We start from the raw sequence: 57,671 nt of genomic DNA, 5'->3' as shown, positions 1-57,671 counted from the left end.
GGACTTTCGGCCGCGAAGGTAGAACAGTTCCTCGCCAGCTGGCAAGAAAATCGCCACAGCCGCGAAACCTTATTGTTCCTGTACAATCACGAGATCACGGGCAGCGTTGCAAAAAAGCTGTGGATGAAATTCGGGCAGGACACCATCAGCAAAATCCGCGAAAACCCCTACATTCTCTGCGAAGAAATCTGGGGAATCGGATTCTTGAAAGCCGACGAAATCGCAATGAAAGTCGGCATCCCCAAAGACAGCCCCATGCGCCTGCAAGAGGCGATTCTTTACTCGCTGCAAGAGGCTTCACTTTCGGACGGTCACTGTTACTTGCCGAGCAACGATTTAATCGGCCGCACGCTCAAGAATTTGCGCATCGATGTCACCGACGACGACGCGATTCAAAATCTATTGGATCAGTTCAAACGCATTTGCGAAGCGGGCCGCATCAAGCGCCACGGCGATGATTGTTTCTTTCCGCCGCTCGACAATGCGGAGCAGAAAATCGCCGAAATCATCAAGCGCAGACTTAACGAAAACGAGTTGCCCACTTACGGTTTCGAGCGCGAACTCGTCGACTGGGAACGCGAACACAAGTTCAGTTTTCACCCTGTGCAGCGCGAAGCGATTCGCCTAGCGACCGCACACAAGATTTGTATCATTACCGGCGGCCCAGGCACCGGCAAGACGACGATTCTCAAGGGAATCCTTCACCTCGCCCGCAAAATGGGCGAAAACATTCTGCTCGCCGCCCCTACGGGCCGCGCGGCCAAGCGCATGGGCGACTGCTGCGGCGAAAAGGCCTACACCATTCACCGCCTGCTCGATGTCGACCCCGTCACCAAAAAATTCAACAAGAACGAATTCAACAAGCTTGACTGCAACTTGCTGATTGTCGACGAATTCAGTATGGTTGACACCTGGCTTGCGGCCTCGCTCCTCGACGCCGTGCCCGAAACGGCCCGCATCGTCTTTGTAGGCGATGCCGACCAGCTCCCGAGCGTGGGCCCGGGCAACGTCCTCAACGATCTGCTGCAGTGTCCGCGCATTCCAAGTGTGCGCCTGCAGCACATCTTTAGGCAATCCGGCGACAACGACATCGCCGACAAGGCCGCTAAAATCAATCAGGGCATAACGCCCGCCCCGATCGAAGGCCCGAACTTCCACTTTGTCCCGTTCGAAACGCCCGAAGAAGCCAAGCTCCACTTACAGCGACTCATCGCCACCGGCGTGCGTAGCAAAATCGACATCGACCTTAAATCCGACTTGCAGATTCTTGTCCCCATGCGCAAAGGTCCGCTTGGCATCATTGAGCTGAACCCGTTCCTACAAGACCTCTTGAACCCGGGCGTTCCGCGCCACAAGATGGTCGGCATCGGCTGGAGCGTGGGCGACCGCGTCATGCAAATCAAGAACAACTACGACAAGAACGTCTTTAACGGCGACGTCGGAATCGTCTACAGCATCTACAAAGAAAAGCGGAAAATCGCCGTCTTCTTCGACGACAAGCTCATCACCTACCAAGACGACGAACTCGACGAACTGCAACTCGCCTACGCCTGCACCATCCACAAGAGCCAGGGCAGCGAATACCCCGCCGTCATCGTGATTCTCGACTCCAGCCACTACGTGATGTTGCAACGCAACTTAATCTACACGGCAATTACCCGCGCGAAAGGCCACGTGTGGATTCTCTCTGCTCCCGGCGCCTTCCACCAGGCCGTCCGCAACAACCGCAGCACCCGCCGCTACACCCGCCTTAAAGAACGCTTGGGATGATTGAGGTGCGAGGCATTTTACGCCGTTCGGCTATTCCGCATCCTTGAGGCAACGGACAGGAAGTAAAGCTTCATTAGGATCATTGACAGCACCTCCCTTGCCAGAAAAGGACGTCCTCCCCCATAGCTGAATGGACAAGACGTATCCATCGCTAGAGAAGAAAAACGCGCTATAGCCGCTGTAACTGAAAAAATCTCCATAATGCGATTCAACTAACGCTCCTCCAGTAGGCACCGCAGAAAATCCATAGGCATCTGAACCGCTGTAATCATTCGTCCAACCACTGATAGACCTGAGCTCATTGCTAGCTTTATCTATTCCACCCACGGTCGTAAGCAAAATTTCAAATTCTTCCTTTTTAGGCAAGTGCCAACCACTGGGGCAAACGGTATCCGCCACAGACAAACTGTACAATCGTCCCCCAGCTTCACAGGTTACAGGCGCATCTTCGTAACAACGGCTAATGTCATCATTAGGGCCGGCGTAATTCAGATTTTCGGCCATCCAGACCTGGTCTCCGATTTTCACGGTCTTGTACTTTTTACCGTCACGATCGTCCGTCATGGTTCCATAATCAATATCCGGATTAAAACGGAATTCCTTCGGCACATCATAGCTCCAGTCCTTCAAATTAGTCCAACCATTCACCGTACAGTAAAAGCTCCCGGTAACGCTATCAGCCCTTTCAATGATCCGGCCAACATCTCCAGCTTCACATTTTTCATCGCGCCTAACGAAATCTACATCCACCGCTTTCCGCCAACTTGGGGGTTCGCCAGGTGCCGCACCATTATTATACCAAAGAATAGCATCAGGGCAACTATCGCAATAGTAATAGGCTCCATCTTTAGGACTTTTGCTAATTTCTCCACGGCGCTTAAAAGTACAGCCATCGAGCATAAGTGTACGATCTTCTTCGTTAGCGTCCACCCAGCGACCAAGAATTTCGTCGAACTTTTCTACATCACCCCTGTCACCTTCACGCAACTGGCCATCAAACCCAGAAGCAGGGACTTCCTCTTGTTTAGGTTCATCTACAGGTCCATCTATACACGACCCCCTGAGCCAAGTCCAAATTTTCGATTTCTTGCAATAAAAGCAAATGTCGGAGTCATAAATTGAACTATTCTTATTATTGACATGCCTTGCCACAGAGTCTGTACTATAAGCAGGATAAGCAGGACAAAAACCAATGTCATAAATTCTAGACCAGAAATCATTTATACGCTTTATATAGTCTTGACTACTCGGAAGAGAACCTATTTTCCAACCCAAGATATCCCGGTAGATTGCATCAAGTTTTCCTTCAAAATATTTATTTTGCGCTTCATCCGCAATTTTTGCTTTGGCAATTTCGTCATTCCATTTACCGTCTTCCTTGATGTCAGCTGCAAAATCCTTCAAGAATTCCGCTAATTTGCTTTCGCCACCATAGCATAGCGAGAGTACACTAACAGCGAGCAACTCTGCACTTCCCTTATCGCCGGCAATACTCATGTCTACAAAACTTGCAAACGAGCCCATAATGTAAAACGCGCTTAAGACATCAACCTCGGCCAGTATCTTAGCTGAAAAAAATTTGAGTCCTTGTTCGAGCAGATAAAAGACGCGATCCTGTTCCAAGTGCGTAAGCACATTGACATTCACCGTATCATGGTCGCTCAGGTCGGCGAGTGCGTTCAAGGTAATATTACTGCCCGAAACTTCGAAAAGGACATAAGGGCTCGACAAGGTCACTCCTGGCACAACAAACGAGCCGTCTTTATCTGACTGAACTTTTCCTTCAAAATATTTTCCAGTTTGGGCAAAGGTTTTTGCATCCAGTTCGTAAATCTTGACTTTGGTTCCAGCGCGGAACGGTCCCTTCTGGGCAACACCGTAAATCGTCTTGTCCTTGATGACTGCTGCAGGCACGGAGTCTGTCGCCGAAGAATCCGGTTCGCGCGCCGAACTACTCGAGACATTCTCTTTGGCAGACGAAATACCCTTGCTGCTAGACGACAACTTTACCTTAGCGCTGCTGCTGGAGGATATTTCTTCTATATCTTCTACAGACGAGTCGATAGACGTTTCCACTACCAAATCGTCGTTCCCGCAAGCAACAAGCAAGACAACAATGCTTAACAAGACATGCCATTTTGTATAAACCATAATCACCTCCGTCGATTATTTCGCATCCTTGAGGCAACGAACAGAAAATTCCGATTCCTTGGAGTCATAATGAGGAACGCCTTCCTCATAATCGTATACTACAGAGGCTTCATCCGTTCCCAACAGCATCACGTACACGTATCTTTCATTGTATTCAGTTGAAGTCAAGAAAAACGCAAAACTGCCAGCAAGGTTGTATTCAGGCATGCGGTATGAATAAATATGCTTTCCTCCTGCAGGCACCGCAGAAAAACCGACCACATCTAGGCCTTGAGTCCAGCTCGTGTATTCATTCTTCCAACCGCTGGTAGCCTTGAACATATCGGCAAGACTGTATTGCGCCTTGTCATATTTGTCATACACTCGTTTTACAGCAGAGAACAATGTTTCGAACTCTTTCTTTGATGGCAAATGCCAGCCTTCGGGACAAACATCCCTTGCCACATCCCATTTATAAAGGCGCCCTCCCGTTTCGCAGTTTTCAGAGACATCATCGTAGCAATGCCCTATCCCGTCACCCGCATAATTCAAGTTTTCTGCCATCCAGGTCTGGTTACCAATCTTTACAGTCCTATACGTCTTGCCGTCACGTTTGTCTGTCATGGATCCATAATCAATATCTGGATAAAAACGGTATTCCTTCGGCACATCAAAACTCCATGCCATAAAATCCACCCAACCATTCGCGGAACAGTAATATCTATTTGTGACGGTATCTATTCCGGCAATAATCCGGCCAAAGTCTTCACTATCGCATTTATTATCTCGCTTAATGAAATCTATTTCCCGCGCTCTCTTCCAATCGTATCCATCTATTCCTACTTCAGAATCCATATAATACGCGCAAACATAATAGGTTTTATCCCTGGGATTCAAGCCAATTTCGCCTTCACGCTTATGCGTACATCCATTGAGCATAAGGGTAACATAGTCATAGCTTACATAATCCGCTATTATCCACGCCTTTAAGTCTTCGTCATACTTATATATACGACCCGTCGAGTCGCCTTTCTGTAGTTCCCCATCAGTTCCTGCAGCCCATCCATACGTATCTACAGTTGAGTAATCAGCACGAAAAAACGCGCCACCTCGGCAAATATCCCATGAATTGTTGCCTGTGCGAATAAAAGCACCTTCATCTTTACATTCTACATTGCATTTGCTCCAACCTCGAAAGCCACACAACATCTTCTTTATATACTTTCCAAATTTCGGAACAGGACCGCTTTTCCAACCCATAATATTATTATGGATTCGTTCTACAATCTGCACATCGTAATCAAACCTGGTTCCAACATTGTATCTAGTGGTTTCGTCATTCCATGTACCATCCTTCCTAAAATCATTCCCAAAAGTGTCCAGGAACATAATCAAATAATTCTCGTTACGGCCAACAAGAACGCTAGTAGCAAGCAAAGCAGCACTTTCTTCGCTATCGCCAAAAATATTTATGTCTTCAAAATTTTCAAATTCGCGACCAAAATAAAACGCTTTGGAAACTTCGGACTCGGCCTGTTTCTTGGCAGCAGCAAAGTCCATCCCCTTCCCGAACAGGAAAAGAATACGTTCATACGTCATATGCGTAAGCAAGTTGACATTCACCTTTTCGCGTTCATCAAGATTGGCTAGAGCACGCAAGGTGATTTCATCGCTAGACTCTTCACCTATCACCTCATGAGGGAACTTGCCTGCCAGCTCATTACGGAACTTGCCTGTCACCTCAAAAAGAGCATACGGGCTCGTCAATTCCACATTCGACACCTTGAACCCACCATCACCAACTGAATCGACTTCTCCAGAAAAAAACTTTCCCGTTTTAGTCAAAGTTTTTTCATCCAATTCGTAAAGTTTGACAGTGGACCCGGCGACGAACGGCCCCTTCTGGGCAACACCGGAAATAGTCCTGCCTTTTTCTTCCTCCGCAAATTCCGAACTACTTGAAGAATTTTCTTCGGCAGACGAATACACCGCGCTACTGGACGAAGACTCGACCCTACCACTACTGCTAGAAGAATCTTCGATATCTTCAACAGCCGCATCGAAAGACGTTTCAATGACCAAATCACTGTCGTCCCCACAAGCGGCGAGCATGACTACAAAGCCTAGAAAAACAAACCATTTAATACAAGCCATAGACAGCCCCTTCATAGCCCAAGCGCATTATTTACCAATATATATTATTTGATGTAGAAACGCAATTATCGCAATCACAAAAAATTCCCGCAGATTTCTCCGCGGGAAATTTTCAAATTCGCTCATACCTCGAAGCGAGTCGAAGACGAGCGACCTCATCGCTCAAAGCGACGGAGTCGCGACCTACTACAGTTCCACCACTTCAGTCCAGCCGAACGGGTCGGGTGCTTCACCGAACTGGATAGCGGTGTACTTCGTGAAGAGTTCCGTGCAGACCGGGCCCGGATTCTTGCCGTCACCGTAGGTGAATTCCTTGCCGGCAACCGGATCCACGATCTTCTTGATCGGGGTAATCACGGCGGCGGTACCGCATTCGGCAGTTTCGGAGAATTCAGCGAGTTCTTCGAACGGAACCTGGCGGCGTTCCACAGTGTAGCCGAGGTGTTCAGCCAGCTGCTGCAAACTCTTGTTGGTGATAGACGGCAAAATGGATTCGGACTTCGGGGTCACGTAGGTCTTGCCCTTGATACCGAAGAAGTTTGCCGGACCACATTCGTCGATGTACTTCTTTTCCTTCGCATCCAGGTAGATGGTGCTGGAGTAGCCGAGTTTCTTGGCTTCGGCGAGGGAAAGCAAGCTGGCAGCGTAGTTACCGCCGACCTTCACCGTACCCGTACCCTGCGGAGCGGCGCGGTCGAAGTTGCGGCTGATCATCATGTCGACCGGCTTGAACCCGTCCTTGAAGTACGGACCCACCGGAGTCACGAACATCATGAGCAAGTATTCATCAGCAGGCTTCACGCCCACTTCCGGGCTCATACCGATGAGGAGCGGACGAATATAGAGCGTTGCACCGTAGCCATACGGCGGAACAAAGCGCTTGTTGGCCTTCACCACGGTGTGGACCATTTCGCGGAACAATTCAACAGGCGGCACAGCCATGAGTACGCGGTTCGCGGTATTCTGCATGCGCTTGGCGTTTTCGTCGACGCGGAAAATACGGACCTTGCCGTCCTTGCCCGTGTAAGCCTTGAGGCCTTCAAAACCTTCCTGGCCGTAATGCAAGCAAGTAGCGGCCATGTGGATGCTAATGTCCTTGGAAGATGACAGCTCAATCTTGCCCCACTGACCATTGCGGTAGTAGCAGCGTACATTGTAATCGGTGTCATAATAACCGAAGGGGAGCGTCTTCCAATCGACAGTATTCAAATCAACTTGCATAGTATTCACCTTTTTTTGCAATTTGTGCATTTTTAAAGGTATCGTTCGGTACCGAAAGAAAAATACAATTATCGCAGGGATTTTGGCTCGCAACTTTCAAAAAAAAAGCCCTTTTGACGTACAAAGGGGGCGATGCTCCCAATTAAGTACATAGAAAAGAACGGCCACTTTTTTCTATCTTACTCAGCGATGAATTCCCTTTTGCAAAAAGCAATCGAAGGCAACCGCCTCTCCCCCGCCGAAGCACTCGACATTCTGAAGAACGCCCCGTGGACCGAGGTCGCCCAGGCCGCCAACACCGTGCGCCACCGGATCAATCCGGGCAACAAGGTGGGCTATACGGCTTTTCGCATTGTGAATTACACGAATGTCTGCGAAATCACTTGCAGCTTTTGCAGCTTTTGCCGCCCGGCGCATAATCCAGAAGCCTACGTGCTTAGTTTGGACGAAATCCGAAAGAAAACGCTCGAAGCGAAGGCCAAAGGAGCCGACCAGATTTTTTTGCAAGGTGGCGTGAACAAGGATATTCCGCTTGAATACTACACCGATGTTCTGAAAATGCTTACGCAAGAACTCGACGTGAAAGTTCGCGGTTTTTCGCCGGTGGAGCTCGTGCGCATCGCCGAATTCAACGGAATCACGCTCGACGAGCTGCTAGATATTCTTAAAGAGGCGGGCCTGAGTTCTGTGCCGGGTGCCGGCGCCGAGATTCTCTCCGACCGTATGCGTCAAATCCTGAGCCCGAAAAAATTGCCCGCCCAAGTCTGGTGCGACACGCTCGCCACCTGCCACAAGAAGGGGCTCCCCGGTAGCGCAAACATCGTCTTCGGTAGCGTCGAGACGCCCGAAGAAATCATCGAGCACCTGGAATACGTGCGCAAGACTCAGGACATCGCGCACGGATTCAAGAGTTTTGTGGTTTGGACATTCCAGCCGCAGACAGACAAGTTCCCGATCCGCCACGTGCGCGGCGACGAATACCTCAAGCTCCTGGCACTTTCGCGCCTGTACCTCGACAACATCCCGCACATCGAAGTTTCGCTCCTTGGCATGGGACTCTCGCTCGGCGAACTCGGCCTACATAGCGGCGCCGACGACATCAACAGCATCGTCATCGAAGAAAACGTGCTCCAGAACCACGGCCTCACCAGCATCGAGCAAGCCGAAGATTTCATCAAAAACGCCGGTTTTACCCCCTACCGCCGTAGTCTTAACTTTGATTAAGGCAAAAAAAACACCGGTCAGCCTATTCAGCTTAACCGGTAATCACCAGAGAGAGAATTCTAAAAAAAATAGCCAGGCGGCGAATTAAGCGCGCTTGGCGTACTTCTTGAAGCTCTTGATCAGCAGGGCAGCGAGAATGCAGTACATATTATCCTTCCATCCTTTTTTTTCGACGTTTTATCGCCATTTTTTAACAGCGCGCCAAATTTAACAAAAATTTACTAACGCGTCAAGGGGAAATAATATATATTCCGCAACTTTTTTTAAAAGCCCCCCCCCTTTGGAGGATAGGGCGTTGCGGGATGTGCCCGCAGAGGGGGTAGCGAAAGACGAAGGCTGTAGCGAGGGGGAGACCTCCCCCCTTTTCTTTGTTTTTCAGGCTAAAATTTGGTATTTTTGGGGGCATGAAACGAATTATTTTATTTTGCCTAGCCGCTGCCCTGTGCGCACAAGCACGGCCGTCCCTGCAAGTGGATCGGGAACGAGTGGAATCGGGCAAGACCTTTGGACTCCAGCTTGTATTCCCGTTAGCAGAACTTCCTGAAAACCGTAGCGATTTACAAATCGAGACTGCCAACGGTTTTTCGCTCGTCAAGCTCGACAGCGCCGACCAGGTGATTCGCCCCAGCATGGAAGACATGTTCAATTCGTTTTTCAGTGGCGGGAGTCGCGGCGGTTACAAGGCACGCGTTTACACCTTTAATCTAAAAGCGCCCAAAAAGACGGGCAGACTCAGCGTCGGTCAGATTTTCTTGACCATCGACGGCCAAAAACGCAACCTCACCGGCGACATTCCCATCAGCATTCAGCGTGCCTACACCGATGACGCCCTGGCCGTAAGCCTTACCCCGAGCAAGAAGTCCGTTTACGAGGGCGAACAGTTCAGCGTAACGCTCGGATTCCACACCTACGAGCACTTTGAAGGCGGCCTGCAGGCCACCGACATGAACACGGGCGACGACTTTATCGTTCACCGCAGCGACCTAGCCAACATGAAGTTCGAACCGGTTGACGGCAGCCGTCGCGAAATGCAGGCTAGCGCCAAGTTCGCCTGGTTAGCCTCCACCAAGAGCGGAAACCTGCAAATTCCGCCGTTCAAGTTCAAGTACACCAAGCGCGGCGAACCCAAGGTGGTCGAAGAAAACAAGCAAATGGGCGGCATGACATTCTCGAGCAGAAGCGTCAAGCAGGAATCTGTAGAAACCGAAACCCAAACCCCTGCTATTAATATTACCGTAAAGCCGCTACCTACCGAGGGCAAACCAGCCAACTTTAGCGGTATGGTAGGCAACTACAGCTTTAACGCCGACTTTGACCGCACAAGCCTCAAGGTCGGCGAAGCCATGACGCTCACCATCAACATCAAGGGCGACGGCCTGCCAGGTTCCATTACCGACCCCAAGCTCCCCGACTTTGGCGAATTCCGCTCGGTGCCCCCCGAAAACGAAATCAACAAGAAGGTGGTTGGCAACAAGGTGATTACGACCAAGAACATTCGCGTGTTCCTGTACCCCAAAAAGAAGGGCGAATTCACCATTCCCGAAATTACTTATTCCTGGTTCAACCCGAGCAAAAAGGCTTACGAAACCGCCAAGGCGGGCCCCTGGAACGTCGTGGTCGAAAAGGGTGAAGCCGCTGCCGAAGCCATATTCCAGGCGCCGGTCGCCCAAGGCCCCGCCGCCGTGCAAAAGCAAGAAATTGAATCGCTCGGTTCCGACATCCGCTTTATCCATAAGGTGAACGATGCCAGCAACACGACCGCCCCCTACAAAAGCATTGTTTACTGGGTGATTTTTGCCGCCGCGATTCCGTTCTACCTGATTGTCACCTTTGCCGTGCGCAGTCGCCGCAAGCACAACAGTGACGCCGCTCTGGTGCGTAAGGGCAAGGCCGACAAGATGCTCAAGGTCCGATTTGCAAACGCCCGCGAAGCCTTAAAGAAGGGCGACGCCAAGGCGCTTTATGCAGCCCTCGAAAACGGCCTCATCGATTACCTGAGCGACAAGACCAACCTGGAATTCAAGGGCATGACCAGAGCGCAAATGAACGAAGAACTCGAAAAGCTCGGCGTCAAGAACGAAACCATTACGGCTATCGACAGCTGGCTTGACAAGTGCGCATTCGCCAGATTTGCTCCGGTGAACCCGACCAAGGACGAGCAGCAACAAATGCTCAAAGACGTCGAAAAATTGTGCGAATTAGTAGGAAGCAGGAAGTAGGAAGTATGAAGTTGAAAGTCTTTCTTTTTTCTCTTATCGTCTTGATTGTTGGCACAGCAAGCTCTTTTGCCGCGGAACATTGCAACGGAATCGAATCCGGCGTCGTCTATTATAACGAAGGCGAATTCGAGCGAGCCATTGACGAATGGCGCACCTGCATTGACAACGGCACCGAAAATTCAGACCTTTACTACAACTTGGGCAATGCCTACTTTAGGGAAGGCAAGATCGGCTTTGCCATTTATTATTACAAGTCGGCTCTGCGCCTCGCCCCCAACAACGACGACATCATTCACAACCTCAAGTACGCGCAGGCCATGACCCGCGACAAGGTTGAAGAAGACGGCGAAGAAAACCCGCTTCTCTCCGGCCTGTTCAAAGCCCACCACGCACTTTCATTAAGGACTCAGATGTGGGTGTTGCTCGGAATTTTCTGGGCTATTGCACTTGCCGCCATCGCAAGGCGCATCAGTCGCAGTGGCAGAACCAAGAACGTGCTAATCGGCACCATGTTTGCTTTATCTAGCGTTTTCTGCATTATCGCGATGAGTGCCGGCTACAAGATTTTTGTCGCCGAGACCAACATCGAAGGCGTCGTAACCGCAAAAGATGCCGACGTGACAAGCGCCCCGAACAACAAGTCGCAAACGCTGAACACGCTTTCTGAAGGCACTACCTTCGAGGTGCTTTCGGAACAGGGTGGATTCGTCGAAATCCGTCTCGGTGAAAAAATCCGCGGCTTCGTCAAGACGAGCGACGTCGGAATCGTGAAGTAGAAAAACTACTTCGCCTTCTTGCTGCCCTTCGCGGCGGAAAGCTTCTTGAATTCTGCCTGGGCCTTGCGCATGTCGGCCATAAAGGCCTCGTTTGTATGCAGGCTCGGGTAAGCACCCGAAACAAGCACCTTGGAGGCATCCACGTCGCTCTGCCAGTGGAACCCGGCAATCACGCGGCTCTGGCCCCATTCGTATGCGTATTTCAACAAGGCATCCTGAGCAGACGGGTTCACCTCAATCAGCAACATAGCCATAGACCATGCACGTACGGTATGCCCCGACGGGTAAGAACCATTCGTTCTCAGGCGTTCTTCTTCGGACGGAACCAGGGTCGGTTCGTTAAAGCGGTCGTAAGGGCGACGCCTCATGTAATGCCTCTTGGGAAGGCTCCCCACCTGCTTAAGCGTCCGGATTCCTCGTTCGAGCAGGTTCATGATGGCGGGAGTCTTCTTTGCCGAAATTTCCATGCCGAAGGGTTCGCTGAACATCTTGGCCATCTCTTCAACCGTTTCTACCGCCTGGGCTACGGCCAGGGCCGCACGCGCGGAATCGGCACGCATCTTTTTACCCCAAATGTACTGCGACATATCGTACATGAACTGCGGAGACATAGTATCCGGGGGCGCCGGGTAGAAGTTCAGTGCGTTCGGGAGCGCATCTGCTTCCACGTAAGGTTTGACATCTGCAGCGAAACTGCAAAGCGACGCGCAACAAAAGGCGACTACGATAAAAACTTTCTTGATAAGATTGTTCATGCGATGAATATAAATAAAAAAGATTATCTTTTCAAATGCTAATCCCATGAAAAAATGCCGTCGTAAAAAACACGCTCCCATGAACCGTTCGCAAATGATGCAGGCGGTCCATTCGGAAGACACCCGGCCCGAACTGCTTGTGCGGCGGGCGCTGTTTAAGGCGGGGCTGCGTTACAGGCTGCATAGGCACGATTTGCCCGGCTCGCCAGACCTGTTTATCCTCAAATACGGCGTGGTTGTATTTATAAACGGCTGCTTCTGGCACCAGCACGGCTGCAAGTTCACGAGCCGCCCCAAAAGCAATCCTGAATTCTGGAACGAAAAATTCACGAACAATATGGTGCGCGACATCAAGACGAACTGGAAACTTTCGCTACAAGGCTACCGCGTTGCAACCATTTGGGAATGTTCCATCAAGAACGACTTTGACCGTACCATCGAGCGCCTCAAGGCATTTATCACAAGCGACGAAGAAAGCATCGAGATTTGAACCATTAGTCGGAAAATAGATTATCTTTTTCGTTGATTTAAGAAGGGTATAAAATGCACATTCTTGAAAAGATCAGTGAACTTGTCGGCAAGTGGATGGCGGTTGTCGTTTTGGCAATCGCGGCGCTCTCGCTGTTCCTGCCGAAATCCACGCTCTGGATTGAGCTCAGCTGGGTGAATTACCTCTTGATGGTCGTGATGTTCGGCATGGGGCTCACGCTCAAGCTGAGCGATTTTGCACTTGTGTTTGCCCGCCCTAAGGAAATTACCATCGGGTGTGCGGCGCAGTTCATTATAATGCCTGCACTTGCGTTCTTGCTCTCCAAGATTTTCGGGCTCGATGCCGCCCTCATGGCGGGCGTTGTTCTTGTTGGAACTTGCCCAGGAGGCACTTCGAGTAACGTTATCACCTACCTCTCGAAGGGCGATGTCGCGCTTTCGGTCGGCATGACCAGCGTGAATACGCTGCTCGCTCCCGTGCTGACGCCGGCGATTACCTACCTGTTGCTTCGCACCACCGTGAACGTGGATGTGATGGCCATGTTTCTTTCCATCGTGAAAGTCGTCATCGTGCCGATTGCCCTCGGGTTCGTCATCAACAAGTTTTTTGGCAAATGGACCGCCCGTGCCGTGAAAATCTTGCCCCTCGTCTCGGTAATTGCAATCGCGATGATTGTAGCCGCAGTCGTCTCGCACAATGCATCGAAGATTCTCTCTACGGGTGCCATCGTGTTCGCCGTCGTAATTCTCCACAACCTGCTCGGTTACGGCTGCGGATTCGGTCTCGGGAAGCTGCTGAAATTCTCGACACCCAAGACAAAGGCGCTTTCCATCGAAATCGGCATGCAGAATTCCGGACTCGCTACAAGCCTTGCGGCAACAGCGTTCTCGGGACTTGCCATGGCGACTGTGCCTGGCGCCATATTCTCCGTGTGGCACAACATTTCGGGAGCGATTTTGGCGAATGTTTATCGCCGGAAGGAATAGCAGGCTTTAAAAAGGCTATCTTTCTAGCAGCTTTTAGGAGTTTATATGAAAATGAATTATGCCGAATGGGTTTGCCCGGAATGCAAGACCAAGAACCGCGAAACTTGCAACATGTGGATGTACGGCAGTCCGATTCGCGAATGCAAGGCCTGCCGCAGCGAATACCTGGACAGGCGCTGGCGCGAGGTGGCAATTGACGGATTTGATCCGCGTAGCAAGAATGCAAAATTCTACGCAAAAGGAGCCGCATTCCTTTTGTCAATGGCAATAATCTGCGGGGTATTACTTCAAACTTCATTCGTACATGGAAACAATTTCACAAAGCTTACCCTGGCGTGCATCCTATGCTCGCTATTCGGCGTCGTTAGCGGATTCATCGCGCTCCGGATCAAGCTCGGCTTCGCAGCCAAGGACAACGATAAGTTTATGGCCGAATCCAAGGCGCGCCTAGGCGACCCGAAATACGTCGAAAAATTACGAAAGTTTGGATACAAAATTTAAATCACCTTCTCATGCGCCCCGAATACCAAGGCCAAAGCATCGGCAAGGAACTCGTGGAACGTATCAAGGAAATCTACAAGGATTACCAGCCTGTGGACGTAGGTTCCTTTTTCACCCAATAGCCGCCAGTCTTTTTAGAACCACGACGTTCAATAAGTTCTTTTTTACGCAAAGACGAAACAACCTTATCAAGTGTGTCAATAGGCATTTGTAGTCTGCCAGAAAGTTCTTTTATCATAACTCCAGGTCTTTTTGTGATTTCCAGGAACACTTTCTGCTGTGTTTCATTTAGTTCAATTTTTAATCCGCCACTTAATCCGCCACTTAATCCGCCATTTAATCCGCCAACATTGCTCTTTTCTGGCACATGATCAGTCAGCGGAATCTCCGCTATAAAAATATCGTTATCCACAAATTTGGGTTTTAGCCCAGAATAAATTTCGCACAGGTCACTAATTTTACGGATACCCGTACCGAGGTATTCCGCAAACCCCATCTGTGCAAACATTGTGGCAATATGCGGATTCTTAGGATAAGAACAAAGTTGAGATGCTATTTTCTCGTACGCAAAGGGCTTATTCGCATTATTCGTCACAAGCTTATCTTTATAAATAACGAGTGTTGTTGGAATCGGATTCATGTATTCACGATGAATCAGCATATTCGCAATCACTTCTCTAAAAATCTTGTCACGCAAAGAGAGTCTTGTTTTCCCATCCAAATAGAATTTGTCTGGGAGATGCTTTTCGATAAACCCGTTCAATAATTCGTAACCATCAATCAGGTTGCATGTAACAGTCAAGCGATCATCGTAACGCATCAGGTCTTGTTTGCGGACTATTGCTTCAATTTTATAATATGGCAAATAACTTGAAATCGCTTCGTCCGTGCCGAACAGCATAAGTGCAGCAAGTGTATAGCCCGACTTTCCAATGGTAGAATCATAGCGAATCAAACCAGCCGCTTTGAAAAAATCTTCCTTGTTCAACTTGAGCCACGGGTGATTGGACCTGATAGAACGAATCAAATCCTTGGCCTTCTTAAGCATTCCGCGTTTAATATCAATTTCGCGAAGCCCCGGATAAACGGTATTTTCCGTATAGCTGTTGCTTTTGCGCAAATACATTGCACTAATTGCGCTCTGCGTCTTTACCACAAAATCGCCATCGACGCTACGGTCGAAGACCTTCTTGCCGGTCTTGTGGACCTGCGAACTGGCGGGAACAAAGAAGTAGATCAATTTTTTGTCTTTGTAATCAACAACTTGCGGGTCAATCAAGTTCTGAGGATCCAATTTTTCAGGATTGTTGCTTAAATTCGCTATTTGCTTGCAAATTTTTTCGACGCAATTGGGATCAACGCCCTCAATTTTTTTGTCGTCTGTAACACCAAGGACAATATGGCCCCCATTGCGGTTTAAGAATGCCGCAACAGATTCAAAAAGATTGTCGGGCAATGCAGTCTTTGCCCTCTTGAATTCGACCGTCAAGCCTTCGCCCTGACGAATGATTTTTCCCAATTCTTTTTCATCCATATCGGCACCCCTTTCATCCTCTCGGGTAACGCAGTTTCGCACCGCATTTTGGGCAACGCAGAATCAGTTCCTTAAGCCGTTTGATTTCCGCATCTTTTTCTTCTAGTACCTTGGCAAAATCCCCGATGGCGTTGTTAGCACCGCGATTCGGGCCTCCGTTGAATTTTCCGAAAATTTCATCGAACATAATTATTCCTTATAAATTTTAGTTGAACGTCGCCATTGGGCGACAATTTGACTGGCCGTTGCGATTACGCCGAAAAACAGCGCACAACATGCCCTTGCTTATTTGTTATGTATTGAGATTTTCCACGCCTTGCGCGGAATGGGATGATCTTGCAATCCTGTTGGCGGGGGCTTTCCCCGGCGTTACTTGCCACTCTTTCAAGTGGACTCGAGTAGGTCGTATTCCTACCAGCTATCCAACAGAACCATCAAGAAGGTTGATGGGCCCCGCCGCGAATGCACGTACGGACCCGAAGGTCTATGTCGACTGTCACGAGGATTATCGAATATCGGCTACAATATACACAAATAGATTGTCAAAGTCAAGGGATATATTATTTATCGCAACAATGAAAAAAAGCCCCTAAAATTGTCATGCCGGGTTTGACTCGGCATCTCCTTTTCTCTTCCAATTATTTATATTTCCCATTGACATAGCCCCGTACCGAATGGTGCGGAGCGACCGGAATTTTTGAGATTCGTCTCTTATTCTCGCAACTGAAACTACCACTTTCAAACCAATCGAGAGTAAGACGAACACTCACGTCCCATCTGGGGCGTGGGTCGTTTGTGCTTATTGATTGGTAGGGTGTGGTAGCCCTCAGTTGCGGTAAGCACGCAAGAACGACTCCACGCCTTTTTTTTTTCAAAAAAGTTGGAAATCGTTCATTTGCTGCAGGGACTTATCTCGCTGATAAGGATGCCCCTATGGCAAAAATTGAGGTCATACAGACCGTTGATACATCGAACTTTAAGGCCGCTAACGCCGAAGAGCTGAAAAAGCAGATTGTTCACTATTTTGCCGAAAAAGGCTGTCCTCCAACAGTTGAAATCATTTCCGACAATACTGTCAAAATCATATTCGATACAGAAAACCTTGAATATGCCGAAAGGAATTTTCAGAAAGCGTCTTTAGCTTGCAGTGAAGGGCGTTTCAATGCGGCAATGGATTTGCTGCATAAGGCAATCAAGGCTTGTCCTGGATATTCTGAAGCTCATCGCCTTCTAGGCCAAGTTTTCTACCAGCAGGGCGAAATAGAGAAGGGCATGAATGAAGTCCTTGAGGCTCTTCTCATCGACCCGAAAAACATGTGGGCTCTCATCCTGATGGGAAACATCCTCGCCAATGGCAAGAACAATGCCGATGCCGCAGACAAATATTACAAAAAAGTTCTAGAATACTATCCCGACAATGCCATCGCGCTCAACAATGTTGCGGGTACGCTCATTCGGAAAAAAGATTATGACAGCGCCATTCACTACATGAAACAAGCCCTTGAACTGGACAATACCTACACAAACAGCTATTATGGGATTGCTTTAGCATACTATCACAAGGATGATTTGGACAACGCTTTTGAATACGCAAGTCAAGGTGCGCTGAAGGGCGCAAACCGCGCAGAAGACCCCGGTGTCCGTCAAGAACTTTTGAAATTGCTATTGACTATAGCAAGAGATATTGCAGAATCAACAGACTACGAATCCAAGGTATTTGAATTTGCACACAGCCTTGAAACCAAGTATAATGTAACCATCAAATTTGAGCGCGATGACGAGCAGGACACCTTAGCACATTTGGAATTCGCCGATTTCCATCACAGCAAGGATCACGTAGTTAAATACAAGAAGGATGGCAACTACTGTCATTACATGCTTCATGAATTGACACACCTAGAAATGATGCTTTCTGCCCAAAGAAATGGAAAACTCCAGACCATCGGATTTACGCAGAAAAATTTTGACGCATTCTTGCTAGATTACAAACGTCATTTTGACGAAGTCAAGAAAAAGATTGGCGCAATCCAATCAGAAAAGTTGGCGAAGCACTTGTTCCAGGGATTGTCATTGCAGGTGATGAATGCCCCGCTAGACTTGTTCGTGGAACAGAAAATTTATGAGAAGGCGGAATTCAGGCCGCTTCAGTTGACATCTTTATTTGCAATGGAATCAAGCAACATCGATGCCGTGTGACAGACCGCGAATGTTGCTGAATTTCCGCAAATTATCAAGGACACGAATAAACTGTTGAACATGCTTCAATCCTTGCTTTTACGCAAACTCTATGGATTGGATTTTGTCAATCAGTACAAGCCATCGCAAAACATGATGAACAGGGCAACAGAATTCTTCAAGGCATTTGAAGATTCTCTTGCATCGTTCAACGCAGGCGATGAATACGCTGTCTTTGAAAAGATTGCCACAGCACTCGGCTTAATAAAGTATTTCGCTCTTTCCTGCGTTGAAAAGAGTGAAATCAAGACAGAGGTCGACAGAAAGCAAGACCAGTTCAACGAAACGCACAATCCCGCAAATGCAGACCCGATGATTACCATAATGATGTCTTCCTACATGGTCGGTGCGCTGGAATACTTTGAAGGGTTGCTGCCGGAAGATATTGAAAAAGTCGCTTTTGAATGCGCCATGGTTGGACAAAATGGAATCAGCCCTGCACAAAAGAGCGGATACAAGTTGAACAATGTTCCTGGAAAAGATTTTAGCGGTTATGAACTGCTCGCCTATTACTATGTAAGCTGGGCAATCTCGCATCCGGAAATGCTCGATAAACTGCACTTACCTTTTGCAGATGCCTACAGTATGGCAAAGCAGATGTTTGATTCCAGACGAGGTGAAAAATGAGCGACTTTGAAAAAATGAAAACGAAGGTCAAACAATTCACCATTGACCGCGACTGGGACCAATTTCACAACGGCAAGGACCTCGCCATTGCCCTTTCTGGCGAGGCATCGGAACTTCTCAATGCGTTCCTTTGGAAGAAACCTGAAGATGTAAAAATTGAAAAGGTGCGTGAAGAATTAGCCGATGTGCTTAATTATGCTTTTTTAATTGCAGACAAGTATAATCTTGATATTGAGCAAATCATGGACGAAAAGTTGCGAATTAACGGGGAGAAGTATCCCGTTGATAAGGCTAAGGGAACCGCAAAGAAGTATAACGAGTTGTAGGCAGAACTATGAAATTGGAAACTTATGATTTTAACTCAATGGGTTGTGAATTAGCTGGTCAAGCAAGCAGGGGAAAGAATTGGCCCGTTGTTTATCTAATTCATAATCAACAAGAAATGTACGTTGGTGAAACCAATAGTTTCCAAAATAGATTTAGACAGCATCTTGACAATCCAGAAAGAGCATCGCTAACAACCATTTCTTTTATTGACGATGAAGAATTTAACAAGTCGGCAATTCTTGATATTGAACAGGGACTCATACGTTTATGCGGTGCCGATGGGAAATTTGTTTTGCAAAATAAAAATGCCGGACAATCCGGGATGCACAACTATTTTCAGCGGGAAAAATACGAGAAGAAAATTCCAGAAATTTGGGAAGAACTGTCCAAAGCAAAGCTGACAAGTCATGCATATGATGAGCTTGTCAATTCAAATCTGTTTAAATATTCCCCGTATACTACTCCAACAGAGGAACAGAACGATGTATGCTATAGTGTCATGAAGCAAATTCTTGAATCCTTGCAAAACGGCAAATCGGGAACATCAATAGTCTACGGTTCAGCGGGAACCGGGAAAACAATCGTTGCTATCAATCTTGTCTATACGCTTACAAACATTCTGTTAATGAACGTTGATGACGATATAGACGAATCGGACAAATGGCAAAAACTGATAAAAGAGTGGAAAATGTATGTTCGCGCTAGCGGTTTGCCCAAAATCGCATTCGTCGTTCCAATGCAATCTTTAAATGCAACCTTAAGCGATGTTTTTTATGATGTCGGAGGGAAGCAAATGCAAGAAATTGTAATATCCCCATATAGAATTGCAAAGGAAAAATATGACATTGTCATCGTAGATGAATCACATCGGTTAAAGAAAAGAAAATCACTTGCAGGCGGCTTCGAATTTAAAATGTTCGATGAATGTTGTGAATCACTTGGATTGGATCCCAAAACCTCCAATCAATTAGAATGGATTGTACAACAGAGCCGCCATAGGGTTCTGTTTTACGACCCGTCCCAATCTATAAAGCCTGCCGATATCAATCCAGCAGAATACAATAATGTTATTCAAGGCACATTCATCCAGCGGAACACTTTACTATCACAAATGCGTTGTCTTGGTGGTAGCGATTATATTGACTATATTAAATCCATATTTAATTTGGAAAATATTCCAAAGAAAGTTTTTGGTGATTATGATATAAAGGTTTTTGACGATGTTGACCAAATGGTCCAAGCAATCAAAGCTAAGGATCGTGAAATAGGACTTTGCCGAAATCTTGCAGGATATGCCTGGAAATGGGTAACGAAGGGACAAACTGCTCAACAAATAGTAGCAGGCAATTTATTTGATATTGTAATAGGCTCATATCGGTACTATTGGAATACAACGGATAAAAATTGGATATTGAGTCCCAATGCCGTGAACGAAATTGGCTGCGTTCATACATCGCAAGGCTACGACCTGAATATAGTTGGATTGATATTTGGAAATGAAATTGATTGGGACGAACGTCGTAATTGTTTCATAATCAATGAAAAAGAATTCTACGATACTAAAGTCAAGATGGATTCGCCAGAACTTCAAATTCAACAGCATATCATCAATGCTTACAAGGTGATGATGACACGAGGCATCAAGGGCTGCTATATGTATGCCTGCAACCCTGGCATGCAAAAATTCTTAAAGAAGTGGTTCTAAGCCGGGGCGTTACAGAAGCCCCTGCCAATTTATAAAAATCATTCCAAGAACATTGCCATGTAGTACGGCAATGTAACCATCTTGCCTGCAACACCGATGTTGTTTTCGGAAAGCTTGTAGCAAACCTTGGCGGCGTAGTTATCGTTATTTAAAACGGTCTTTGCCGACTTGGAGCGTCCCGTTGTCGCCTTGACTTCAATAATGGCGAGTTCGCCGCCGACATTTTCTACAAAGTCAATTTCTAGCCCCGTATCTTTGCGGAAGTAGAATAGTTTGCGACCTTGTTTAGAGAAACAATCTGCGATGATGTTCTCGTAGATGGCGCCTTTATAGAATCCCAAATCGCCGCTTAGAATCTTGGCCGCAGTGCCGCGTTCCAGCATGGCGACAAACAGGCCAGAATCCTGCACATAAATCTTAAACGTATTCTCGATCTTGTAGCCTTCAAGGGGTTCCGCGATGTTGGTCAGGTTGTGGCAAATGTTGATTATGCCGCAGTCGTAGAGCCATTGGATTGCGGTTTGGTAATTTTCGGAACGGCCTTTCTTTTCTAGTTGCGAATAAACAAACTTGTTATTTTCCTTCGCAAGTTGGGCGGGAATTGAATCAAAAACGCGATTGATGCGGCCAAGAAGCGTGCGGTCGATTTCCTCGTTTTCGTTCTCGTCAAGGTGCTTGCCAAAGTCGTCCTTGTATTCTTCAAGAATGTCTTGCTGTTCCTGCCAAACGACATTCATGTCGTTCGTCTCGACAAATCGAGAAACGACATAAGGGAGCCCGCCTACACAAAGGTATTCCTTGAAGTAGCGGAGCATGGCGTTGTGTGTCGCCTCGCTTACGGGTTCTTTTTTCGCGAAGCATTCCTTCAGGTATGCGATGACGTTTTCGCCAATGCCCTTTGCCCACAGAAATTCCTCGAAATCCATGGGCTTCATATAAATTATTCTTTCAAAACCGGTCGGGACGCCTTTTCCCTTTTTACGGTTGTACCCCTTAATGCCTAGCAGGGAACCGGTACAGATGACATCGTAGCGACCGTCTTCCATAAAAGGCTTGATGCTTGCGCGGGCGTTTGCACATTCCTGAATTTCATCGAAGATGATGACGGTCTTGTTCTCGACAAAATGCACATTAGGAAAAAGCGCGGAAAGGTCTATGGTAATCCGACTCACGTTCAGGTCTCCCTCGAAGACCTTCTTCGCATTTTCATTTTCCTTAAAGTTGATATAGACGACGTTCTCGTAGTTGCTGCGGGCGAATTCCAGGACGCTGGATGTCTTGCCGATTTGGCGCATTCCCTTGACAACCAGGGCCTTCTTTTTGCCCCCCGAAATCTTCCAATTTTCGAATTCTTTAAGGATTTTTCGCTTGAACATGTTCTAAAACTACACTTTTCCAACCGAATTGTCAACGATGAAACGCACTTTTTCAACCGAATTAGTGCATTAAATTTTCACTTTTTCCACCGAAAAAGTGAAAATTTGCCGATTTTACGTAAATTTTGCCAATTTTAGTCAGTGAATCTGATGACCCCGCGCTGTTTCTCCGAGCCATCGGACACATCGCGAGAAGCAAGGGAATGTCGCAGATAGCTGAAAAGACAGGACTCGGCCGTGAAAGTCTTTACAAGGCTTTAGACGAAAAAGCCCATCCGCGCTTTGAAACAATTTTCAAGGTGTTAAACGCCATGGGGATCCAGATGACGCTCGTCCCTAAAATGAAATTCAGAAAACGCCGTAAACAAACGGAGCTCTGCGTCGCCGAAAAGAGAGTGCGATATAAAGTGTAGTTTTATCGGACTGGTTTTGTCACTCTAGGCAATTAATTTTTTCTGTTCCAAGTCTTCCATCGGAGCACTTAAAATAACCAACAAGTTCTCCATTGCGAAATTTTCCCGATCCAGCCAGTTTTCCATTTTCAAAATAAACCTTGGAAACACCGTCCCAAGCCCCATCTTTAACAAAGTTCGTTCTATATATTTTCCCTGATTGATAATAGATTTTTTCTATCCCATTTGCCTTATCATTTTTGAAGGTAATTTCTCTATTGACAGTTCCACTTTCATAATACAGCTTTGCAAAACCATCTCGCATACCATTTTTATAAGAAACTTCTTGGCTTAATGAGCCACTTTTGTAGAATTCCCTATAAAGACCATTCAATTTTCCCTTTATATATGGAGCAATACATTTAAGTTCCCCCGATTCATAGAAACATTTTTCGTCACCTTCTGGATACAACATAGACCCATATTTCCTTGTAATTGGCGTCACAGATTCTAAATTTCCAGACTCATAATATTGTTGTTCCCATGTAACACTATCACTAAATGGGGATCGCAATATAAGAAACCGCTCAATGGTTCCGTTATCGTAGTACGTTTTCATTGAATCTACTTCCCACGCGACCACCCTCTTCACGGACACTTCTTTTACAATTTTCTTATTTCCTAACAATCTATGCACCCGTATATTTGCAATAGAGCCAACATTTCCAACCAACAAACTATAAATATCTTTAAAAGAACCATGAACTTTTTTTCCATCAATAAGCAAAAGAGCATCTCCATCACACAATCGGTCTGTTTTACTTTTACATTCATCATTGGTATCAACAAAATCATACTGTAACGCACCATAATATTTATCCACAATAGCCCCTACCTTCCATGACGAGCCATCTTTTTCTATAGTTCGTGTTGTCACAACGCCATAATCCTGAGCCGAGCTATATTTATAGAAATTCCCATTTTTTTTAATTCTAGAAATTTCCAAATTCGCTCTAAAAAAAGAGAACCACTGTTCGTTTGAGTCAGGATTATCAGCCTTAACAACCCCCTCCAACTTTCCACCAGCGCACTCTGCCACAACAGCAATTTGCTTTTCCTTATTCACTTTCAAAAATTTAGCATCCTCAGGAATATTTGCATCATCTTCAGAAACTATAATTTTTTCACACACATAAACGCCTTTTGATTCTTCTTGTATGTTTTGACATACCGAACCAAAGCAAACTTCCGACACACCTAGAAGCATCAACACAATTTTAGCAACGGATTTATTCAGAAAGTAATTCACAATTTTCCCCTTTTATGGTTGAAAAAACGCTCATATAAAAACTATTGCATTTTATCTCCACATCATCTCCTTTTTTTAAAAGACGTAATTCATCTTCTTTTTCATTCGGAAATGACATTTCAACACTGCAAAAGCCATATTCAAAAACAACCTGCAAATCCTCCTTAATGGATTTAATCCTCCCAAAGACAATAACTTCTTTGTTTGATATTTTCGTTTTCAAATCGAGCTCATTTTTTTCGCGTTCATTACATATATCTCTAACGGAATACTTCAATATTTTTTTTGACTCAGTATATGAGTTTTCAATAGGATTTTCCACACTTGTTTTAGATTCTTCATATAAAGTCTCAACAGGATGCATCGTATTCCTTTCTGGTTCAATTTGATGAACCCATCGATACAATTCATCTTGTTCGGAGGATGCTGTAATTACTATGCCAAATACAACAATGGAGTAGATTCTTTTCGTCTTAAACATTTTGAAATCACTTTGCCATTGCCGCTTTGTACAAAAGTTTCTTCAAATCTTCTGCAAACAAGATTTTCACCGGAATCTTACAATCCTTCGTCGCATTTTCTAGTTCTTCGTTTTCTTCTTTTGAAGCTTTGGTAGTAACAACCCATTTTTCAATAACACGAAGATTTTCCGTATGCCAATCCTCATACGAGTCAGATTTGTTAACTTGCACAACCGGATTTGAACCACACTCTCCTTCATAATCTTTAACTTGAATTGCAATGGCGTACATAGAATCATCCAAGGGACATGGAATTTTCACTAAAACATCTGCACCATGTTCCTTTTCTGAAACTCCTCCACAACGTTCAACGATATAATTCGGATAAAGTTTTTGCAAACATTCAATCAGGACATATTCCCATTCACTTTCTGAAAATTTTTCATTAAAAGCTTCGTACAGATCTTTAGTCAACTTATCTTTGTACGAATCAACAATAGATTCAATAGCAAAATTTACTCTTTCTTCATAGCTAGACTTTTTCAAATTTTCATCAAGATCTTGTTCAAGAAGTTTTTCAATATTTTCAGCGCAATGGTCTATATTCCAAAAGCGCATTGGTGTGCGCAATGTACTACGCAAATCCCCACTAACAAGAGAATTATCGCGAACAAACCAATTTTTGCACTTGTTCACGGGGAATATATGTCCAAAATCTCCGAACTTATTATTTCTATCAAATCGATATCCAACATCAAAATCTTCCGCGGCTTCAACAATAGCGACCGTTCCATAGCCCTTGATTTCAGGAACAAGCAATATATCGCCCTTCTTGACTTTTTTCTTTATAGGAAAATTACGCCGAGCAGCGCCCTGAACAGACGGATTGTTTAAATTTTGAGAATCTTCGTAGCCCCAACCTTGACGAAGACATCCCTTATCCAGCTCATCAGCTAGATATTTTCTTTCCTCTGCACCTGTGCTAATTCTAAAACCCCAGTATCTTTTCATTTTCTCACCTCTTTAAAAAAAACGTCCTTTTCAGCAATCTCAAGCGGACTCTCAGCGACAAGACTATTGCACAAAAAAAGGCGTGGTGTCGTGAGGATCCGAAGCAGAGGCCCTAGACAAAGCCTGTTCATGAATCTACAAACGACCCACGCCCCAGTGGGGGCGTGAGCATCTGCATCTTATTCTCATGAACTAAGAGAAATTGTCTAGGTTTCTGCGTCAAGAACAAGAGCGTTGCTCTACAAAAATGTTATTTCAGTTTTATTTCTAGCTTGTTAAGCCTCCATTGCTTTCTGTATAAATATATAAAGAATTCGGGGTTTTAGGGGTGTCCCCTAGGCGAAGGGGTGATGGAAGACCGCGAAGCGGGCTGCAATCAGGGGGATTCTTCCCCCTTTGTATTATCAGTGTTAGATTCCTCGATTTCGCTCAGAATGACGCGTTTGAAAGGGTTGTTTTCCTAACCACTAATCACCAACCACTAGCCACACTTATAGTCTTTTTCTATCTTACGCCTCACCGCCAGATGTCGTATTTCTGGGGAACCGGGCGAGAACCGCCCATAAAAAGGATTATTTATGTCTCAAATCGAACTTACCTTCCCCGATGGCTCCGTACGTTCCGTAGCATCGGGCACCACCGGCCTCGAAATTGCGAAGGGCATTTCCGAAGGTCTTGCACGCAAGGCGCTTGGCGTCAAACTCGGCGATAAGGTCCTCGACCTCACGCGCCCGCTCACCGAGAGCGGCACCATCAAGATTATCACGCCGAGCAACGACGACCCGGATGCTCTGATGCTCCTGCGTCACAGCTGCAGCCACGTGCTTGCCGAAGCCATCTGCGACCTGTTCCCGGGCACCAAGCTCGCCTACGGTCCGGCTATCGAAAAGGGTTTCTACTACGATTTGATGACACCGACCCCGATCCAGCAGTCGGATTTCGAGCGCATCGAAAAGCGCATGAAGGAAATCATCAAGGAAGACCGTCCGTTTACCCGTTGCGAAGTCAGCGCCGCCGATGGCCTGAAGCGCACCGAGGGCGACAAGTACAAGACGGACAACGCTGAACGCGCTCTCGCCCGCGAAGGTAGCGACGGTACGCTCAGCTTCTACGTGACTGGCGAACCGGGCAAGAACTTTGAAGACCTCTGTGCCGGCCCCCACGTGCCTTCTACTGGCAAGCTCAAGAATTTCAAGGTGCTCTCCATGTCCGGTGCTTACTGGCATGGCGACCAGAACAGCGACCAGCTGACCCGCGTGTACGGTACTTGCTTTGCTGACAAGGAAGGTCTCGAAACTTATCTGAAGTTCCTCGAAGAAGCCGAAAAGCGCGACCACCGCAAGATCGGTAAGGAAATGGACCTCTACCACATCGAAGACCATTCTCCGGGCATGGTGTTCTGGCACCCGAAGGGCACCAAGATGGTGAACGCCCTCAAGGACTACATCCGCGGTAAGATTGACCGTCGCGGCTACCTCGAAGTGATTACGCCGGAAATCGTGAACAAGACTTTGTGGATCAAGTCCGGCCACGCCGACAAGTACAACGAGAACATGTTCAAGACGCTGGCTGGCGACGTGGAAATGGCTGTGAAGCCGATGAACTGCCCCTGCCACATCCAGATTTTCAACACGGGTCTGCGCAGCTGGCGTGACCTGCCGATGCGCCTTGCCGAATTCGGTAAGTGCCACCGTTACGAACCTGCCGGTACGATGCACGGCCTTATGCGCGTGCGTGGCTTTGTGCAAGACGACGCCCACATCTTCTGTACCGAAGACCAGATTGCAAGCGAAGTGGCTGACTTCTGCGCCCTCGTGAAGGAAATCTACCACGACTTCGGTTTTGACGATATCGTGGTGAAGTTCTCCACCCGCCCCGAAAAGCGCGTGGGTTCCGACGAGATCTGGGACAAGGCTGAAGCCGCCCTTGCCGAAGCAACGAAGCTCGCCGGCCTCGACTACATCCTGAACCCGGGTGAAGGCGCCTTCTACGGCCCGAAGCTCGAATTCACGCTGAAGGACAGCCTCGGACGTGACTGGCAGTGCGGTACGATTCAGGTGGACTTCAACTTGCCGCAGCGTCTGGGTGCCGAGTATGTCGGCAAGGACAACCAGAAGCACATTCCGGTGATGTTGCACCGTGCGGCCGTGGGTTCCATCGAACGCTTCCTCGGCATTTTGATTGAAGAGTTCATGGGCGATTTCCCGCTGTGGCTCGCTCCGGTTCAGGCCCGCGTGCTCCCGATTTCCGAGAAGTTCGTGGACTATGCGAAGCAGGTCGAGAAGGAACTCGTGAACGCCGGCGTCCGCGTGGAAGTGGACGAGTCGAATGAGAAACTCGGCTACAAGATCCGCCAGTGCGAATTGCAGAAGATTCCTTACAAGATTATTGTAGGCGAAAAGGAACAGGCAGAAGGCCTCATCGCTGTCAACAAGAGAAAGGAAGGCGATAAGGGTCAGATGACTGTCGCCCAGTTCTTGGAAATGACTGCTGAAGACAGAAAAGTCGTCCGTTAGTCAATAACCGAAAAACATTCGCAAACGTAGGTTCCTTTGAGCCTGCGTTTTTTTATTCCGTCGTATACTCGTCAAGCATCTGCGCGATTTCTTCGCGGGAATTGAACATGATGACATCGAGAATCGATAAACCCGGAACAAAAGCGGTCCCGAATTGCTTGTACTGCCGACAATGCGAATGGATAAACTTCAGTTCAATTCCATGAGCGGCAAACTCGTCCTTTTTGTATAGTGCCTGCCCGCCAATCGGGTTCACGTAAGTCGTCCCGCCGAGCCTATCGCAAAAATCAAAAACCCGGTGTTCGCGTTTGAACCGGCAATTGCCTTCAATCTGCGACGTGTACATCATTTTAGTCTTGATTCCAAGATATTCTCGAACAATTTCAATGGAATTCACCAGAAACGCTGTCAGGTTCGTCTCTTCGCACGAAAAGATCCTTTCCATCAACTCGTAACCCCTTTCAAAGAAGGGTGCCGAACGGTAGCAATGATAAAGTTCCTTCATCTTTCTGGCAAAATCATCTCGCAGCAATTCCGTTTGATTAATCAGACGATGGCAACTGATATCGTTAATTTCAAGTCCAAAGTAGGCCGGCTTGCCCTGCCGCAAGATTCTGTTACGCTGCACCCACCCGCGTGTGATAAACGCGTAATCATCGCCAATCAGGAATAAGTCGCACGCCTTCATCAACTGCCAATAGGCAATGTAGGGTATAAAGTAGGGCTGGTTCCCGGCAATGATCACAGCAAGTCTCCATGTTCATAAAGGCTTTCGCAATCAGTAGCGACCACGCAAGCTTTTCGGTCGTCAACTTTATTGGTCACAGGGCAACTGGAGGTACGGAACAAACCGGAATCGTAGAACTTGTCGTCAACACAGAGCATCATGCCGCAAACATAATCATCAAAGGGTGTCCCTTCCCACACCGTATGGAATGTTCGCTGCCGCAAAAACGGCTGCATGATCATGTCCTTGACGGCACCAGAATCAAAAAGATTCTTCCATTCCGCTTCAGAGGTCAGCGGGCCCGCAAAGACCTTTTCGCTTTTTCCAAGGCAGTAGTGCTTAAGAATATAGCCGTCTTTGTGCGCATAAGCATCGGCAAGCGCTGAGGCCGCGCTCGATTCCGCGCAGACAAAAGTCTCGATGGCATGGTCACGAATGAATGCGGCTTCTTCCTTTGTCAAGAAATGATCCGTAAAATCGTCTTCGAACCACATCCTCATAAAGCGCTTGTCATGAGCCAAAAAGATTGTCCGGAAATCGTTATACATTCCGGAATCGATCATCGCCTTGACGGTATCCATGGAATAACTGAGGATATCGTTCTGGTTCAAAGCGCTGATGACAAAATTGCCCTTCCAGTTGTCGATATTCGGCTCAACTTCATTCGCCTCGTAAACAGTAACGCTCTTGCCCATACGTTCGTAAAAAGCTTTGTAGAGCGCAATTTCAGAGGTCTTGTCAGAACTTTTCAGGACAAAGACTTTTTGCTTGTCGCCGACAATTTCGAGCATATAGCGAATCATTTCTTCAAAACGACTTTCGCGATGCGTCCCCGGAAACTTGGCAATAAACTTGTCCGCCGCCGATTCCGAATAGTACGACATGAAAATCCCATGCGCGAAAAAGCGCGAGGTAATTTCGCACAGTTTCAGTTTGCCGTCTTCGGTAATTAGATAATCGGGCCGGTACGCGCCCGCCTTGAACGGATAACGGCTCTGGTAGGCAAGAATCTCCATTTCCTTTGACGAAAGCGGCATGTACTTGTCGACGAATTCAGCGTAATGGTACGCCATGTATTCAACGCATTTGTACAAAATGCGGTGCATTCCACGAATCTCGGCAGTTCGTTCAGGCGTAATAATGATGGGCCGCTCATGGTACCAGCGGTGATAATAGTCTTCCCTGCCGCAATAGAGTTCCTGGCAAACTTGAGAGCATGTCTTGTCCATAGCAGCCCCTACTTAGCAAAAAGCTTAGACTGGTAACCGAGACACTGGAATCCGTTCGCGTTGACGATAGGAATCAGCGTGTTCGGAATGCGCAATTGCTTGCGAACCCAGAAGCAGATACTGGTCGTCATGCCGAGCTTTTGCGTGTAGGCCATCATCTTTTCGATGCTCTTGATGCACAAATCCCTTTCTGGAGCGGTACGGCCGCGTTGCTTGCGGTGGTCAGCATTATCGGGCTTGATATAAATCTCGTACAGTTCTCGTTCCAGGTTCTTATCGAAGTGTCCAAGCCACTGCCCCAGCATGGCAAGGTTTTCCATGCACGCCGTCAAGAATTCCGGCTTGTAATTGACGATTCCCGCCGCATGCAACTTGTCGAAAAAGTCCTTGATGTGTTCGTCGGTGAGGTAAGGCATCACGATAGGCTGGATCAATGCAGAATTCGCCTGAATGCCGCGTTCCTGGCAGAGCTTGACCGACTGCAAGCGTTCTTCGATCGGAGCAGCGTAAGGTTCCAGCAGGTCGCGGAATTCCTTGGGCATAATCGAGACACTCGTGTTGAACTGCATTTTGCCCTTGAGTTTTTCGAATAAGTCCAGAATGGTTTCGCCTTCGTACTCGTAAAGCAAATGCTTGGGGCCGGACTTTGACGCAATGAAGAGCCTGGCGTTGGAATCCGGATACTTTTCAAAGTGTGCGATGAATTCCTTGAGAATGCGGTGAGCTATTCCTGTCTGCACCGTCGGTTCTTGGAAGGCTTCCGTCTTGGGCGAGAAATAGTAATAATGGTTCCAGTTCTTGCCGCGGCTGATTTCGACAATCTTCGATTCGATTTCCTTCTTGCGTTCGGGAGCCTCTTCGATGGCAGTCGCCAAATCCTGCAGCAAGACATTCTTTTTATGGATATCTTCTTCGGTCACGGGGCGCGTCGGAGTGCCGTTCATTTCTTCCAGGAGTTTGCGCACATACAAGTGGTAATTTTCATACGCCACCAGGTGCTGTTCATGAACGCCATCGGTCACCAGGCAATACTGGCAGCCCACATTGCAACCGCGAATCGGGTTAATTTCAAAAGTAAGCGTGGGGCAACGGCCCGTGTAGTTGTGGATTTCCGTTTCGACCTTTTCCGGATCGATATTTTCGATTGTCAATTTCGAAACAGGAATGACCGTCCGCTTCTGGACTCGCTCCATAAAGAGTTTGGAGCCCTTGATAAGCCCTTGCAGGGTCGCTTCGGAGGGAACAGCCTTTACTCCGAGATTGCGGAGGTATTCGGCATCGACAATTTGGGGAACAAAACCTTCAAGGTTGTAAACATTAGTATCGTGAGAATAAAAGTTTTTCAAGTCCATGATAAAAATATACTTTGTTTAAACTCGCTAGACCACAAAGAAAGCCTGTAAATTCATCGATTTGCAAAAATATGTGTCCAATGCAACCAAATCTATTGAACACAATAATGCATATAGCCCCGATTTAATTACATTTCGCTTGATGTTTTCGCTCACCAAAATCGCACCATTCATCCTTGCCGGCATATGCCTGTGGTGTTTCGGATGTTCCTTCCCGGTGCGCACGGGCTACGACCGAAGCGTTGGCGACTACAAGAGCGTTCCACCGAGCGAAACGGCTTCTTCTAGACATGAAACTCCGATTGAAGAGCCTGAGACCACGGAGCAATCAACCGTTCCGCAGGATTCCTCCAAGCGCATGAACTCCGCCGAAAAAGCGCGCGCGGCCATTACCAAAAAAGAAGCCGCCAAGGCCGCCAGAAGGGCAGCCCCTCGCGGAGACTTGGAAAATTACGCCCGCGGATGGATGGGCGCCAAGTATGTGTATGGCAAGGCGACAAAGACAAAGACAGACTGTTCCGGATTCGTGATGCAAGTCTACAAGGGCTATTACAACATTGCGCTAGACCACAGCGCCTCCAAGATGTACAAGGACAGCCGCGGAAAATCCGTGAGCCGAGGCGGACTCAAGGAAGGCGACCTCGTGTTTTTCGGAAGCCTCTGGAAAATCGACCACGTGGGCATTTACCTGAACGGGGGCCGATTCATTCACGCAAGTACCAAGAACGGCGTGATGATTTCGCCCATGCAAGACAAGTATTGGGGCCACAAGTACCAAGGCGCGAGAAGATTCAGGTAAATGACAAATGACTAATGTGTAATGTGAAATGAGTAATCACACATCTCACATCACACACTACACACCATTTACTATCTTTCTAAGCATGAAGAAAATTGCATTCCAGGGACGCAAGGGCGCTTACAGCGATTGCGCCGCACATTATCTGTTCGGTGAAGACATCGAAACTCTCCCGATGGACACTTTCGAAGAAATCTACCAGGCAATCGAAACCGGCGAAGCCGATGGTGGCGCGATTCCTATCGAAAACTCCACGGCAGGTTCCATCGAAGCGAACTACGATTTGCTCTACAAGTGGCGCCACCGCATTGTAGGCGAGGTCATGCTCCGCATCGAGCACACCTTGTGCGTGATGCCAGGCGTCAAGCTAGGCGACCTCAAGCGCGTTTATAGTCACCCGCAGGCTCTTGCACAGTGTTCCAAGTTCTTTGCCGAAAATCCGCAGATCAAGGCCGTACCCGCCTTCGATACCGCAGGCTCTGCCGAAGAACTCGCCGCCCGCAAGACTAAAGACGAAGGAGCCATCGCTAGCGCCTACGCCGCAAAGATTTACAACTTGGACATTCTGAAGGCCGGCCTCGAAAACTTGAAGGGCACGAACTTCACGCGTTTTTACGGCATTCAAAAGGTTCCCGCCGCATTCAACGAAACCGAAGGCGCCAAGACGACCATGCTGTTCGAACTCGCCAACAACAATGCGGTGGGTGCGCTTTACAACGCCCTCGGATGCTTTGCGAAGCGCGGCATCAACTTGACGCGTTGCGAAAGCCGACCGCACCCGGACAAGCCCTGGGAATACATTTTCCACGTATCTTTTGAAGCAAACGTGAATGAAGACCGCGCCCGGGCCGCTCTTGCCGAGCTCAAGAATTACACGAACAACATGTACATTCTGGGCACCTTCAAGAAAGGCGTGATTGAAACTTTGAAATACTAAGAGGCAGAATATGGCATACGAACGTACTGACAGAAAGTTTGACGAATACCGCAATTTAAAGATGACCACGGGCTTTATTTCGAGCGCCGACGGCTCTGTACTTATTGAAATGGGTCGTACCCGCGTTATCTGTAACGCAACACTCCTCCCGAAGGTTCCTGATTGGCTCGCCGGCAAAGGCACCGGCTGGATTACGGCAGAATACAGCCTGCTCCCGCAGAGTACAGGCAAGCGCGTGGAGCGCGAGCGCAAGGGCGCGAGCGGCCGCACTCAAGAAATCCAGCGACTGGTGGGCCGCTCGTTGCGCGGCGCAGCCGACCTTTCCGCCCTCGGTGAAAACGCTATCGTGGTCGACTGCGACGTGATCGAAGCCGACGGTGGCACTCGTACCGCAAGCATTATCGGCGGCTTCGTGGCCCTTGCGCTCGCCCTCAAGAAAATCAAGGCCCGTCTCGGTCTCACGCAGCAGATTCTGCAGCACGGCATTACGGCAATTTCTGTCGGCGTTGTCGCGGGCAAGCCGCTTTGCGACCTCTGCTATGTCGAAGATTCCGCAGCCGATGTCGACATGAACGTGGTGATGCAAGACGCGAAGAACTTCATCGAAGTCCAAGGCACCGGCGAGCACGCCAGTTTTGACCGCAACATGCTCAACACGCTCCTTGACCTCGGCGAAAGCGCATGCAAGGACATCTACAAAAAGCAGATGGAACTAATCGGCGGAATTCTGCCGTAGTTAGTAACGAATTTTGCCTTCGGCGACTTTGCGCAGGTGCTGGCCGTAAGGAGACTTTCCGTACTTGGCGGCAGATTCCAGGAGTTTTTCCTTGGTAATCCAGCCGTTGATGTAGGCGATTTCTTCGACCGCCGAAATCTGGATGCCCTGACGGTTTTCCACCATCTTCACGAACTCGCCCGCTTCAATGAGGCTATCCATGGTTCCGGTATCGAGCCAGGCAAAACCGCGGCCCAAGAGCTTCACGTCAAGTTCACCCTTGTCCAGATACACGCGGTTCAAGTCCGTAATTTCAAGTTCGCCGCGGGCGCTCGGCTTCTGGGCCTTCGCAAAGCCCGACACTCGATTATCATAGAAGTACAAACCCGTAATCGCATAGTTGCTCTTGGGTTCCTTCGGCTTTTCTTCAACCGAAATCACCTTGCCAGCATCATCGAATTCCACCACGCCAAAGCGTTCCGGGTCTTCGACGTAATAACCGAACACGCTGGCGCGGCCATTCTGTTCGGCATTCTTCACGGCCGCCTTCAGGAGCGGGCTAAAACCGTTACCGTAGAAGATGTTGTCGCCGAGTACCATCGCACAGCAATCGTTACCGATAAATTCTTCGCCAAGGATAAAGGCCTGGGCAAGACCATCCGGACTCGGTTGCACCTTGTAGCTCAAGTTCAGACCCATCGAAGAACCGTCGCCAAGCAGGCGTTCAAAGTTCGGCAAGTCCGTCGGAGTCGAAATAATGAGGATATCGCGAATGCCCGCAAGCATGAGCGTCGAAAGCGGGTAGTAAATCATGGGCTTGTCGTAAACAGGCAAGAGCTGTTTACTGGTCACCATGGTCAGCGGGTAAAGTCTGGTACCGGAGCCTCCGGCGAGCACGATTCCTTTCATTAATACTTCCCGTACTTGTAGCCATACCCTTCAGTGCGGCTGTGTTCATACTTGTTGATTACAATCGACGCATGGGCACTGGAATTGCCCTTGAGAATCTGCGCCATACCATCCTTGATTGCTTCGATAGAATGCTTGTTGTATTCGATCACCATCACGATCTGTGCGGCAACGCGGCAAGCGAGGGCCGCATCGGTCACCAGCATAATCGGCGGAGTATCGACAATTACAAGGTCATAATCTTTCTTGAACTGTTCAATCAATTCTGCATAGTGCTTAGAACCCAGCAGTTCAGCCGGATTGTTGGGAACATTGCCACACGGCATTACATACAGGTTTTCGACTTCAGTCTTATGGATGACGTCTTCAGCCTTCACTTCGCGCAACAGCACCTGGGAAAGGCCATTGCCACGCTTGATGCCGAATTCCTTGTGGAGTCGTCCCTTACGAAGGTCCGCATCGATTAGCAACACACTCTTGCCAAGACCGGCAAACAAAGCAGCCAGGTTCACCGAGACAAAACTCTTGCCTACGCCCGGAATAAGTCCGCTCACGCCCACCACGGAGCCGCCCTCGTCCATCATGGAGAATTCCAGAGAAGAGCGAAGAGCACGCAGCGATTCCACGGCGACATCGTCGGGTTCCACCACAGCCAAGGGCCTTGTACCCTTGGTTCCCTTGGGGTTGCCCTTAGGCACCTTGGCGTAAACGGTATAGCCCGTTTCCTTTTCGATGAACGAAGCACTCTTCACGCCACTGCTGAACTTCGACTTGATCGACACCAACATGGCGCCTAACAAGAATCCGAGGAATAGGGCCATGCAAAGAATCACGCGCTTCTTGGGTTTCGCAGGCTTGGTCACCTGTTCTGCAAAGTCCACGACACGTACAGAGCCCACTTCGCCGGCAGACACCAGGCGCAATTGCTGGATATTGTTCAGCAAGGAGGTGTACATGACCTTGGTCAATTCCACTTCGTTCTGGAGTTTAAGCACTTCTTGCTGGGTTGCAGGCAGTTTCTTTACTTCACTGGAAGTACCAGCCAGTTCGCGACGCAAGGCATTTTCCTGATCTTCCAGAGTCTTTACCGTCGGGTGTTCGGAATGGAACAGGCGAATAGCTTCCTGCTTTTTCTGCTGCAGAGAAAGAATATCTTGTTGCAGCCTCATACGGCGCTGGAGTACCAACTGAGTTTCTGCATTAATATCGACAGAACCCACTTGATTGCGGTAGGTATTCAAATTCAAGAGAGACGAATCCATCTGGGCCTTGACATCGGGCAGCTGCTTTTCGAGGAATTCCAATGTCTTTTGAGCTTCGGCGTTGCGTTCTTCCACATTCTGGCGCAAGTAAGAAGAAGCAACCTCGTTCAAGATTTCAACGGCGCGGTCTGCATAAATATCCTGGTACGAAAATTCAAGAATACCAGTCTTCTTGCCCTTTTCCTTGACATCGAAAGCAGATCGGAACTGTTCAATGGCATCCAGACGTTTCAGCTTGGACACGGCAAAGCGCTGTCCTTCGCGAACCTCGGCCTTGAAAATGCCGAACGCAGCCGAATCACCTGCATACGCAAAATGATACGTCTGGCCCACCGCCCCCGAAAGCACCAGGCTATCCTTATAGTCATAAAGATCAAAGTTACCCAAGGAATCCTTCATTTCAAGGAACCAGGGTTCATCACGGAAATCGGACGGAAGCAAATCCTTATTGTAGCTAAAATTCATCAGGTCAACGCGACCTTCCTTATGCAGCAAGCGGTCCAGCTTGTTCAAAGGTTCGGCAACCAGGTCAAGGCGCATCTTTTCAACGGCCGAGCCCATCACCTGACGGCTCTTAATGAGTTCCATTTCTGTTTCAGCCGGGCTATTGGTCGCAAAAAGATTTCCAAGTCCGCCCACCAAGCCTGCACTCTTGTTGTTCTTCGCTTCAATCTGCAGCAAGGCATCTACCTGAAAAACCGGCCGGATCCACTGGGCGACAAATGCGCCAACCGCACCTGCCAAAAGAATGCAAGGTACCATAATGTACCAATTCTTAGCAAGTTCCTTCAAAAATTCACCAAGGTCGGTTTCTTCTTTTTTCTTTGTTGCCATAAATGGATTCCTTCAGACTCAATACGCCTACAATTTAGAAAAACAGACTTCGCCACAAATATCTATCTTTGGCTTTATGAGTGAAAACGCCCGCAAAACATTGAAAGAATTCTTGCCCCAAGCCCCATTTAACGCCGGCGAAGGCGCCGAGACCCTGTTGGATGCGTTCATGGCATGGGCGGAATCCCGCGGCACAACGCTCTACCCCGCTCAAGAAGAAGCGATTCTTGAACTTTTGGACGGCAAAAACGTCATTCTCAACACGCCCACGGGCTCCGGGAAATCAATGGTGGCCCTGGCCCTCCATTTTGACAGTTTGGCACATGGGCGCCGCAGCGTTTACACCTGCCCCATCAAGGCTCTGGTGAACGAAAAGTGGATGGCACTCTGCAAGGAATTCGGCGCCGAGAATGTGGGACTTTCGACAGGAGATGCGACCGTCAACCATGACGCTCCTATCCTTTGTTGTACCGCCGAAATCTTGAGTAACATGGCGCTAAGTGAAGGCGAGCAGCTTACGATTACCGATGTGGTGATGGACGAATTCCATTACTATTCCGACAAGGAACGCGGAGTCGCCTGGCAGGTACCGCTATTGACTCTACCGCAAGCAAGATTTTTGCTCATGAGCGCAACCGTCGGCGCCACCGAATTTTTCGAACGCGACATGACGAAGCATACGGGCCGCGAGTCGGTGACGGTACATTCGTCACAGCGCCCGGTCCCGCTCGATTTCAGCTATTCCGAAACCGAGATTTCGAACACGGTGCAAAAGCTTGTGTCTAGCGGCAAGGCTCCCATTTATGTAGTGCATTTTACGCAGGCAGCCGCGGCGACCAACGCCCAGAATTTCATGAGTCTGGACTTGTGTACTAAAGAAGAAAAACAGGCGATTAACGAAGCCATCAAGGAAGTCCGATTCAGCAGCCCCTACGGCCCCGAAGTCAAGCGCTGGCTCAAGCAGGGTATTGGTTTGCACCATGCGGGACTTTTGCCCAAGTACCGCATCCTCTGCGAAAAGTTGGCTCAAAAGGGCCTGCTCAAAGTCATTTGCGGAACGGATACACTGGGCGTGGGCGTAAACGTGCCCATTCGAACGGTGCTCTTCACGCAGCTTTGCAAGTACAGCGGCGACAAGACGGCGATCCTGACCGCCCGCGACTTCCACCAGATTGCAGGCCGCGCGGGGCGCAAGGGATTCGACGATATTGGCTACGTAGTGGCGCAGGCTCCCGAGCATGTCATCGAGAACCTGAAACTGGAAGCCAAAACCAAGCAGACCGGCAAAAAATTCCAGAAAAAGAAACCGCCCGAACACGGCTACGTTCCTTTTGACGAAAGCACCTACAAGCGCCTCATTGCCGCCTCGCCAGAGCCGCTCACATCGAGTTTTCAGGTAAGCCATGGAATGCTCCTGAACATTCTGAGCCGCCCTACGGACGGCTGCACCGCCATGCGCAACCTGCTCAAGGATTGCCACGAAAGTATCGCAAGCAAAAAGAAATTGCAACACCGCGCTTTTCAGCTTTTCAAGAGCCTCGTCAAGAAGAATATCATTGAATTTGTGACACCGATTGCGCCCGGCTACAGCAAGCTCCGCGTCAACATGGACTTGCAAGACGACTTTTCCATGAACCAGCCGCTTTCGCTGTACCTGGTCGATACGCTTCCGAAACTGGACCGCGAAAGCCCCGAATACGCCCTTGATGTCATTACTTTGTGCGAAAGCATTGTGGAAAACCCGGATGCAATCCTCCGCATTCAGCAGAACAAGGCGCGTAACGCTCGCCTCGACGAGCTCAAGGCGCAGGGTATGGAATTCAACCAGCGTATGGAAGAAATTGAGAAGGTGGAATACCCCAAGCCGCTTCGCGATTTCATTTACGACACCTTCAACGCCTTTGCCGAAGAACACCCTTGGGTCGACGTGAATATCGAACCCAAGAGCATCGTGCGCGAAATGTTCGAAAACTTCAGCACTTTTAGCGGGTACGTCAAGCAGTACGGCCTGCAGCGCATGGAAGCAATTCTACTCCGACATATCAACGGCGTTTACAAGGTGCTCACCCAAACCGTTCCCGACGGCTACAAGAACGAAGAACTCCTCGACATGCAAGACTACCTCGGCGACATGATTCGTCGCACCGACTCGAGCCTGCTCGAAGAATGGGAAAAGATGGCGCACCCCGAAGACTACCAGAAGCGCATGGAAGCCGCAGGCGCCACGGAACTCGAGACCGCCTTCGGGGCCGATAAGGTGGCCGCCGACATCACCTACGACAAGAAGCATTTTATTGTCATGGTGCGCCAGCGCATTTTCCAGCTGATGTCGGCGCTACAGAAACAGGCCTACGGCGATGTGCTCGACATGCTCGCCGATGACCTCGCCGAAGGGCAGATGCTCGTGGACGGCGACGGAAAGCCTTGGACCGAAAACGGCCTCATGGAAATCATGGCCGCCTATACCGCAGAACACCACAAGTTCCGTCTCGATGTCGAAGGCCGCTCGTTGCACCATACGATTATCACCTACGAAGGTGATATCATGCACGTGCAGCAGATGCTGCAAGACGAAGAAGACTTTAACGACTGGAGCATCGATTTCGATGTGAATCTTGCCGAATGCCGCGACGCGGGCATGCCGCTCCTTAAAATGATTCGCATCGGTGAAGCGTAAAAATCATTTGCAGGCGCCATCACCGTAAGTAGAAAAACATGTTCCCATTCGCCCCCTCAGGGCATCATTCCAATCACCGCCGATATAGACATCTACAGAATGGGAATTTGGATTACCATTCGTCCAGCGAACCTTTAATTGAGGGTTTGTGTCGCCAGCTGACCAGGTCAGAGTCTTACTAGTGAATAGAGATAGACCGTAAGCCCAGCCATTCCCATCCTTAGACCCCCCAACCCCTTGCGCCACGGCTCCAAAGCCAGCTTCTTTTAACATATCGGCCCAAAATCCAGATTTTAGCTCATTCTTTTGAAGCCGCGCAGTATTAAATCTTACAGGATTATCTTTCCGTAGATTCATTCTAAACAAACCTAGTCCAGATTTGTCTTTTAACCAGTTCTCAGCAGTTTTCCATCCATAATATTGCTCTCCTCCAGAAACAGAGGCTGTGTCAACAGCCTTGCTCCCTGTTCCCTCTAGTTCGTAAAGTCCACGTTCCACAGAATGCTTGAGATAAAACAATTTCATCAGGTCCATCTTTTCTTTAGTTCTTTCGATGTAACCGGTCAATTGTGGCAATGCAACTCCTGACAAGAGGTTGATTATCACGATAACTACCATCAACTCGATGACGGTGAAACCGCGTTTACTCCTCCCCTTTTTTCTGTTTTCAATATCCATAACACCTTCTTTTTTTTTTAAATATAAATAAATCTTTACAATACGGCGATTTTTGTAGTTATTTTGTAACTAGATTGCGCCAGGATTTTCCGTAGGTTGTGGTTTTTCTCTATTCCAAATTGGAATAGAAAAGTCAACAGCTCGGTAGCCAATTTACTTGATTTTAATCCCACAAAGAACGCACCCCCGAAGGGGTGCGCTAATCATTCCAAGGAGCTTTAGGATGATTATTTTTCAGTTCCTGGTTTCAGCGTATACACGAATTCCATATGATTCCCGAAAACCATGTACTTGGCATCGGCATAAACGCCTTCATTTTCGAGTTTGAAGGCTGCCGTCGTATAGCAACCACAGCCTTCGCCCGGGGGCAATTTCACCGATTCATCTTTGCTTATCTTAGGTTTCACAAAGAGCGTGTCATTCGAAACAAAAACATTCACGCTAGAAACATATTCATCGCAACTGAACGAAGTCTCCATGACAAGGACTGCGTCACCTTCGTCTTCGTACTTTAGGGCAAGAGGAATTGATCCGTTTTCTGTCGTCTCCGAATAATCATTCCATCCGGCAACATCGATATATTTATAGCTCAAAAGAGATTCATCGTCAACAGAGCCGCTCCTGCACTTACCAATCACATCAGTCGTGTGCTGGTGCGGTTCAGACTCGTCAAATTCCGGCGCATCGGGAATCGTGGGTTCTTCGATTTCGGGCCTTACAGGCGCCGGTTCTGAAGTCACTGCAAAAACGTCGCCGGAATACTTGAAATACTTGGCATCGGCATCGCTTGACTTAATGCTGAACAGGTGATCCTTGATGCACATGCAGTTTGTCACGGCGGCTTCTTCCAGATTGAACCAAATTTCCAACGTATCGCCCAATCGCTTAGACTTGAAATCGGCCATAATGTCGCAGTAATCATTCAATTCAGGAACCAAGATTTGATTGTTTCCCGTTGAATCTTCAACTAGGTACGCTTTATCCAATTCATCGGAGCCCGCTTTTTTGTATAAAACGCCCAAGCCGTTATCAAGGCATTTGCTAGCCATCTGCAGGTCAACACGATTGGATCCTGTCAAAGCATGATTACCGTTAGAATTCGACGAAGAATCATCGCTACACGCCAAGAGCGCAAGCGAAATTGCGGACACCCCAATAAGGATCTTTTTCATGTAAACCTCCAACACAATTTAATATAAATTAACACAGCCCTAAAAACAAGCCTTTCTGCCCATTTTTTCATTTTTTGCAAAAAACGATGATACGAATCACTAAAAATGGGGCGTTACGGGGGTGGAACCCCCGTTGGAAAGGGTAGCCCAAGCGCGGCTTGGGCGAGGGGAAGGCTTTCCCCCATTGAACCTTACTTTTTTGTAACATAGATGCATTTTTCACCCCATTTTCTGTTTACTGCCTACTGTCTACTGCCTACTTTTTTTATCTTTGCACCCGCAAAAATTTAAAAGGACACAAACCATGAACTACAATCCTTTAGCACAGGCTCTCAACGCCGAACTTTCTGCCAACGGCTGCAAAGTTCTCGACATGCTCTCTGAACAGGGCAAGGCGATTTTCTTCCCCCGCAAGGGAATCCTCGGCCAAGGCGCCGAAGCCAAGGGCTCCGAGATCAACGCTACGATTGGCACCGCCCTCGAAGACGACGGCTCTCCGCTCGTGCTGGATTGCGTCCTCAAGTTCCTGAATCTGCCCAAGCAGTCCTTCCTGTACGCCCCGAGCTTCGGTAACCCGGACCTCCGCAAGGAATGGAAGAAGCAGGTCATCATCAAGAACCCGACGCTTGCAAACAAGAACTTCAGCACGCCGGTCGTGACCTGCGCCCTCACCCACGCCATCAGCTGCGCCGGTTACCTGTTCCTCGATGCCGGTGACGAAGTGATTATCCCGGACCTGTACTGGGACAACTACGAGCTCGTGTTCGAAAACGCCCGCGGCGCAAAGATCAAGACCTTCAACACCTTCAAGAACGGCGGTTTCGATACCGAAGCCTTGAAGGCCGCTTTGGAAAACAGCAAGGGCGACAAGAAGGTCGTGCTCCTGAACTTCCCGAACAACCCGACCGGCTACACCGCTACCGAAACGGAAGCGGTTGAAATCGCCAAGATCCTCACCGAATGCGCCGCCAAGGGCAACAAGGTGGTGGCTCTCCTCGACGACGCTTACTTCGGACTGGTGTACGAAGAAGGCGTGACCAAGGAATCCCTGTTCGTGAAGCTCGTGGACGCTCACGAAAACCTCCTCGCCGTGAAGCTCGACGGTCCGACCAAGGAAGACTACGTATGGGGCTTCCGCGTGGGCTTCATGAGCTTTGGCTTCAAGGGTGCAACCGAAGCCCAGCTCAAGGCCATGGAAGACAAGGCCGCCGGTACCGTCCGTGGCAACATTTCCAATGCCCCGAGCATCAGCCAGAAGATCCTGCTCGCCGCTTACCAGAGCCCGGAATACGCCCAGCAGAAGGCTGAAAAGTACGCTACCTTGAAGAAGCGCTACGACATCATCAAGGAAGTCTTGGCCGCCCATCCGGAATACAAGGAAGCCTTTGACCCGATGCCGTGCAACAGCGGTTACTTTATGTGCATCAAGCCGAAGGGCGTCGACGCAGAACAGCTCCGCGAAAAACTCATCAAGGACTACAGCACCGGTACGATTATGCTTTCTGGCTTGATCCGCCTCGCATTCTCTGCCGTTCCGACCGAAAAGCTTCCCAAGCTCTTCGACAATATCTATAATTGCATCATGGGAATGAAATCGTAGATTTCATTCTAAATTCAGAATTATGATTTCGGATTTCGGAGTTGTTAATAAGGCGGCTACGCCGCGACTATTTAAGTTCTGAACTCTGAATTCCGAACTCTTAATTAATCACCTGGAGGATACATGTCCGACAACGCCATTTTAAGTTACAACGGAAAGAGCATCGAGCTCCCTGTTGTTGAAGGTGCTGAAAACGAACACGGTCTCGACATCTGCAAACTCCGCAAGGAAACCGGCCTGGTGACCTTGGATTACGGCTACCTGAACACCGGTAGCACCCGAAGCGCCATCACTTACGTGGACGGCGAACACGGAATCCTGCGTTACCGCGGCTACAGTATCGAAGACCTGGCCGAAAAGGCAACCTTCCCCGAAACCGCTTGGCTTCTGATTTACGGAGAACTGCCGACTCAGCAGCAGCTGGCGCGTTTCCGCACGTTGTTGACCGAGAATTCACTCCTCCACGAAAACCTTCTGCACTTCTTTAGGCAGATGCCGCCGAGTGCCCACCCGATGGGTATTCTGAGCTCCATCGTGAACGCCGTGGGCCTGTTTACGCCGCGTTTCTACGACGACGAAAACATCGCCGACGTGTTCGACCTCACGACCGCAAGCCTGATTTCGAAGATCCGCACGATTGCCGCCTTCTCTTACAAGGCAAGCATCGGTGAACCGTTCGTGTACCCCGAAGCGGAACGCAGCTACTGCAGCAACTTCCTGAACATGATGTTCAGCAGCAAGGCTCGTTCCTACCACCCCGATCCGATTATGGAAAAGGCGCTGAACACGCTTCTGATTGTACACGCCGACCACGAGCAGAACTGCTCTACGTCTACGGTGCGTATGGTGGGGAGCTCTCATGCTAACTTGTACGCAAGTATTTGCGCAGGCATTTGCGCCCTGTGGGGTCCGCTCCATGGCGGTGCAAACCAGGCCGTGCTCGAAACGCTCCTCCGCATCCAGCAGAGTGGCATGACAATCGAACAGGTGATGGACAAGGCTAAGGACAAGAACGACCCGTTCCGTCTTTCCGGTTTTGGTCACCGCGTCTACAAGAGCTACGACCCGCGCGCCAAGGTACTCAAGAAGCTTATGTACCAGGTGTTCGAACGCGAACATTTCCACGACCCGCTGCTGGACATTGCGCTCAAGCTCGAAGAAGCCGCCCTCAAGGATGACTACTTCGTTGAACGCAAGCTCTACCCGAACGTGGATTTCTACTCGGGCATTCTCTACCGCGCCATGGGTATCCCGACGAACATGCTTACCGTGATGTTCGCTATCGGCCGCTTGCCCGGCTGGATTGCCCACTGGAAGGAAATGCACGACGATCCGAATTCCAAGATCAACCGTCCGCGCCAGATTTACACGGGCCACACGGCTCGCGCCTGGGTCGACCGCGACAAAAGGTAAAAGACCGCTCGCGCCCAAATAAAGCAATTAAAAAGCCGCCGGAACTTCCGGCGGCTTTTTTTGCAAGGTCTATCAATTGGTGCGATTAATGACTTTCGGGCGACCGCTCTGCAGCTTCATCAGCAAATCAGCGACCTCGTTCCAATGATCCAGAACCACCTTGCCAATGGCAGGGTCGTACATCACGCCCAGGTTCTTTTCGATTTCATTGCGGCAGTAATCCAACGACAAAGCATCGCGGTAGACGCGCTTGCTCGTCATGGCGTCAATGGAGTCCGCAATTGCAATAATTCGGGCGCCGATAGGAATTTCTTCACCCTTCAGGCCTTCGGGATAACCGCGGCCATCAAAGCGTTCATGGTGGTGAAGCACAATCTGCACCAGTTCGTGGGTGTAGTTGGACTGCATCAGAATCTTGGCGCCAATCACCGGGTGCTGCTTAATGATCGAGAATTCATCATCCGTCAGCTTACCAGGCTTGCCAAGAACACTGTCGCTAATACCCATCTTGCCGATATCGTGCAAATGTGCGGCATGGGTAATCAACGAGACAGAAGCTTCCGAAAGGCCAAGTAACCTTGCAATCTGTTCAGAGAACGCCTTCACGCGGTCCGAATGATGCGCCGTATAGGAATCCTTCGCTTCTTCCACCGTAATAAGGCAAGAAATCAAGTCCTTGAGATTCTGGTTCTCGTTATTTTCTACCGGTTTGTGGTAACGCACCTTGTCGCGGTACATATTCAAGTCGGCTTCCATCTTCCAGTCACTAATGGACTTGCGAACGCCAGAATCGCTACGCAGGCGGCTTTCGCCCACTGCAATGGACAAGTGGTACAAAGCGTCCTTGTTGTATTCTTCGATGCATTTCTGCAGGTTGCTATACAGCACGAACAAGGAATCCAGCGGAGCGCGCGTCACCACGGCAAATTCGTCACCGCCAATTCTGAAGCAGTTTCCGGTTGCACCGTAAGCACTCTTGATAGCGTTACCCGCAGCCACAATCAAGGCGTCACCCGCCTGATGACCAAAGGTGTCGTTTGCGTACTTCAAACCGTTCACGTCCATCAACACCATGGTCCAGGTACCTGCCTCGGAATCCTCCTGGCCAATCGTCTTAAGAAGTTCGTCAAAGGCAAGTCTGTTTTCAAGCCCCGTCAAGGCATCGGTCGTCGCGACATCTTGCAAGTGTTCGTTCATCACGCGTAGCTTGCTGTTAATCTGTTCCAGTTCAAAAGAAGTTTCGCGAATGAAGGTCGCCATACGGGCCGCAAGCGGCAAACGCGTAGACATTCCATCTTGGATATCTTCCACAGGAGCATGTTCATGCTTTACCGCAGGACCTTCACGCATCGAGGCAAATACGAGCGTAATGTTGTGCTGGTTCAAGTGGCCCTTTTCACGTAGGAACTCGCCATGCGAGAAAAATCCGGTGCTAGAAGCCAAGCCCTTGAACGGAGAAATTTCGTAAGTCGGTTCATGCTGGGACCAGAACGCCTTTCGGGCCGCGCAAGAGAAGATATGCTGCACTTCGGGAGCAAACTTTTCGCACGCTTCACTTTCAGCCTTAATCTTTTCCACAATCAATTGCGGTTCACCATACGACAACCGGACAATGGACCCCTCGTCAATATCCGAAGACATCGAGAGCGAACCATCCGGATTACTCGCGCCAGCCGCACGCACAATCGAAACGCCATTATGCTCGTAAAGCATAGGGAATTCAAGCGCGTTGTAGAAGAAATTGCTGTCGTTTTTGATGTTCAGGTACTTGTTATAAATTTCGTAGGCCGGAACGCCGCCCAGTTCATAAAGGATATTGCCCTCCGAACGGGTCACGTGGAAGTTACGTCCAATGGGTTTCCAGCCGCTAATCTTGCGAGATTCAATATAAAGATCGTCACCGCCGTAGAACACGACCAAAAGACCGGACTTCGTATAGCCACCCACCGACGAGAACACGCAGGAATTCGGGCTCGTAATATCGGGAGAACAAACAATACCGCCAAAAACCTGAATGTTCGGAGCAAGGCTGTCAAGCCCTTCGCAAAGAGCCGTCGTCGAGAAGGGCGAAATGCAGTGATAAATTTCTACAGCCTTGACCCAAGGATCCTTGTCGGCTTCAGCCACGATCTGGCCTGCAATGCCACCGACAGACTCCCTGGAAAAGTCGTACTGCACAATCTTGAACTTGCTGGAGGGTTTTTCGAAAATGATTGCGGACACAGAAATGTCGACCGTCTGTTCACAGTCCACAATATTTCCGCTAGTCGAGTTACCGAACCACGGCGTCTCGGGGAACACGCGTTCCAGAATATCCCAAACGGGCTTCAGTTTTTCGGGATCCAATATGGTTGAATGGATTTGGAAGCTCATCGTGGGGGAACCATGTTCCTTGTACCACTTGCTAAACAGGAAGAGTTCGTTTTCAAACCCGACTGCATCCTTATACGCAAATATTTTGTTCCTCATATTTCCCTTCTTAAGAACAATAGATGACTTTAATATATATAAGAAAAAAGGGAATTTTACAAACAGGCCCCCTAAAACACCCCTAAAAAGCGACCTTAAAGTAGTCCAAATTGGAATAATTTGGAGGTAAAAAAAGGAAAAACGAAAAAAATCCTTGTTTGCAATGCAGACAAGGATTTCGCTTTATTCACAATAAGGAAAAATTACTTTTTCTTCGCCGTAAGAGTCTTTGTAGCCTTCAGATTTGCCTTTGCAGCGAGCTTCGTATCGGCAGTCTGAGCAAGGGTTACGGCCTTTTCAATTTGCTTGAAGTCGGCAGCCCTAAACAACTCGCGATCCATTCTATAGCCCACAAGGGAGCCGCCACGTTTTACAGGTTTGAGGTGTTCAAAGGCCCATCTTTCAACGATAATCCCTTTCGTTCCGTCAAAAGAGAGGACCTTGCTGCCTTTCGCCGTAGCTTTTGCAACAGTCTTTGCGGCAACCGCTTTTGTTTCAATTTTTGTAGCCATTGTATTTTCCTTTTTTAGGGTTAGAGAGTTAAAAGAAATATCCCTGAGAACGACGTTTTTCAAGAACCTCGTCACAAATCGCCGTCAAGATTCGTTCATGAGTGCACACTTCAGGAGACACACCATAAATCGATCCTGTTGTATAAAAAGACGTACATCCACATTCATGCGCGGAACAGCGATATTTAATCGCACAGTTCTTGCATTCAGGTTTATCATTTTCTAGAAAATGGCACAAGTCTTTGGCGACGGGGCCAGAAAACATTTCAAGTCCATTTTCCAAGACATTGCCCAAAACATACTTCGCATCAGGTGCGCTTGTTACAAACCGACTACAAGGAAACACATTTCCATTCGCAGCGACACCAAATCCACCTTTGGAAATGGAACAGGACTGTTCCTTTTGTCTAGTATTCAGGACATCATATGTAATTTTATCCTGAATCGTTCCTAAATAAAAATCTTTTCCGGCATTTCTGAAATCAAACCAGAACATGGCCATTTTTTGATATTCCAAAGCTAGAGCATCTAAATCTTCGCCAGTCCATTTGCCATCATAATCCACCGCGGTCGACATTCCCCTAAAGCCTTGTTCAAACACCCACTTAACGGAGTCAGCCAATCCCTGCACATGTTTGCGAGTCACCACCGACAAAACGGTTGCATCCATATCGACCAATCTTGGAATATACGGAGCGATATCTTTAAAACAGCCTTTTCCATTAATTTTGACTCTAGAGATGTCATGTTTTTTTTCCGGTCCATCTAACGACAAATATATTTGAAATTTTTCTTTTTGAAAAAAGTCCAAAAGGTCATTGGAAAAAAGCGTGCCATTCGTATTCACCGCAAAGTGCATTTCAAAATTTTTGGGCAACTTTGCACGTTCAGATTCAACCATCATTTTTGCAAATTCAACACCTTTGCAAATGGCATCAACACGTAAAAGAGGTTCACCACCAAAAAAGGTGATATTAAAAAATTCATGTTTTAACTTAATGGTTCTCTCTAAAGCTAATTTTATCGATTTTTCAAGAATTTCATCGCTCATTTCAAGTTCGCGATTCACTTGGCTTGATTTATAATAGCAATAGTTACAACGTAAATTACACTTTTCCGTCAAGCTTAGCAATAAATTCATATTTCACCCTCATCATCAGCATTTAACAAATTAAATAAATTCAAACAAAATAATTACTTTTTCAACACACAAAGTAAACATTTTACAATGAAAGTATAATTTGTATGATAACAAGCAGACACTTTAAAATTCTTGTAATACAAACACTATCTATTTACACTACTCAAAACATTGCAATGTTTACATAAAAAAACCGTCCCCATCGAGGACGGTTTTTCACAACGAATTAAGCAAGAATTTTTTTAGTCTACGCCCTTCGCCTGAACCACCTTTCCCAGCGGTTCAAACGAATGACCCTTGACATCAAAGGGCAGGCGATCTTCGCGAATCGTCATTTTCACGAACATGTTTACTGCTGCCGAAACCGTAATTCCAACGGAATCACAGAATGATTCGAACTTTTTCTTTGTTTCATCTTCCATTCGTACGCTTACTATTGCCATAATTCCTACCCTTAAAAAAGCTCTTTAACTATAGCTTATTTTCAGCCTGTTGTCAAATTTACAATTTATTTACAATTAGTGTTTTTCGCATAAAATAACGCCAATTTCGCAAATATTTTATAAACAAGCAAACCAAAGTCATACATTTGCAATACAAGAAACTTTGATTTTAAGACAAACTCAAAAATTTAAAACAAATACAAAATTGAATTTATCTAAAAAATTTCAGATAAAAATTATTTACCTTCCGGCAAACTGGTCGCCAAACTTCAATTCGGTTTCTTTGGCTCCATTCAGATTTATCAAGCGATTCGGATCAAAGCACATTGATTTCACACCACCATTTCTCAACACCTCAAGGCGCTCAAAAAATTCTTGCGGAGTCTGCGCAGTAAGCAGGGTCTGTCGCACATGCATACCGACTTCGTCACCACATCCTTCTTGGCAAAAGCCCTTGCAGAGCCTTGCGCCCAACTGTTTCAGGCGGCCTAGCGCCCCCATTTCAGTAGAGCCGTCTTCAAGTTTGAACTTGTAGTAAAGCGGGAACACGTCGAGAGCTTCCATCGCAGTAATTTCATGTGCGGGCTTACCTTCCCAGGCATCGGCAATCTGTCCGAAAATCCACGGGTTGTGCATGGCGCCGCGGCCAATGGACACGCCCGACACACCATAGGTTTCAATGCGCTCGCGGGCTACTGCCACACTGTTCACGTCGCCGTTGCCAATCACGGGAATCTTGGCCGCGGCCGCGACCTTGCCAATCCATTCCCAGTTGGCAAGGCCGTTATACCCCTGCAAGCGGGTACGGCCATGCACCGTGAGCATTTCAACGCCTTCGCCCTCGGCAATCGCAAGCGTTTCCATCACGTTAATGCTTTCGTTGTCCCAGCCGATTCGGCACTTGAGCGTCAGCGGGATATCAACACTCGAAGAATCCAGCGCGGACTTAACATCGTGCAAGATTTCTTGCAAGCGCGGCAGGTCGCGCAAAAGTCCAGACCCGCTTCCCTTCCCCGCCACCTTCGGTGCCGGGCAGCCCGCATTCACCTCGATAAACTCCGGATGAAGGTTTTCGGCTATCTTTTTAGCGGCAGCGGCCATCTTGTCAGGGAACCGCCCAAAAATTTGAACACCAAAGGGGCGTTCTTCAGGGAAGAACTTCAGTTGCTTGTGGCCATCCAGGCAAAAAACGGCATCTCCATCCGTCGGGACGAATTCCGACACCAAAAGGCCCATGCGATTTCCCGAAAGAACCCGGCAAAGTCTACGGAAGGGAGCATCCGTCACCCCGTCCATGGGGCTGAGGATTGTGTTCGGAAACACGTCCAAATTTCTAAGCCTGAAACTTTTCAACATTTTAACCACAATTATCCACAAATAGTCCGCAACTAGAGCCCGAAAAAATTATTTAATTTGAATATAACCCGTACGCTAACTCATTGATAAACCTATATTTAAGCCGTGGCAAATATAACTAAACAAGCACTGATTCAAGAAATCGCCAAGTCCACCGGATTTGTGCGCAACGATATTAAGACCGTTATCGAGCAGTTCCTCGACCTTTTGGGCGAAAAACTGATCGAAGGCAACACCATCGAGATCCGTGGTTTCGGCACTTTCAGCTGCAAGCCGCGTAAGGCTCGCCCGGCCCGCAACCCCCGCACCGGCGAAACAGTCCTTATCGAAGAACGCATGGTCCCTTCCTTCAAGTTCAGCAACGACATCAAGGACAAGATCAACAGTCTCGAAGCCCTGGTCGAAGGCGTGAACGCCAAGCTCGAAGCAGAGGACCGCGACGTCGTGATTTCTGCCCAGCCGCAAGTTCAGGCTGACGAAGAAGCCTAACCCATTTCGCCACAGAAAGTTTTAAAGCCCCGACATTGTTCGAGGCTTTTTAATTTTAAGCCGAGCCGCTAAGTCAGTGAGGCGACTTCTTCTGCCGTCAGGTAGCGCCACCCGCCCTTGCCAAGAGTCTGGTCCAGCACCACCGGGCCGATGGCTTCGCGCTTAAGCGTAAGCACATGATTGCCTACAGCGGCAAACATACGGCGGACCTGATGGTACAGTCCTTCACCAATCGAAATCAGCACAGAATCGCCATCAACCGAAAGTTCACGCGCAAGCACGGGGCGGCGTTCGTCTTTCAGCATCACGCCGAGCAACAGTTCCGCCTTCTGCTCTTCGGTAAACGGGCGCGCCAACGTCACGCGGTACTGCTTCAGGTAACCCTTCTTGGGGCTTTCGACCTTGTGGATAAAATCGCCCTGGTTCGAGAACAGCAACAGGCCCGAAGAGTCCGCATCCAGACGGCCCACCGTCTGGATTCCCATCGCGGTAAAACGGTCCGGCAAAAGTTCGAACACCGACTGGTGGTCGCGGGCGTTATGACTGCATTCCACGTCCAGCGGTTTGTCCATCATGATGTAGAGTTTTTCGATTGTCGGGACTTCTTCTCCGTTCACCGTAATCGATTCCGGACGTTCCTTGAATTCCACAAACGGATCGTCAAGAACCTCGCCATTCAGTTCCACCATGCCCATACGCACTAGTGCACGCGCGTCCTTGCGCGAGCCAAAGCCGATAGAAGCAAGCAGTCTATCCAAAGTCAAAGCAGGCATCAGTCATCCTCCGACATCATTTTCACAATCTTGCTGCGGATAAAGCCAAGTTCCGGGAGTTCGCCCGTCTTAAGAATCTTGGCGCGGCGACGCCAGAACGTAAACGCCACAATGCCGCCGTAGAAAAGAATTGCCAAAATCAAACCCAACACACGGCAAACATTTATCGATGCCCGCATATGACCTTCGGCATGCGGTTCATGGTCTCGCGTCCAGTCCATGCGGAAGTCCCAAGCGCCAATGTAAGGGAAACTCTTGAGGACTCCGTTCAACGCCGCGGCGTAGCCCATGTTCTCGTATTCCTGAAAGCGGATGCCTTCTACAAAGCAATCGGCAAAGCGCATTCTGAACAACTTAAACAAAGCGGACAACGCATGGCGTACAGCCCACCAGGCGCGAGTATCGAATTCAGGAGTCAGCAAAAGCGTCCAGAATTCTACATCCGTCAGCGAGCGCTTTTCTTCTTTCTCTTCTTCCGCCGATTCATTCACCGGTGCTTTTTCTTCCGCCGGATTTTTTTCTTGCAATTTTTTTTCTGAAGATTTCTCGTCCGACGGTTTTTTACCCGCCAATTCCGGTTCTTCTTTTTCTTCAACCGATTGCGGCTCTTCCTTTTTTTCGGCAGGCTTTACCGGCTCGGTTGTCTTTGCAGGCTCCGCCGTTTTTTCCGGTTCACGCGTACTTTCCGGTTCGGACTTTTGCTCTACCTTCGGTGACTCCTTCGATTCCACAGGTTTTTCCGGAGCCTTTGCGACTTCTTCATCTACAGAGGCGGAACAATCCTCTTCCTCGGACTGTTCCTTCTTGCCAAACTTCTTTTCGTAAGTATATACGTGCTTCTTGAAAAAGCGAACGCAAACCGTTACGCCTTTAAAATCTGCCGAAAAGTCAATCCAAAATATAAACGGAAAAAACAGGGCGACAAGCGCCAAAGCACAAAGTACACCCCAGAACCAAATCAAGGTGGTTACTTCTCCGATTCATCAGCCTTCTTGCTGATGATATCGATCAATTCCGCAAAGCTCTTGGTCTTGAGGATTTGCGAGAACTGGTCCTTGTAATTGCGGGCGGTAGAAAGATCGTCAATGACCAAATCCCAGGCCATCCACTTGCCGTCCACCAGGCTCATCTTGTATTCCAGAACCGATTCCTTGCCCTTGTTCCAAAGGTGAGCGACCACGCGGGCTTCGTTATCCTTCTTCATCTTGGCGGGTTCGTAAATCGTGGAGTCGGCACGGTAGAGTTCCAGGCGCTTGGCGCTGGAATTACGGACCATGCGCTGGAATTCGGCAACGAACTTTTCCTGCGAGGCGGCATCCTGGGCATCCCAATCCTTGCTGGACAAGGATTTCTTGGCGAGCAGGGCGAAATCGAAGGAATCGCTGAGCAAGCTCTTGACGCGTTCCGTTTCCTTCGCATTGCGGCTAGACTTCTTCAAGAGTGTCTGAAGTTCGGCATCCTTTTTCTTGATAGCGGCAACCGGATCTTCGGCAGCAAAGGCGACCAAAGAGGCACATGCGATGGCAATCAAAATCTTCTTGAACATTTTCTTCTCCTTTAAACTCACTGATTCATATAAATCGTGTGGAATTCCTTCAAAGACATCCCAATCTTTGCAATCAGCTGGGCGAACTCCACATTATACGAACATACCGCAAAATAGTAATCTTTTTGCATGGTAATATTTTGCGTATAAGCCGAAACCAAGTCACCCGTCTTTGATTTGTCCAAATCGTACTGCATGGCAGCGCCCTTCAAAATGCCTTCGGAAGCGCGCAGGCTTTCTTTCATGGCATCAAGTTTTTCCTTGGCGGCAACTACCTGGTAATACTGTTCTTCGGCCTTGGCCATTAAGCCTTCCGAAGCGTAAGATTCTTTCAGTTGAAGGCCGCGCATATCTGTACGTGCGGAACGATAGCCTTCCCAGTTTTTCCAGAAATTCAAGTTATAGCGAACACCCACACCCAAAACGCCATCGAGTTTATTCACGGCATCTTCGGCAAAAGCGTTTTTCTGCAAGATACTTCTGTTACCGGCCCAGCTCTTCACGTATTCAATTTCGCCCATCACGAAGAATTCGGGGGCAAGCTTCGCTTCGGCCAAGTCCATCTGAATACGGCGGGCGCGAATACCGGCCGAGAGTTGGCGCAATTCCGGATGGTATTTCAGTGTCATGCTGCGCACTTCGTCAAGCGAGGGCAATGGTTCTGTGCGCGGTGCCAAAATAGAATCTTCTGCCACAAAAGAATCGTTTTCATCCATTCTCAGCGAAAAACGAATGGCGAGCATCACACGCTTCATACCCAAATTGGCTTCGGTGACGCCTTCCTTGACCGTATGCATTTTGGCCTTCAGGTTCAAGAGGTCCATCTGCGACACGTTCGGGTCGTCATCGTCCAGCGCTTCTTCCAGCTTTTCGTAAGCGTCATCTACCTTGGACTGCGCATCGCCTGCAATGCGGATCATTTCTTTTGCCAGGAGGTAGTTGTAGTAGTACGTCTGTAGTTCCACATCCTTTTTGTGAATCTGGTTCTCGATATCAAAGCTTTTTTGCTGCAGGTCGGCTTCTAAAGCCATTTTACCGGCACGGTACTGGCCCAGATTCAAAGGCTGGATAAATTTCGCCTGGACACCCCAGAATGGACCCATTTTGGTAAAGTCATAAACTTCGACCGTATCGCCGTTCTGCAATTCGTTCTTTAAACCGGGGGCCGGCCCCACCATCATGCCCACATAAAAAGTCGGCAAAATGGCTTCGGATTTCAGTTTGCGGATCTGGTTTTTCTTCGCTTCGGTGCCATATTTGAGTTCTGCCACCTGCGGATCCGCCGCAAGACCCTCTTCCACGAACTGGTCAAGACTATACCGGATTTCACCGGCAAGCACACTTGTGACCAAGAAGAGGACTGCGATTACACGAAACATGAGTAAAATCTAGTAAATTTAACGACAATTTACTTACGACTTATCTGTCGGAACCGCCATCTTGTCTTAAAATTCGAGACTCATCAGGTTCCGGTATTTGGAAATCACGTGCTCGTAATATTTGGTCGGCAAAGGCTTGCCCGATTGAAGCATCCGGTCTACCGCGGAATGTCCTAAGTTGTATGCAATCAAGGCGTCTTTCCAGTTGCCGTACCTAGAAATGAGTCGAATCAAGTAAGCCGTTCCCACAGTCACGTTGATTTCGGGCCGGAGCAAGTCCTCTTCGGTTTCGATTTGAAGCCCAAAGGGTTCACCCATTTTCTTGGCGGTTTCAAGCTTGATTTGCATTAAACCCAAGGCTCCCGAAAACGCACCGGACTGTTTACGGCCGCGCGCATTGGGGTTACCACGGCTTTCTTGCGCGACCACCGCCAAAATAAGCAACGGGTCCGTGACATAAGACCTCGAAATCTGCCAAAGCTGTTCCGTCAGCATTTCGCGCTGGTCTTCACTCAGGCGGCCTTTTGAAAGATAATCCAGCGCACGGCTGATCTTGACATAGTCAATCGTCCACTTTCCCCAAGCGCTCAGCTGTTCGAGCTCTCCGCGCAAAATGGACTCTTTAACGGCAAGTTCCCGGATTTCAGCCTGGCGCGCATGCCAGTGAGACACAAAAAGCCCCAACGCCCCGAAGCAAAGCACCAGGGCAATCGCAAACGTGAGCTTGGATATGCGAACGTTACTTTTCACGCCTTGTATTCTCTAGGTATTCCAAATAGCTCACCCAATCCTGAATGAGCCCGAAGGAACTGAGCCTTGTCGTATCTTGCACCACACCTAGCTTGCGGAGCGGCCCAATCGAAGATTCTAGCTTGTCGATTTCTTTAATGTAACGTTCCTTCTGGTTCTGAAGAGCAATGATTTGCGCCTGTTTGTCAGAAATTTCATGGCCCTGCGACGAGATGATTATGAACAAGGTAATCATCCACCCAAGAATCAACGATATGAGCGCAACGGCGACACCCGAACTCACGGTAATGCCCGAGCGCAGCCCGTAATGCAGGCCGATTTGCTGCAGTTGCTTCTTGGTACCCGACTTCTTGTACGCCTTGCGGTTCTCGTAGACATCGAAGATGCTCAAATACTTCGAAAAATAATCGTGGAGTTCAGCCGATTCGAAAATCAGGATCAGCGCCGACTTTTGAGCTTTGACGCGGTTCAAGAGTTCCAGGAACACTTCCAGGTAGCGGTCGCTAGTGAAATGCGCATTCTGCAAGTTCAAGAAGTAGAAGCAGCCCGGGCCTTCGACGAGCATATCCAGCTTTTCCTTGACCGCCGACAGCTGCGGCAAGCCAAGCGAACCGGACAATGTAAGTTCCACATCGTTTCCGCGAGATTCCACCTGTATGTCAATCAAGTCTGACTTCATCGATTACCTCTTGGAAATTTTAACCGTCATGAGCACGGAGAATTCGGCCTCGCCCGCTAGATTCATTTTCCAGAACGGGAACACGCGAATACCTTGCAGGGCTTCCGGGGCGGCTTGCGCAGACGCTCCGAAAATCGGCGACACCAGAACAGAAGTTTTTTTCTCAAAGACAAGCTCGATTCTAGAAGTAGTCGTCTTGTCCGCAATTTCAAAAGAGCATGCATCCGGGAAAATGAGCGGGTCGCGGAAATTGAATTTGAGCGGGACGCCGTCAATCAAGATGTCCTTGTCCGTATGGCCGCAGGCGAGAAGCCCCGTGTCAAGCAATGTCCCGAAGAAGCCCTTGATCGTTTCGGGAGAATTGTTCAAGAGCTTGTACTCGACCGAGAACTGCGAACCCGTAGACGAAAGTTCGAAATTCTTTTCGGCATGGATCGCGAAAGTCTGGCCGCCATGCACCAAATGCTGATCGGACAACAAGGCGATATCGGTACCCGCATCATGGCGCTTGATTTGGTAATCGTACGCGGCCGTCAACATCCCTTCGCGGTCAGACAGGATCTGGTCTAGCTTTTCGGCCTTGAGTTCCACGTTGGGAATCATGAAATCCAAAAAACCGACAGCCGGATTTCCGTCGTCACGCCAAGCCCCCAGTACACTATTTTCGGCATCCTTGGCATTCAAGATATTCAGAATGCCGCCGTCGCGATAATTCAGCAAGAAGGAGTACGAATGGTTTTCGGCCCAAATGCTCTTGTAGCCTTCAAGCATAAAGTCGGCAATATCCAGGCGGATTCCATCGAACGAGACGAGATCGGTCAGGCGGTTTGCGGCCTGCAGCAAAAAACGCGTGCCCCACCAACGGACCATCGGCGTACGCATGCCTTCGCTATCCTGCATGTCGCGGTAATAGATAGGCGACATGGCTGGCAAAAGCATTTCGAAGAAATCATCGCGTTCACGGCCCTTAAGCAACGCCGCGGCACGGCGGAACTGGGCCAAAAGCATTTTGTGAAGCAGGTTGACTTCGGGTCTACGAATCAGAAGTTCACGACAGGTTTTCGCTGCCGCAGGCAAGCCGATCTTTCGGCCTGACGAAAGCAAGAAGCTCACACGGCCTTCGGCATTCTGTTCAGTGACAGCACTTGCAACCGTTTTCGTCGAAATCTCGTTCATTTCGACAAACTCGATCAAACGTTCAAAGAATGGGATAATATCGCCCGGCTGCGGAGGAATATTCAAGCCGACAACAGCAGCCTTTCCGCCACGACAATACGGTTCTGCAATCTGTTCCCACTGAAAATCATCGTTCGAAATGGCATCGGACAATTTCTGCGACACTGGGACCACTCGCATGAGCGAGCCCTTGTCTTCGACCGTATACCAGCCCGAAACGGGAGTCGTACGGCCAAGCGCATCCTGGAGCGAAGCCTCTTGCACTAGCGCATATTCAAAGCGGTGCTTTTCGAGGAGTTCGGTCATTTCCATTTCCCACACCATCGAGGAGTTGAAATAACCGGAAGGCTCGATGCCGAAATATTTCCACAGGAGCTTACCATGCTTCTTGAGTTGCATGGCCTGCAGTTCTGTCGGGAACAACGGGAGCATCGGGTCGTAAAAGCCACCTCCCAGAAGTTCAAGCGAACCGTCTTCGATTGCGCGGCGCAGTTTGCCTAACATAAGCGGGCGCGGAACCTTGGTGGCCACCTCAAGAGTCGGACCGTCCAGGAACAGCGAAAACTTCACCTTGCCCGAATCGAGCATCATGCAGACGCCCTTCAGCAAATTCTCTACAACAGATTCAAGCTTTGCATACGCCGTTGATGGCGGCAACTGCAACACAAACGATAACGTCGGTTTCATGTGGTAAAGGATAGAAAAAAGTAGGAAGTAGACAGTAGGCAGTAAATAAAAAAGGGGGAAGCATCCCCCTGCTTGCAGCCCCTGCTCGAGCCTGCTCCGAACGCAAACATGGGAAGTGGAGCCGGAGGCCGAGCGGTATATAAAAAAGAAGGGCCCCTCGAGCTGTTGCTCAAGGGGCCCGTGAATCCAGCGGCGACCTACTCTCCCGGGCCCGTGGGCCAGGTACCATCGGCGATGAGGGGCTTGAC

Annotated in this window: 49 protein-coding genes (1 of these 49 running past the window's edge); 20 read left to right on the top strand and 29 right to left on the bottom strand. The window is 48.6% G+C overall.

The window, feature by feature from the left end:
• A protein-coding gene (locus B7988_RS01825) for an ATP-dependent RecD-like DNA helicase (RefSeq protein WP_088656623.1) crosses the window boundary here: on the top strand, window positions 1-1,770 show its 3' portion. It extends 372 nt beyond the left edge of the window; only the last 1,770 of its 2,142 coding nucleotides appear in the window; its start codon lies off the left edge, out of view; it ends in the stop codon at window positions 1,768-1,770.
• Window positions 1,771-1,800: 30 nt separating this feature from the next.
• Here the strand turns inward: B7988_RS01825 and B7988_RS01820 are convergent, their stop codons facing one another.
• The 3 genes from B7988_RS01820 to B7988_RS01810 all read right to left on the bottom strand — a co-directional run bounded on the left by B7988_RS01820 (window position 1,801) and on the right by B7988_RS01810 (window position 7,305).
• Complete coding sequence (locus B7988_RS01820) at window positions 1,801-3,921, bottom strand: FISUMP domain-containing protein (protein ID WP_088656622.1); 2,121 nt, start codon at window positions 3,919-3,921, stop codon at window positions 1,801-1,803.
• Between the two features lie 15 nt (window positions 3,922-3,936).
• A complete protein-coding gene (locus tag B7988_RS14805) occupies window positions 3,937-6,054 on the bottom strand; it encodes a fibrobacter succinogenes major paralogous domain-containing protein (RefSeq protein ID WP_170930509.1) in 2,118 nt (705 codons plus the stop codon).
• Between the two features lie 186 nt (window positions 6,055-6,240).
• Window positions 6,241-7,305, bottom strand: a complete 1,065-nt coding sequence (locus B7988_RS01810) for a branched-chain amino acid aminotransferase (protein ID WP_073323236.1) — start codon at window positions 7,303-7,305, stop codon at window positions 6,241-6,243.
• Window positions 7,306-7,464: 159 nt separating this feature from the next.
• On the opposite strand from B7988_RS01810, the gene B7988_RS01805 reads away from it, so the two are divergent.
• The 3 genes from B7988_RS01805 to B7988_RS01795 all read left to right on the top strand — a co-directional run bounded on the left by B7988_RS01805 (window position 7,465) and on the right by B7988_RS01795 (window position 11,494).
• On the top strand, window positions 7,465-8,499 hold the full coding sequence (locus tag B7988_RS01805) for a radical SAM protein (RefSeq protein WP_088656788.1): 1,035 nt from the start codon (window positions 7,465-7,467) through the stop codon (window positions 8,497-8,499).
• A gap of 404 nt (window positions 8,500-8,903) precedes the next feature.
• Complete coding sequence (locus tag B7988_RS01800; RefSeq protein ID WP_088656621.1) at window positions 8,904-10,718, top strand: BatD family protein; 1,815 nt, start codon at window positions 8,904-8,906, stop codon at window positions 10,716-10,718.
• A gap of 5 nt (window positions 10,719-10,723) precedes the next feature.
• Window positions 10,724-11,494: a tetratricopeptide repeat protein gene (locus tag B7988_RS01795; RefSeq protein WP_088656620.1), complete on the top strand. Its 771-nt coding sequence runs from the start codon at window positions 10,724-10,726 to the stop codon at window positions 11,492-11,494.
• 5 nt (window positions 11,495-11,499) lie between these two features.
• On the opposite strand, the gene B7988_RS01790 is transcribed toward B7988_RS01795, so the two are convergent.
• A complete protein-coding gene (locus tag B7988_RS01790) occupies window positions 11,500-12,249 on the bottom strand; it encodes a phosphatase PAP2 family protein (RefSeq protein WP_088656619.1) in 750 nt (249 codons plus the stop codon).
• Between the two features lie 79 nt (window positions 12,250-12,328).
• On the opposite strand from B7988_RS01790, the gene B7988_RS01785 reads away from it, so the two are divergent.
• Genes B7988_RS01785 through B7988_RS01775 form a run of 3 tightly spaced genes read left to right on the top strand, consistent with a single transcriptional unit; the run spans window position 12,329 to window position 14,226 of the window.
• The gene (locus B7988_RS01785) at window positions 12,329-12,739 is read left to right on the top strand and encodes a very short patch repair endonuclease (protein WP_249268796.1); all 411 of its coding nucleotides are present in this window, start codon (window positions 12,329-12,331) and stop codon (window positions 12,737-12,739) included.
• 53 nt (window positions 12,740-12,792) lie between these two features.
• Window positions 12,793-13,725: a bile acid:sodium symporter family protein gene (locus B7988_RS01780; protein WP_088656617.1), complete on the top strand. Its 933-nt coding sequence runs from the start codon at window positions 12,793-12,795 to the stop codon at window positions 13,723-13,725.
• A 45-nt stretch (window positions 13,726-13,770) separates the two neighbouring features.
• Window positions 13,771-14,226, top strand: coding sequence for a hypothetical protein (locus B7988_RS01775; RefSeq protein ID WP_088656616.1), 456 nt, complete (start codon window positions 13,771-13,773; stop codon window positions 14,224-14,226).
• An 82-nt stretch (window positions 14,227-14,308) separates the two neighbouring features.
• Here B7988_RS01775 and B7988_RS01770 read toward each other — a convergent pair whose 3' ends face one another.
• Complete coding sequence (locus B7988_RS01770) at window positions 14,309-15,760, bottom strand: RNA-binding domain-containing protein (RefSeq protein ID WP_088656615.1); 1,452 nt, start codon at window positions 15,758-15,760, stop codon at window positions 14,309-14,311.
• A gap of 13 nt (window positions 15,761-15,773) precedes the next feature.
• Complete coding sequence (locus B7988_RS14990) at window positions 15,774-15,947, bottom strand: hypothetical protein (RefSeq protein ID WP_158213015.1); 174 nt, start codon at window positions 15,945-15,947, stop codon at window positions 15,774-15,776.
• Between the two features lie 746 nt (window positions 15,948-16,693).
• On the opposite strand from B7988_RS14990, the gene B7988_RS01765 reads away from it, so the two are divergent.
• The 4 genes from B7988_RS01765 to B7988_RS01750 are packed head-to-tail and all read left to right on the top strand — an operon-like array spanning window position 16,694 to window position 20,654.
• Window positions 16,694-17,956: a tetratricopeptide repeat protein gene (locus tag B7988_RS01765; protein WP_088656614.1), complete on the top strand. Its 1,263-nt coding sequence runs from the start codon at window positions 16,694-16,696 to the stop codon at window positions 17,954-17,956.
• 60 nt (window positions 17,957-18,016) lie between these two features.
• Entirely contained in the window at window positions 18,017-18,622 is a 606-nt protein-coding gene (locus B7988_RS15150) for a hypothetical protein (RefSeq protein ID WP_212668286.1), read from the top strand.
• Window positions 18,619-18,948 (top strand): nucleotide pyrophosphohydrolase, encoded by a 330-nt coding sequence (locus tag B7988_RS01755; protein ID WP_088656613.1) that lies wholly within the window; start codon window positions 18,619-18,621, stop codon window positions 18,946-18,948. The genes B7988_RS15150 and B7988_RS01755 overlap by 4 nt, the downstream gene beginning before the upstream one ends.
• An 8-nt stretch (window positions 18,949-18,956) precedes the next feature.
• Window positions 18,957-20,654 carry a DUF2075 domain-containing protein gene (locus tag B7988_RS01750; RefSeq protein ID WP_088656612.1) on the top strand — a complete coding sequence of 566 codons (1,698 nt, stop codon included), beginning with the start codon at window positions 18,957-18,959 and terminating at the stop codon, window positions 20,652-20,654.
• A gap of 38 nt (window positions 20,655-20,692) precedes the next feature.
• Here B7988_RS01750 and B7988_RS01745 read toward each other — a convergent pair whose 3' ends face one another.
• A complete protein-coding gene (locus B7988_RS01745) occupies window positions 20,693-22,030 on the bottom strand; it encodes an ATP-binding protein (RefSeq protein ID WP_088656611.1) in 1,338 nt (445 codons plus the stop codon).
• A gap of 125 nt (window positions 22,031-22,155) precedes the next feature.
• Between B7988_RS01745 and B7988_RS01740 the strand changes: the two genes are divergently transcribed.
• The gene (locus tag B7988_RS01740; protein WP_283160524.1) at window positions 22,156-22,443 is read left to right on the top strand and encodes an addiction module antidote protein; all 288 of its coding nucleotides are present in this window, start codon (window positions 22,156-22,158) and stop codon (window positions 22,441-22,443) included.
• Between the two features lie 19 nt (window positions 22,444-22,462).
• Here the strand turns inward: B7988_RS01740 and B7988_RS01735 are convergent, their stop codons facing one another.
• The 3 genes from B7988_RS01735 to B7988_RS01725 are packed head-to-tail and all read right to left on the bottom strand — an operon-like array spanning window position 22,463 to window position 25,203.
• Window positions 22,463-23,731: a hypothetical protein gene (locus B7988_RS01735; protein ID WP_088656609.1), complete on the bottom strand. Its 1,269-nt coding sequence runs from the start codon at window positions 23,729-23,731 to the stop codon at window positions 22,463-22,465.
• On the bottom strand, window positions 23,712-24,212 hold the full coding sequence (locus tag B7988_RS01730) for a hypothetical protein (protein ID WP_088656608.1): 501 nt from the start codon (window positions 24,210-24,212) through the stop codon (window positions 23,712-23,714). The genes B7988_RS01735 and B7988_RS01730 overlap by 20 nt, the downstream gene beginning before the upstream one ends.
• 7 nt (window positions 24,213-24,219) lie before the next feature.
• On the bottom strand, window positions 24,220-25,203 hold the full coding sequence (locus B7988_RS01725) for a hypothetical protein (protein WP_088656607.1): 984 nt from the start codon (window positions 25,201-25,203) through the stop codon (window positions 24,220-24,222).
• Between the two features lie 578 nt (window positions 25,204-25,781).
• Here B7988_RS01725 and thrS point away from each other — a divergent pair.
• Window positions 25,782-27,719 carry a threonine--tRNA ligase gene (gene thrS, locus B7988_RS01720; protein ID WP_088656606.1) on the top strand — a complete coding sequence of 646 codons (1,938 nt, stop codon included), beginning with the start codon at window positions 25,782-25,784 and terminating at the stop codon, window positions 27,717-27,719.
• A 52-nt stretch (window positions 27,720-27,771) separates the two neighbouring features.
• Here thrS and B7988_RS01715 read toward each other — a convergent pair whose 3' ends face one another.
• Genes B7988_RS01715 through B7988_RS01705 form a run of 3 tightly spaced genes read right to left on the bottom strand, consistent with a single transcriptional unit; the run spans window position 27,772 to window position 31,027 of the window.
• On the bottom strand, window positions 27,772-28,464 hold the full coding sequence (locus B7988_RS01715) for a WbqC family protein (RefSeq protein ID WP_073323281.1): 693 nt from the start codon (window positions 28,462-28,464) through the stop codon (window positions 27,772-27,774).
• Window positions 28,461-29,675: a hypothetical protein gene (locus tag B7988_RS01710; protein ID WP_139261166.1), complete on the bottom strand. Its 1,215-nt coding sequence runs from the start codon at window positions 29,673-29,675 to the stop codon at window positions 28,461-28,463. The genes B7988_RS01715 and B7988_RS01710 overlap by 4 nt, the downstream gene beginning before the upstream one ends.
• A gap of 8 nt (window positions 29,676-29,683) precedes the next feature.
• Window positions 29,684-31,027 carry a radical SAM protein gene (locus B7988_RS01705; RefSeq protein ID WP_088656605.1) on the bottom strand — a complete coding sequence of 448 codons (1,344 nt, stop codon included), beginning with the start codon at window positions 31,025-31,027 and terminating at the stop codon, window positions 29,684-29,686.
• Window positions 31,028-31,169: 142 nt separating this feature from the next.
• Between B7988_RS01705 and B7988_RS01700 the strand changes: the two genes are divergently transcribed.
• The 3 genes from B7988_RS01700 to rph all read left to right on the top strand — a co-directional run bounded on the left by B7988_RS01700 (window position 31,170) and on the right by rph (window position 33,499).
• On the top strand, window positions 31,170-31,826 hold the full coding sequence (locus tag B7988_RS01700) for an NlpC/P60 family protein (RefSeq protein WP_141225523.1): 657 nt from the start codon (window positions 31,170-31,172) through the stop codon (window positions 31,824-31,826).
• 85 nt (window positions 31,827-31,911) lie between these two features.
• Window positions 31,912-32,763: a prephenate dehydratase gene (locus B7988_RS01695; protein WP_170930507.1), complete on the top strand. Its 852-nt coding sequence runs from the start codon at window positions 31,912-31,914 to the stop codon at window positions 32,761-32,763.
• A 10-nt stretch (window positions 32,764-32,773) separates the two neighbouring features.
• Window positions 32,774-33,499 carry a ribonuclease PH gene (rph, locus tag B7988_RS01690; protein WP_088656602.1) on the top strand — a complete coding sequence of 242 codons (726 nt, stop codon included), beginning with the start codon at window positions 32,774-32,776 and terminating at the stop codon, window positions 33,497-33,499.
• Here the strand turns inward: rph and rfbA are convergent, their stop codons facing one another.
• Both rfbA and B7988_RS01680 read right to left on the bottom strand, forming a co-directional pair.
• Window positions 33,500-34,387, bottom strand: coding sequence for a glucose-1-phosphate thymidylyltransferase RfbA (gene rfbA / locus B7988_RS01685; RefSeq protein WP_088656601.1), 888 nt, complete (start codon window positions 34,385-34,387; stop codon window positions 33,500-33,502). It abuts the gene before it with no gap.
• Window positions 34,387-36,483, bottom strand: coding sequence for a polysaccharide biosynthesis tyrosine autokinase (locus B7988_RS01680; protein ID WP_073323295.1), 2,097 nt, complete (start codon window positions 36,481-36,483; stop codon window positions 34,387-34,389). Before B7988_RS01680 ends, rfbA begins: the two co-directional genes overlap by 1 nt.
• Before the next feature lie 76 nt (window positions 36,484-36,559).
• On the opposite strand from B7988_RS01680, the gene B7988_RS01675 reads away from it, so the two are divergent.
• On the top strand, window positions 36,560-39,160 hold the full coding sequence (locus B7988_RS01675) for a DEAD/DEAH box helicase (protein WP_088656600.1): 2,601 nt from the start codon (window positions 36,560-36,562) through the stop codon (window positions 39,158-39,160).
• A gap of 3 nt (window positions 39,161-39,163) precedes the next feature.
• Here the strand turns inward: B7988_RS01675 and B7988_RS01670 are convergent, their stop codons facing one another.
• Window positions 39,164-39,838: a prepilin-type N-terminal cleavage/methylation domain-containing protein gene (locus B7988_RS01670; protein WP_088656599.1), complete on the bottom strand. Its 675-nt coding sequence runs from the start codon at window positions 39,836-39,838 to the stop codon at window positions 39,164-39,166.
• Between the two features lie 227 nt (window positions 39,839-40,065).
• Window positions 40,066-41,010, bottom strand: a complete 945-nt coding sequence (locus B7988_RS01665) for a hypothetical protein (RefSeq protein ID WP_088656598.1) — start codon at window positions 41,008-41,010, stop codon at window positions 40,066-40,068.
• A 304-nt stretch (window positions 41,011-41,314) separates the two neighbouring features.
• On the opposite strand from B7988_RS01665, the gene B7988_RS01660 reads away from it, so the two are divergent.
• Both B7988_RS01660 and B7988_RS01655 read left to right on the top strand, forming a co-directional pair.
• The gene (locus B7988_RS01660) at window positions 41,315-42,610 is read left to right on the top strand and encodes an aminotransferase class I/II-fold pyridoxal phosphate-dependent enzyme (RefSeq protein WP_088656597.1); all 1,296 of its coding nucleotides are present in this window, start codon (window positions 41,315-41,317) and stop codon (window positions 42,608-42,610) included.
• A gap of 123 nt (window positions 42,611-42,733) precedes the next feature.
• Window positions 42,734-44,023 carry a citrate synthase gene (locus tag B7988_RS01655; RefSeq protein ID WP_088656596.1) on the top strand — a complete coding sequence of 430 codons (1,290 nt, stop codon included), beginning with the start codon at window positions 42,734-42,736 and terminating at the stop codon, window positions 44,021-44,023.
• Between the two features lie 72 nt (window positions 44,024-44,095).
• Here B7988_RS01655 and B7988_RS01650 read toward each other — a convergent pair whose 3' ends face one another.
• From B7988_RS01650 to B7988_RS01630, 5 genes are all read right to left on the bottom strand, one after another.
• On the bottom strand, window positions 44,096-46,492 hold the full coding sequence (locus tag B7988_RS01650) for an HD domain-containing phosphohydrolase (RefSeq protein WP_088656595.1): 2,397 nt from the start codon (window positions 46,490-46,492) through the stop codon (window positions 44,096-44,098).
• A 203-nt stretch (window positions 46,493-46,695) separates the two neighbouring features.
• Window positions 46,696-47,004 (bottom strand): hypothetical protein, encoded by a 309-nt coding sequence (locus B7988_RS01645; protein ID WP_073323308.1) that lies wholly within the window; start codon window positions 47,002-47,004, stop codon window positions 46,696-46,698.
• 28 nt (window positions 47,005-47,032) lie between these two features.
• On the bottom strand, window positions 47,033-48,145 hold the full coding sequence (locus tag B7988_RS01640) for a radical SAM protein (RefSeq protein ID WP_088656594.1): 1,113 nt from the start codon (window positions 48,143-48,145) through the stop codon (window positions 47,033-47,035).
• 242 nt (window positions 48,146-48,387) lie between these two features.
• Window positions 48,388-48,588 (bottom strand): type II toxin-antitoxin system RelB/DinJ family antitoxin, encoded by a 201-nt coding sequence (locus B7988_RS01635; RefSeq protein WP_088656593.1) that lies wholly within the window; start codon window positions 48,586-48,588, stop codon window positions 48,388-48,390.
• A 240-nt stretch (window positions 48,589-48,828) separates the two neighbouring features.
• The gene (locus B7988_RS01630; protein WP_088656592.1) at window positions 48,829-49,944 is read right to left on the bottom strand and encodes a tRNA-dihydrouridine synthase; all 1,116 of its coding nucleotides are present in this window, start codon (window positions 49,942-49,944) and stop codon (window positions 48,829-48,831) included.
• A gap of 105 nt (window positions 49,945-50,049) precedes the next feature.
• Between B7988_RS01630 and B7988_RS01625 the strand changes: the two genes are divergently transcribed.
• A complete protein-coding gene (locus tag B7988_RS01625) occupies window positions 50,050-50,433 on the top strand; it encodes an HU family DNA-binding protein (RefSeq protein WP_073323316.1) in 384 nt (127 codons plus the stop codon).
• Window positions 50,434-50,501: 68 nt separating this feature from the next.
• On the opposite strand, the gene B7988_RS01620 is transcribed toward B7988_RS01625, so the two are convergent.
• From B7988_RS01620 to B7988_RS01590, 7 genes are all read right to left on the bottom strand, one after another.
• Window positions 50,502-51,206: a pseudouridine synthase gene (locus B7988_RS01620; protein WP_088656591.1), complete on the bottom strand. Its 705-nt coding sequence runs from the start codon at window positions 51,204-51,206 to the stop codon at window positions 50,502-50,504.
• Window positions 51,206-52,168, bottom strand: coding sequence for a hypothetical protein (locus B7988_RS01615; protein ID WP_088656590.1), 963 nt, complete (start codon window positions 52,166-52,168; stop codon window positions 51,206-51,208). Before B7988_RS01615 ends, B7988_RS01620 begins: the two co-directional genes overlap by 1 nt.
• A gap of 5 nt (window positions 52,169-52,173) precedes the next feature.
• On the bottom strand, window positions 52,174-52,752 hold the full coding sequence (locus B7988_RS01610; protein WP_073323320.1) for an ABC transporter substrate-binding protein: 579 nt from the start codon (window positions 52,750-52,752) through the stop codon (window positions 52,174-52,176).
• Between the two features lie 17 nt (window positions 52,753-52,769).
• Window positions 52,770-54,131: a TolC family protein gene (locus tag B7988_RS01605; RefSeq protein ID WP_073323322.1), complete on the bottom strand. Its 1,362-nt coding sequence runs from the start codon at window positions 54,129-54,131 to the stop codon at window positions 52,770-52,772.
• Between the two features lie 66 nt (window positions 54,132-54,197).
• On the bottom strand, window positions 54,198-54,881 hold the full coding sequence (locus tag B7988_RS01600) for a transglycosylase SLT domain-containing protein (RefSeq protein ID WP_073323324.1): 684 nt from the start codon (window positions 54,879-54,881) through the stop codon (window positions 54,198-54,200).
• On the bottom strand, window positions 54,871-55,560 hold the full coding sequence (locus B7988_RS01595) for a hypothetical protein (protein ID WP_073323326.1): 690 nt from the start codon (window positions 55,558-55,560) through the stop codon (window positions 54,871-54,873). Before B7988_RS01595 ends, B7988_RS01600 begins: the two co-directional genes overlap by 11 nt.
• A gap of 3 nt (window positions 55,561-55,563) precedes the next feature.
• A complete protein-coding gene (locus B7988_RS01590) occupies window positions 55,564-57,423 on the bottom strand; it encodes an alpha-amylase/4-alpha-glucanotransferase domain-containing protein (RefSeq protein WP_088656589.1) in 1,860 nt (619 codons plus the stop codon).
• Window positions 57,424-57,671: the final 248 nt, after the last annotated feature.

The sequence above is a fragment of the Fibrobacter sp. UWB1 genome (genome assembly GCF_002210325.1).
Taxonomy (GTDB): Bacteria; Fibrobacterota; Fibrobacteria; order Fibrobacterales; family Fibrobacteraceae; genus Fibrobacter.
This window is presented reverse-complemented; position numbering and strand designations above follow the sequence as displayed.

What these genes read in the sequence shown, in the direction of transcription:
- B7988_RS01730 (WP_088656608.1), bottom strand. Translation starts at nt 24,212, where the DNA reads ATGTTTAAGACGAAAAGAATCTACTCCATTGTTGTATTTGGCATAGTA.
- rfbA (WP_088656601.1), bottom strand. Translation starts at nt 34,387, where the DNA reads ATGAAAGGAATCGTGCTCGCCGGAGGCTCCGGTACCAGACTTTACCCG.
- B7988_RS01800 (WP_088656621.1), top strand. Translation starts at nt 8,904, where the DNA reads ATGAAACGAATTATTTTATTTTGCCTAGCCGCTGCCCTGTGCGCACAA.
- B7988_RS15150 (WP_212668286.1), top strand. Translation starts at nt 18,017, where the DNA reads ATGCTTCAATCCTTGCTTTTACGCAAACTCTATGGATTGGATTTTGTC.
- B7988_RS01725 (WP_088656607.1), bottom strand. Translation starts at nt 25,203, where the DNA reads ATGAAAAGATACTGGGGTTTTAGAATTAGCACAGGTGCAGAGGAAAGA.
- B7988_RS14805 (WP_170930509.1), bottom strand. Translation starts at nt 6,054, where the DNA reads ATGGCTTGTATTAAATGGTTTGTTTTTCTAGGCTTTGTAGTCATGCTC.
- B7988_RS01745 (WP_088656611.1), bottom strand. Translation starts at nt 22,030, where the DNA reads ATGTTCAAGCGAAAAATCCTTAAAGAATTCGAAAATTGGAAGATTTCG.
- B7988_RS01695 (WP_170930507.1), top strand. Translation starts at nt 31,912, where the DNA reads ATGAAGAAAATTGCATTCCAGGGACGCAAGGGCGCTTACAGCGATTGC.
- B7988_RS01665 (WP_088656598.1), bottom strand. Translation starts at nt 41,010, where the DNA reads ATGAAAAAGATCCTTATTGGGGTGTCCGCAATTTCGCTTGCGCTCTTG.
- B7988_RS01645 (WP_073323308.1), bottom strand. Translation starts at nt 47,004, where the DNA reads ATGGCTACAAAAATTGAAACAAAAGCGGTTGCCGCAAAGACTGTTGCA.
- B7988_RS01775 (WP_088656616.1), top strand. Translation starts at nt 13,771, where the DNA reads ATGAAAATGAATTATGCCGAATGGGTTTGCCCGGAATGCAAGACCAAG.
- B7988_RS01780 (WP_088656617.1), top strand. Translation starts at nt 12,793, where the DNA reads ATGCACATTCTTGAAAAGATCAGTGAACTTGTCGGCAAGTGGATGGCG.
- rph (WP_088656602.1), top strand. Translation starts at nt 32,774, where the DNA reads ATGGCATACGAACGTACTGACAGAAAGTTTGACGAATACCGCAATTTA.
- B7988_RS01605 (WP_073323322.1), bottom strand. Translation starts at nt 54,131, where the DNA reads ATGTTTCGTGTAATCGCAGTCCTCTTCTTGGTCACAAGTGTGCTTGCC.
- B7988_RS01655 (WP_088656596.1), top strand. Translation starts at nt 42,734, where the DNA reads ATGTCCGACAACGCCATTTTAAGTTACAACGGAAAGAGCATCGAGCTC.
- B7988_RS01810 (WP_073323236.1), bottom strand. Translation starts at nt 7,305, where the DNA reads ATGCACAAATTGCAAAAAAAGGTGAATACTATGCAAGTTGATTTGAAT.
- B7988_RS14990 (WP_158213015.1), bottom strand. Translation starts at nt 15,947, where the DNA reads ATGTTCGATGAAATTTTCGGAAAATTCAACGGAGGCCCGAATCGCGGT.
- B7988_RS01595 (WP_073323326.1), bottom strand. Translation starts at nt 55,560, where the DNA reads ATGAAGTCAGACTTGATTGACATACAGGTGGAATCTCGCGGAAACGAT.
- B7988_RS01700 (WP_141225523.1), top strand. Translation starts at nt 31,170, where the DNA reads ATGTTTTCGCTCACCAAAATCGCACCATTCATCCTTGCCGGCATATGC.
- B7988_RS01765 (WP_088656614.1), top strand. Translation starts at nt 16,694, where the DNA reads ATGGCAAAAATTGAGGTCATACAGACCGTTGATACATCGAACTTTAAG.
- B7988_RS01660 (WP_088656597.1), top strand. Translation starts at nt 41,315, where the DNA reads ATGAACTACAATCCTTTAGCACAGGCTCTCAACGCCGAACTTTCTGCC.
- B7988_RS01710 (WP_139261166.1), bottom strand. Translation starts at nt 29,675, where the DNA reads ATGGACAAGACATGCTCTCAAGTTTGCCAGGAACTCTATTGCGGCAGG.
- B7988_RS01640 (WP_088656594.1), bottom strand. Translation starts at nt 48,145, where the DNA reads ATGAATTTATTGCTAAGCTTGACGGAAAAGTGTAATTTACGTTGTAAC.
- B7988_RS01805 (WP_088656788.1), top strand. Translation starts at nt 7,465, where the DNA reads ATGAATTCCCTTTTGCAAAAAGCAATCGAAGGCAACCGCCTCTCCCCC.
- B7988_RS01675 (WP_088656600.1), top strand. Translation starts at nt 36,560, where the DNA reads ATGAGTGAAAACGCCCGCAAAACATTGAAAGAATTCTTGCCCCAAGCC.
- B7988_RS01705 (WP_088656605.1), bottom strand. Translation starts at nt 31,027, where the DNA reads ATGGACTTGAAAAACTTTTATTCTCACGATACTAATGTTTACAACCTT.
- B7988_RS01795 (WP_088656620.1), top strand. Translation starts at nt 10,724, where the DNA reads ATGAAGTTGAAAGTCTTTCTTTTTTCTCTTATCGTCTTGATTGTTGGC.
- B7988_RS01790 (WP_088656619.1), bottom strand. Translation starts at nt 12,249, where the DNA reads ATGAACAATCTTATCAAGAAAGTTTTTATCGTAGTCGCCTTTTGTTGC.
- B7988_RS01610 (WP_073323320.1), bottom strand. Translation starts at nt 52,752, where the DNA reads ATGTTCAAGAAGATTTTGATTGCCATCGCATGTGCCTCTTTGGTCGCC.
- B7988_RS01785 (WP_249268796.1), top strand. Translation starts at nt 12,329, where the DNA reads ATGAACCGTTCGCAAATGATGCAGGCGGTCCATTCGGAAGACACCCGG.
- B7988_RS01750 (WP_088656612.1), top strand. Translation starts at nt 18,957, where the DNA reads ATGAAATTGGAAACTTATGATTTTAACTCAATGGGTTGTGAATTAGCT.
- B7988_RS01680 (WP_073323295.1), bottom strand. Translation starts at nt 36,483, where the DNA reads ATGGCAACAAAGAAAAAAGAAGAAACCGACCTTGGTGAATTTTTGAAG.
- thrS (WP_088656606.1), top strand. Translation starts at nt 25,782, where the DNA reads ATGTCTCAAATCGAACTTACCTTCCCCGATGGCTCCGTACGTTCCGTA.
- B7988_RS01590 (WP_088656589.1), bottom strand. Translation starts at nt 57,423, where the DNA reads ATGAAACCGACGTTATCGTTTGTGTTGCAGTTGCCGCCATCAACGGCG.
- B7988_RS01630 (WP_088656592.1), bottom strand. Translation starts at nt 49,944, where the DNA reads ATGTTGAAAAGTTTCAGGCTTAGAAATTTGGACGTGTTTCCGAACACA.
- B7988_RS01650 (WP_088656595.1), bottom strand. Translation starts at nt 46,492, where the DNA reads ATGAGGAACAAAATATTTGCGTATAAGGATGCAGTCGGGTTTGAAAAC.
- B7988_RS01635 (WP_088656593.1), bottom strand. Translation starts at nt 48,588, where the DNA reads ATGGCAATAGTAAGCGTACGAATGGAAGATGAAACAAAGAAAAAGTTC.
- B7988_RS01670 (WP_088656599.1), bottom strand. Translation starts at nt 39,838, where the DNA reads ATGGATATTGAAAACAGAAAAAAGGGGAGGAGTAAACGCGGTTTCACC.
- B7988_RS01620 (WP_088656591.1), bottom strand. Translation starts at nt 51,206, where the DNA reads ATGCCTGCTTTGACTTTGGATAGACTGCTTGCTTCTATCGGCTTTGGC.
- B7988_RS01755 (WP_088656613.1), top strand. Translation starts at nt 18,619, where the DNA reads ATGAGCGACTTTGAAAAAATGAAAACGAAGGTCAAACAATTCACCATT.
- B7988_RS01820 (WP_088656622.1), bottom strand. Translation starts at nt 3,921, where the DNA reads ATGGTTTATACAAAATGGCATGTCTTGTTAAGCATTGTTGTCTTGCTT.
- B7988_RS01770 (WP_088656615.1), bottom strand. Translation starts at nt 15,760, where the DNA reads ATGGATGAAAAAGAATTGGGAAAAATCATTCGTCAGGGCGAAGGCTTG.